Below are 44,899 nucleotides of genomic sequence, written 5' to 3' on the forward strand. Positions count from 1 at the left end.
GGGCCTGGGCGGCGTCCTCGTAGACCGCCAGCCCATGCTCGGCGGCGATCGCCAGCAGCGCGTCCATGTCCGACACCCGGCCGTTGACGTGCACCGCCATGATCGCCCGGGTTCGCGGCGTGATCGCCGCGCGCACCGCGTCCGGATCGACCAGCCAGTCGTGCTCCGACAGCTCGACCGGCACGGCCCGCCCGCCCGCGTGATGGATCGCCTGGGCCGCCGCCACGAAGCTGTGGCCCGGCAGGATCACCTCGGCGCCGCGCTCCAGGCCCGAGGCCCGCAGACCCAGCAGCATGGCGTGGGTGCAGTCGGAGACGCCGATCACGTGGCGCACGCCCAGATACTCGGCCAGGGCGGCCTCGAACCCGTCGACCGCCGACTGCAGGATGAACCCGCCCGACGCCGCCGTTTCGTGAAGGATGCGCCCGAACGTGTCCGCCCGTTCGGCGTAGAGGGCTTTCCAATCAAAGAATGGAACCAGAGGACCGCCTTGGGAGCACATACCACGCGCCGCCTTGTGATGAGCGAGGCGGTCGCCCCGCCGAATGTCGATAGGTGCGCCTTTCCCTGGGCCCGGTTCAAAGAGCCGCCCCGTCAGAGATTTTTCGAATGCGTATCCTGTACCTGACGCAGTGGTTCGACCCCGAGCCCAACATCCTGAAGGGACTGGCGTTCGTCCGCGCGCTGGAGGCGGCGGGGCACCAGGTGACGGTGGTCACCGGCTTTCCCAACTACCCGACCGGCAAGCTCTATCCGGGCTATCGGATGGGGTGGCGGCGGCGCGAGGTCATCGAGGGCGTCGAGGTGGTTCGCCTGCCGCTCTATCCCAGCCACGACGCCTCCAGCCTGCGCCGCTCGCTGACCTTCGTGTCGTTCTTCCTGTCGGCCCTGGCCTATGGGCTGCTGAGGCGGCGGCGCTACGACCTGGCCTATGTCTACCATCCGCCGATCACGGTCGGCCTGGCCGCGGCCCTGGCCGGATGGGTGCGCGGCCTGCCGTTTGTGCTGGACGTCCAGGACCTGTGGCCCGACACGATCGCGGCCACCGGCATGGCCGGGGCCGGCCGGCTGGTCGGCGTGCTGGGGCTGCTCTGCGCCTTCGTCCATCGCCGCGCCGCCGCCGTGATCGTGCAGTCGGAGGGGATCCGCGAGACGCTCGTGGCGCGCGGCGTGCCGGCCGCCCGGCTGACCACGATCCGCAACTGGGCCGACCTGCCCGCCCCGGCGACTGATACTCCGGACCAGTCCGTGGAGGCCGACCCCGCCGTCTTCACCCTCGCCTATGGCGGCAATCTCGGCCGGGCCCAGGGGCTGGAGACCGTGATCGAAGCCGCCGCCCTGCTGCAGGCGCGGCGGCGGGACATCGCGATCGTGCTGCACGGCGAGGGCGTCGAGGCCGAGCCCCTGCGCGCCCAAGCCGTCGCCGCCGGGGTCGACATCGTGCGGTTCGAACCACGGATCTCGCCCCGCGCCATAATCGAGGTCTTCGCCCGGGCCGACGCCCTGCTGATGTCGCTGGCCGACGATCCGCTGTTTCGGATCACCATCCCGTCGAAGACCCAGTTCTACCTGGCGATGGGCCGGCCGATCGTCGCCGCCGTGGCCGGCGAGGCGGCCGAGATCCTCACCCGGTCGGGCGCCGGCCGCGTCGCCTCGCCCGGCGACGCGGCGGCCCTGGCGGCCGCGATCGAAGCCCTGGCCGACACCCCGCGCGCGGCGCGCGCGGCGATGGGCGCCGCGGGCCAGGCCTATTATCGCGACCACCTGGCGTTCGAGCGCGGCGTCGATCGAACCCTTCGGGTGCTGGAGGGTACTCACGCCCAGGATCGACCCTGAGCCCTCCCCATCTTGACCGAAGTCCCCGTCCCTCTCCCGTCCCGGCCGAAGGTCTCGCGCGCGGTCCCCGTGGTGACGCCGAGGGGAACCGCCACGCGGCTGCCCCTGGTCCTGGTGATGGCCTATCTGGTCGCGACCTTCGCCCTGTTCCTGCTCTGGCCGATCAACTGGCCGATCTACCATGCCGACGACTGGGTCCGGCTGATCGGCTACATGGTCCTGTGCCTGGTCGTGGCCGGCGTCTGCGCGTTCGCCGGGTCGGCGGGCGACACCCGGGTGAGCGGACCCCTGCCGATGCTGCCGGCCCTGCTGGCGGCCGGCGCGGTGGTGGCCGCCCTGCTGCTGATCCCGACCAGCTACGCCTATACCGGCCGGCCGCCCTGGGAGGCCATGGACGCCCTGCGCGACCAGGGCGGCGCCTATCGCCGCCTGCAGACCCAGCTCCTGGCGACCACCGGCCAGCGCAACGCCATCGTGGCCCTGCGCGCCTTTTCCGCCCCGCTCACCTATCTGGTGCTGCCGCTGGGCGTGACCCGCTGGAGCTCGATCGGCTGGACCAGCCGGGCGGCGGTCGTCGTCACCGTGCTGTGCTCGATCGTCTTCTCGATCATGCGCGGCACCGACAAGGAGATCGCCGACCTGTTCGTGGTCGGCGTCGCCGCCGCCTTCGTCTCGTTCGGCCGCAGCCGCGTGCTGGGCCACCAGGGCTTCCAGCTGGTGCGCCGCTACTGGTCGTGGGCCCTGGTCGCGCTGGTCTTCCTGTCGTTCGCGCAAGGGCTGTTCATCGAGCGCAAGGACCAGCGCCTGGGCGGCTTCATCAACCGCTCGGTGGTCTGCGCCAACAACAGCCGCATCTGCGCCGACCTGCAGAGTCCCTGGATCGCCTGGCTGCCCCTGCCCCAGCGCTTCGGGGCCACGGTGTTCATCCTGTCGACCTGCTCCGGCTACTACGGCCTGGAGCTGGCCCTCGAGAAGCCGTTCGACACCGCCTTCGGGGCCGGCCACTCGCCGGCGTCGCTGTCGGTCTACGAGGCGGTCACCGGCGACCCGTCGCTGCACCTGCGCACCTACACCTACCGCAACGGCGGCGACCACTGGTCGGAGGAGTACTACTGGTCGACCCTGATGACCTGGCTGGCCAACGACGTCGGCTTTCCGGGGGCGGTGCTGGTGCTGGGCCTGATCGCCTGGCTCTGGGGCCTGTGGTGGCGCGAGGCGGCGGCGGGGATGAGCGACCCGGCGGCGGTGCTGTTCTGCCTGACCACCACCATGATGTTCTACCTGCCGGCCAACAACCAGGTGCTGGCCAGCTACGACGGCTATGTGATCCTGACGGTCTGGATCGGGGTGTGGCTGTGGCACCGCCGACGCCACGCCCTGTCGGCGGTGTTGTCCGCCCCCTCGGGTCGTCCCCCCGCGTGACACGGATCGTCGCCGTCCTGGGTTTCTTCGGGTTGCGGGTCGCCGTGGGCTTGCTGCTGCTGAAGCTGTCGGCGCGCTTCCTGCCCGTCGCCGGCTTCACCGAGTTCTCGCAGTTCCTGGCCTTCGCCGCCTTGCTGAACCTGATGGCCGTCGCCGGCGCCCAGAGCGGGCTGATCCGCCAGGCCGCCGCGGCCGACGACGGCGAGGACCTGGCGGCGACGCGCGGCGCGGCCTTCATCCTGTGGGCCGCCGCCCTGGCCGTGCTGGTTCCGGTGGTCTCTATCGCCGGCGGGCCGATCTCCCACCTGCTGACCGGCAGCGGCCGCCACTGGCCCGCCGTGCTGGCCGTCGCCGCCCTGACCCTGCCCTGTGGCGCCGGCCAGATCTGGTGCGGCCTGCTGTCGGGACGCGGCAAGGTGGTCGCCAGTCTCTCGGCCCAGGGGCTGGGGCTGCTGGCCGGGGCCGGGGCGGCGGCCTGGCTGATCGTCCGCGGCCAACCCATCGCGGCGACCATGGCCTTCGCCGCCGGCGGCCTGGTCACCACCGCCACGGCCGCCCTGCTGAGCCTGCGGCTGAAGATCCCCGCCACCACCTGGCCCGCCGCCCTGGCGCGGGTCCGCCCGCTGGTGCGCTATTCGGCGGCGCTGGCGGCGACCACCGGCTTTTCCGCCCTGATCCTGTTTGGCCTGCGCGCCCACTATCGCGAGGCCTTCGGCCACACCGAGCTCGGCTATTGGATGGCCGCCAACCGGGTGTCCGACATGTCGACCCAGCTGCTGGGCCTGTTCATGATCCAGTCGTTCGTGCCGCGCCTGGCCCGCCAGGACGACCCGGCCGCCGCCCGGCGGCTGGCGCTGCGCTTCTGGGCGGCGGGCGCGGCCGGCATGGCCGCGATCGCCATCGTGTTCGCGGTGGGCGCGCGGCCGCTGGTGCACCTGTTCCTGTCCGACGCCTACCTGCCCGCCATCCCGGTCATCCAGACCTACATGATCGGCGACGGCTTCCGGGTCTGGGCGTCGGTGGCGATGTACAGCGCCTTCGCCCAAGGACGGCCGGGACGCTATGCGGCGATCGAGATCGGCGCTCTCAGCCTAATGGCGGGGATCACCGTCGCCCTGGCGGCCGCCGGCGAGACCCGCGCGCCGCAGCTGGGCTATGTCGGCGCCTATGCGGTCGTCGCCGCGCTGGTCAGCCTCACCGTGCTGCGGAGGCCGAAGCCGACGGTCTAGGCCAATCGACTTCATCTGGGGCAGGACAAAATCACACTGCCTTCCTGGGCCTTGTGCCCAGGACCCATGTTTGAGGCAGGCGTGGAGTCTTTGGGTCCGCGTGGCCGAAAGGCCGTGAACTCGGCCTCACTTCTGGTGAAGCTGAACCCTGGGTCCTGGGCACAAGGCCCAGGAAGGCGGGTRAATTTAGCTCTCGGTGAACGTCGATCAGCCCCAACCGCCCGCCGCGTCCAGCACCGTCGCCACGGCCCGGCGGACGTGGAAGACCGCGTCCAGGCAGAGCGGCGCGGCGGCGCGGACGGCGGCGCGTCCGAGCGGGTCGGTCGCCAGCCGGACCGCCGCCGCGCCGAACGCGTCCGGCTGGCCGAACGGCACGCCGACCCCGACGCCATGGCCCTCCAGCACGGCGACGAAGTCGTTGCCGGGCTCGATGGCCGCCACCACCGGCAGGCCGGCGCGCAGGTAGTCGATCGTCTTGCTGGGGATGCTGAACGAGGTGACGCCCGRCACGGTGGCGACCAGCCCCACGTCGCAGGCGCCCAGCAGGTCCAGGTATTCGTCGCGCGGCAGGCCGGCCAGGTGCGCCACGTTCCCGCGCCGCCCCGCCTCGGCCCGCACCAGGGGCGTCAGGCGACCGTCGCCGACGAACAGGAACAGCAGGTCGTCCTCGCGCTGAAGCCGGGCCGCCTGCAGGATCTGCTCGAAGCCGCGCCCCTCGACCAGCTGGCCGCCGAACACCGCGATCGGCCGCTCGGCGGGCAGGCCGTAAAGCGCCCGAACCGCCGCCCGGTCGACGGCCGGGACGGGCGCCACGTCGGACCAGATCGGCGTCACCAGGACCCGCTGGTCGGGCTTCAGCCGCCAGTTGCGCCGCAGGTAGTCGGCATTGCCCGGCAGGGTGCAGATCACGGTGGAAAAGTCGCCGAGCAGGCTCTGCTCCCAGGCCCGGGCGGCCAGGAACGGCGCGCCACCGGGGATCCGGCCGATCTGCCGATGGTGGTCGGGAAAGAAGTCCCAGATGAACAGGATGCGCCGCCGGATCCCGGCCTTTCGCGCTTGGGCCAAAACGGGGGCGATCGCCACCGCCGGCGCCCAGGCGATCAGGGCGTCGAAGCCCGCCAGGTCGAACGACCGCCGGGCCGCGCGGCCGGCGCGCAGGCCACTGAGCACGAACTTGCTGGCCCCGCGCACGATCGCGCCCAGCCCTTCCAGGGCCCGGGCCGGACAGCGCACGACCCGCACGCCCGAGGCGCTGACCAAGGTCTCGTCCCGCGCGCCCGGCGGGGCCGTCCAGTCCAGGTGCAGCACCTCCACCACGTGGCCGGCGGCGGTCAGGGCGTCGGCCAGCTCGGTGGTCATGTACGACTGGCCCGGTCCTGTCGGGTACTGCATGCAGACCATCAGGAAGCGCATGGCTTCCTCCGTGGGCCGGGACCGGTCACGGCTCGCGCCACACCGTGCGCCGCACGTAGTCCGTATAGCTGAGGATCGTGCGGACCACCTTGTCGGACACGTTGGGCGCGGCGTAGTCGGCCGGCAGGCGCACCGTGCGCGCCGCGCCGCGCGCCTGGTCCTGCAGGATCGCCAGGCCTTGCAGCACGCGCTCGGCTCCCAGGCCGGTCATCATCACCGCCCCCTCCTCCATCGCCTCGGGCCGCTCGTGGGCCTCGCGGATGTTCAGGGCCGGGAAGTTCAGGATCGAGGACTCCTCGCTGATCGTGCCGCTGTCGGACAGCACCGCCCGGGCGCCGATCTGCAAGGCGTTGTAGTCGAGGAAGCCGAACGGCTTCATCAGCCGCACGCGCGGATCGAACGTCAGGCCCAGGGCCTCGATCCGCTTGCGGGTGCGCGGATGGGTGCTGACCACGATCGGCAGGTCATAGGCCTTAGCCACCGCCGCCAGGGTCTCGACCAGGCCGGCGATCTGACGGGCAGAGTCGATGTTCTCCTCGCGATGGCAGCTGACCAGGAAGTAGCGCTCCGGCTCCAGGCCCAGGCGCGCCACCGCGTCCGACGCCTCGATCCCGGCGCGGTAGTGGGTCAGCACCTCGAACATCGGGCTGCCGGTCTTGACGATGCGGTCGGCCGGAAAGCCCTCGGCCAGCAGGTAGTCGCGGGCGATGGTCGAGTACGGCATGTTGATGTCGGCCGTGTGGTCGACGATCCGCCGGTTGGTCTCCTCAGGGACGCGCTGGTCGAAGCAGCGGTTGCCGGCCTCCATGTGGAAGATCGGGATCCGCCGGCGCTTGGCCGGGATCACGGCCAGGCAGCTGTTGGTGTCGCCCAGCACCAGCAGGGCGTCGGGAGTCTCCTCGGCCATGGCCTTGTCGGCGGCGATGATCACCTGGCCGATCGTCTCGGCGGCCGTGTCCCCGGCCGCCTGCAGGAAGCGGTCGGGCTTGCGCAGGCTCAGCTCGTCGAAGAAGACGCCGTTCAGCTCGTAGTCGTAGTTCTGGCCGGTATGGACCAGGACATGGTCGGTCCAGCGGTCGAGGGCGGCCGTGACGCGGGCCAGGCGGATGATCTCGGGGCGCGTGCCCACGATGGTCATCACCTTCAGTTTTCGGACCGTCATACGGCCGCCGCCACCGTGTCCGGACGGGCGCGATCGAACACCTCGCTGGCCCAGATCAGCGAGACCATCATGTCGCGGCCGACATTGGTGACGTCGTGCGCCCAGCCCGGAATGGTCTCGACCACCACCGGCGTCTCGGCGCTGGTGCGGACCTCGTGCAGGTCGCCGGTCAGGATGTGGCGAAAGCGGAACAGCGCCTGGCCGTGCACGATCAGGAACTTCTCGACCTTGCTGTGATGATAGTGGCCGCCCCGGGTCACGCCGGGATGGGCCGTGAAGTACGAGACCTGGCCGCTGGCCGGCGTCTTCAGCACCTCGGTGAAACTGCCGCGCGGGTCGGTGTGCGCCACCAGCGGATAGCTGAACGCCTCGGTCGGCAGGGCGGCGACGAAGGTCGCATACAGCGCCCGCGTCAGGCCCGAGCCCACCGACTGGATCTGGCCCGCCCGCCGCCCCTCGGCGAAGGCGGCGATGATCTCGGCGGTCTCGCCCACGGTGATCTGGCGAACCTGCGCCGGCTCCAGGAAACCGTGCGCGTCGGGCGGGTTCAGGATCAGGTCGCACCACTGGTCGACCAGGTCGTCCACATACAGCAGCGACAGCGGCGCGTCGAAATCGTCGATGCGGATCGGCAGGCCGCGCGCCAGGTTGTGGCAGAAGGTGGCGATGCAGGAATTGTAGTTCGGCCGCGCCCATTTGCCGAAGACGTTGGGCAGCCGGTAGATCGCCGGCCGCGCCAGGCCGGCGGCGGCGAGGTCCATCACCAGCTGCTCGGCGGCGCGCTTGCTGGCCCCGTAGGGCGTGTCGTCGTCGGCGCGCACCGACGAGGCGCAGATCACCAGCGGCCGGCGCCCGCCCCGCGCGATCGCCCCGGTCACCCAGGCGGCGTAGGCGTTGGTCTGGTCGAACTCGGCCGGATCGCGCGGCCGCACCGCCCCGGCCAGATGAACCACCACATCGGCCCCGGCCAGCAGCGCCTCGGCCTCTTCGGTCGGGGTGGTCCGCGAGATCGGGTGGACGACCAGCCCGGCCTCGCCCAGGCGCACCACCAGATTGCGCCCGATGAAGCCGCCGGCGCCGGTGACGGCGACGACCCGGCGATCAGAGATGGTCATGGGCTTCGCTCCCGTCGACGAAGGCGCGCACGTAGGGCAGGCTGAGCAACAGGGCCGCCAGCTGGTCGACGTCCAGCCGCCGCGTGTTGTGCGAATTGTAGTCGTCGAACGAGGAGACCTTCTTCTCGCCCTCGCTGACATAGGCGCTGTAGTTGAGGTCGCGGTTGTCGGGGCTGACGCGGTAGTAGCCGCCCCGGTCCTCGGCGAAGGCCATCTCCTCGCGGCTCAGCAGGGTCTCGAACTGTTTCTCGCCGTGGCGGGTGCCGATGATGCGGATCGGATGGTCGGGCTTGCCCAGCACCACCAGCACGGCGCGCGCCAGCAGCTCGATGGTCACGGCCGGCGCCTTCTGGACGAACAGGTCGCCGTTGGCGCCGTGCTCGAAGGCGTGGAAGCAGAGGTCCACGGCCTCGTCCAGGGTCATGACGAAGCGGGTCATCCCCGGGTCGGTGATCGTGATCGGCTGGCCGCGCCGCACCTGGTTCATGAACAGCGGCACCACCGACCCGCGCGACGCCAACACGTTGCCGTAGCGCGTGCCCGAGATCACCGTCTGGGCGCCGCGGGCGACGCGCGCCTTGGCGATCATCACCTTTTCCATCAGGGCCTTGGACATGCCCATGGCGTTGACCGGATAGACCGCCTTGTCGCTGGACATGCAAACCACGCGCCGCACGCCGTTGCGGATCGCCGCGTCCAGCACGTTGTTGGTGCCGGCGATGTTGGTGTTGACCGCCTCCATCGGGTGGAACTCGCAGGAGGGCACCTGCTTCAGCGCGGCGGCGTGGTAGATGTAGTCGACCCCGCGCGTGACGCTCTCCATGGCCCGGAAGTCGCGCACGTCGGCGATGTGGTACTTGATGCGCGGGTCGTCGAAGCGCTGGCGCTGGTCTTCCTGCTTCTTCTCGTCCCGGCTGACGATGCGGATCTCTCCGACCGGCATGCGCAGGAAGTGGCGGAGCACGGTCGAGCCGAACGAGCCGGTCCCTCCCGTGATCATCAGCGTGGTGTCGGCGATGTCCTTCATTCGAGTGCGCTTGCGTCTTCCCACCCGCCGATCCGCCGGCCTCGTGGCGTGGGTACCGGGACCGTCAACGACCGTTCATCGCGCCCCGAACTTTAGGACGACCTCGTGATACAGGCGCCGCGTCCGCGCGGTCGTCGTGTCGGCGTCCTCGGCCAGGGCCAGGGCCTGGGCGGCGCGAGCCAGGCGCAGGCGCTCGGCCTCGTCGTCGGCCAGGCGCAGGATCGCCTCGGCCAGGGCCAGCGGGTCGCCGATCGGCGTGGCGACGGCCGCGTCCGGGGCCCAGTCGGCGATGTGGCCGACCCGAGTTCCCACCGTCGGCGCGCCCGCGATCGCGGCCTCCAGCACCACCAGCGGCCCGGCCTCGTGGCGCGAGCTGACCAGCATCAGGTCCGCCGCCTCGACCAGCGGCCGGGTGGCCGCGTGCGGCAGGAAGCCGTGGAAGGTCACCCGCTGGTCCAGGCCCAGCGCCGCGCAGCGCCGCTGGACGGCGCCGTCCAGGGTGTCGAGGCCGACGATGTCGAGATGGAAGTCCAGGCCCCGCTCGCGCAGGATCCGCATCGCCCGCAGCAGGGTCTCCTGGTCCTTGACCCGGTTCAGGCTGGCCACGTGCGCCAGCCGCAGCGGCGCGCCTGGCGCGCGGGGTCGAGGCGCCGCGGCCGGCCAGCGATCCAGGGCCACGCCGAACGGGATCCGCGTCGCCGCGACGCCGAAGGGCCTGGCCAGGGCGGCCATCGCCTCGCTCTGCACGATCACCCGCCGCGCGCCGGCCAGGGCCAGGCGGGTCCAGAGCCGGCCGCCCAGCGTCAGCCGAGCCCCGTAGCCGATGTCCTCCAAGGCCGAGAGGTCGCCGCCCGGCAGGGTCAGGACCATCGGCGTCGCCGTCAGGCGGCCGAAGAGGGCGGCGACCGCGCCGGGGCCCGCCGCCCAGAAGGCGTGGACGACGTCGAACCGCCCGCGCCGATGCTCGGCCAGCAGGTCGACCAGGGTCCTGAGACGGCGCGGCCGAGCCCCGGCGTTGCGCACATGCGCGCCCAGCAGCGTCCAGTCGCCGGGCGCGGGCTCCTGGCCCAGGGCGAACACATGCACCTCGTCCCCCGCCGCGACCAGGCGCTCGATCAGCCACAGCAGGCAGGGAATGACCCTGTGCTCGCCCGACCGGTCGACGCCGCCGGGCACGACCAGGGCCAGCTTCACGACCGCCCCTCCGCCAGGAGCGCATAGACCTCCGCCAGTCGCCGGCCGACCACCCGGAACGACAGACGTCGACGGAAGTGCTCGACCACCGCCGCCCGATCCAGCCGGCTCGCCGTCTCCACAAGGGCCCGCGCGAAGGCCTCCGCGTCGCCGACCGGGACAAGGGCCCCGATCGCGCCGGCGCCGGTCAGGGCCCGGAACGACGGGATGTCGCTGACGACCGGCGCCGCGCCGCAGGCGATGGCCTCGATCAGAGCGTAGCCCGAACCCTCGAACCGGCTGGTCGATACGAACAGGTCGGCGGCGCGGCACAGGGTCTCGATCTCGTCGCGCGGCCGTCGGCCCAGCAGGCGCACGCGCTCGGACAGCACCGCCGAGCCCGCGATCCGCGCCCGCACCGCCTCCAGCATCGGCGCCTCGTGGAAGCAGCACCACAGGCGCAGATCCGGCAGCCTGGCCGCCGCCCGCTCGACCGCGTCCAGCATGGTCAGCGGATCCTTCTTGGCCTGCAGCCGTCCGACCCACAGCACGGCGGGGTCGCCATGGACGCCGCTGAGCGCCCGCGCCTCGATTTGGTCGCCCGGGGTGAAGCGGGTGGACGACTCCGGCACGGCGAAGACCGGCAGGTCGCGCCGTAGCCGCGCCCGAGCCAGGATCGGCCCGGCCTGGGCGACGTCGGTGAAGGCCAGGCCCGCGACCTTGGCCAGCCCCCAGCGGGCCAGCAGCGGCAAGGCGGCGCTGGCGTGGTCCTGCGCCAGGACGGGCCGGCCCAGGCCGCACAGCACGCGGGTGTGCCAGGCGAAGTCCAGGCCGTTGACGTGGATCACGTCGGGGTCGGCGGCCCGCACCGCCCTGGCCACGCACCCCGGATCCAGGCCCGTCGGCCGGCCCGGCAGCGCCGCCTCGGCCACGAACCGATAGAGCACGCCGTTGCGGCGCAGCTCGGCCTGACGATGGAACGACTGTACGACGGTGGTCTCGACCCCGGCCTCGGCGACCGCCTCGGCCACGTCACCCAGCGTCGGCCAGGCCGCCAGCAGCGCCTCCGGATCCGGCCGTCCCGGCGGACGCACGAGGCTGACATGGACGACGCGCACGCTCAGGCCCCGAACTCGAGCGGCAGGCGCTCGCGCAGGAAATCGATGGCCGCGCCGGGGTCGCGCGACAGGGTCAGGCGCCAGCCGCCGCCAGCCGCCAGGGCCCGCGCGGCCTCGGCGGATTGGCGGGCCAGCAGGTCGAAACCGGGCTCCAGCCGCGCCAGGCCGGCCAGGGTCGCCTCGGGGTCCAGCCGCGCCAGGGCCAGGCTTTCGCCGCGCTCCAGCAGCACCACCGCGACCCGCTCCGCGCCGGATTCGGCAAAGGCGCCGCGCGGCGCCGGCACGATCGCCTTCAGCTTGCCGCCCCGCGATCGCAGCCCTTCAGTGAACCTCGGCGCGTCTTGGGGAAACACATGCAGGGGCCTGCGAAAGCCCCAGACCGTCAGGCTCGGCCGCAGCTGGATGTACAGGGTGTCGTCGGACAGAATGGGAAGCCCCCGCTCCATCGCGGCCAGGGTCAGGGTGCTCTTGCCCGAGCCGCTGGGCCCGGCCAGCGCCACCGCCGTGCGCCCCAGCATCACGCCGGCCGCGTGCAGCGGCGTGCGGTCGGCGCGGGTCAGCAGGAACAGCAGCAGGGTGTCGGTCACCCGCGCCGCCAGCCCGGCCGGATCCCCGACCAGCCGCGGCGCGACGGTCGCCCACGCCTTGCCCGTCACCGCGTCGGCCTGGCCCACGCCGCCGTCGCCGCGCAGCGTCAGGCGCGGGCCGTCGACGCGGATGTCCTCTTCCGCCTCATCGACGTCCCCCAAGTCCAGCCGGATCTCGATCCGGGCCGCCTCGCCCGTCCCGGCGGAAGGCCAGTCGCCATACGCCCGGCCGACGGCGTCCAGCAGCGCCGGCGCGCCCGACACCAAGTCGACCGGCAAGCCGAAGATGTCGAAGCGCTTCCGAAAGATGGCAAGAGGAAATTGCATAGATAAGAATATGCATAGAATAAATACCATATCAATACATAAAATATCCAATAGATTATAGTCGAATATGACTTCGACATTGAACAATATTGACGAACACCTCGATTTCGCCACGGAAACTATTTCCGAAGCAGAAGTCTCGCGACGATTCAAATGGGCCAAGCGGCAGGGCAACCCCGCCTGGCTGTGGCCGGACATCCRGGTCGAGGACTGGCGCGCGGCGCTGGAGCAGGTCGCCCGCGTCGCCTCGGCCGTGCTGTCCGGCGCGACCGTTCCGCCGCCCCTCGACGGCGACCCGGCCGCCATCGGCCTGGCCGGCTACACCTCGGGCCTGGGGCCGCTGCTGGGCTGGTGGGCCGAGACCGGCGCCATCGCTCCCTCGCCCGCCGTGGCGCGGGTGCTGGACCTGCATCTGCGCCACAACCGGATCCGCGCGGCCCGCCTGGACGCAGCGGCGGTCGACCTGACCGGGCGCCTGTCGCGACAGGGGATCGCCGTCACGGTGCTGAAGGGGGCCGATACCGCCCGCGCCTATTTCCCCGCCCCCGGGGTCCGCCCGGCCTCCGACATCGACCTGCTGGTCCGGGCCGAGCAGGCCCCCGCCGCCGAGGCGGTCCTGCGGGCCGAGGGCTTCGCCGAGGCCAGCCGGGGCGCGCGCGAGAGCAGCTGGCGGCCGCCCGGCTGCCCGCCCGCCCCGCGCTCGCTGACCCTGGTCCACGCCGACGACCCCTGGTCGATCGACCTGCATAGCGCCCTGGACCTGATGGTCAGCGCCGGCGCGCCCCTGGCGGCGCTGGACGCCGGCGCGCCGATGGACAGCCGCCGCGCCTGGGCGCCCGGATCAGAGGCCACCGCCCTGGAGCAGCCGCTGCTGCTGTTCCACCTGGCGATCCACGCGGGCGCGGGCCTGCAGAACCTGACCTTGCTGCGGCTGGTGGAGCTGAACCTGGTGATCCGCCAGGACGTCGCCGCCGGCCGGTTGTCCTGGGACGCGTTCCTGGTGCTGGGCGAGCGGATCGGACTGCTGGGCTTCGCCTATCCGGCCTTGACGCTGTGCGAGGCCCTGACCCCTGGCGTCGTCCCGACCGCGGTGCTGGCGCRCTGCGCCCGGGCCGCGCCGCACGGCGTCCTGCGGGTCGTGCGCGGCCTGACCCCGGCCACGGCCCAGCGGATCGAGCGCAGCTCGGTGGGCGAGCACTTCATGTGGACCGACGGCTGGCGGCGGCGGGCCCGGCAGCTGGCCGCCGACATCGCGCCGCGCGCCGGCTCGTGGCGGGCGCTGTGGTCAATCTACGAGAAGCGGGCTTGGCGCCTGGTGCGGGGCCGGGTCAGCCGCTGAAGCCGGCGGCCACGGCGCGTCGGTCTCCAGGCTCTCCGGCCGCAGGTGACCATAGGCCTGGGTGTCGTCGGGAACGATGCGCGCCCACCGGCGGATCAGCCGCAGCAGCCGGGGATTGTCATAGTCGGCCCGCGCCCAACGCCGGCGGGCGGCCAGCCTGCCGAGCAGCTTGCCCCACGGCCGCGTGCGCTTGTCGTGCACCGACGGGAAGCGGCTTTTGAGCACCAGTTCGAAATCGTCGACCCGCGCCTTCAGCCGCCGCGCCATCCAGGGCAGGTCGGGATCCTCGTGGGTCATCCAGGCCACCCATCGCGGCTCGATCCACTCCTCCAGCGTCTCGGGCGTGCCGGCCAGGGCGTCGACGTCGCCGTAGGTCCCCTTGCGCTGCGGCGTGGGCGTGTAGAAGTAGCTGATCAGCTCCATGTCCGGATTGACCGCCTTCAGCTTGCGGATGAAGGCCAGGGTGTTCTCGATCTCGCTCTCGGGCGCGTCGGGATCGCCGAACACGAACGAGAACTCCGGGATGATCCCGTGCTCGCGCGTCTTGGCCGCCGCCAGCAGGATCTGGTCGGTGGTGGTGCCCTTGTTCATCTTGGTCAGCACCTCGTCCGAGCCGGACTCCGCGCCGCAGAACACCATGGTCAGGCCCGCCGCCTTCAGCGCCCGCCAGGTGTCGTCGGAGAACCGCTCCAGCGCGTCGACCCGCGCCTCGCACCACCAGCGGATCCCCAGCGGCTTGAACGCCTCGGCGATGGCGCGGGCGTGCTGGTCGTTGAGGAAGAAGTTGTTGTCGTAGAAGTGCACCGAATCCATGCCGTGCTCGCGGACCAGATAGGCCAGATGCTGGGCGGCGCGGGCCGGGGTCTCGACCTTCTCGCGACGGCCGAACACCGAGATCACGCCGCAGAAATTGCAGCCGTACGGGCAGCCGATCGAGGCCTGGTAGACGCCCGACCGCCGCCCCAGGAAGGTGGGGTGCAGATACTGCTCGACGTCGATCCGGTGGTACGGCGGGGCCGGCAGCTCGTTGGGGCCCAGCCAGGCCCGTTCCGGCGCCTTCCAGTGCGAACCGTCGGCCTGGCGGAAGCACAGCCCGGCCACCGCCTTGGGGTCGCGCCGGCCGGCCAGAACCTCCAGCAGCTCGACGAAGGCCTGCTCGCCCTGGCCGCGCACCAGCCAGTCGACATAGGGCGCGTTCAGCACCGGGTCGGGATAGAGGCTGCCGAAGTTGCCGCCCCAGACGATCGGGATGTCCGGATAGCGGCGCTTCAGGGCCTTGGACAGCGGCACGGCGCTGACCAGCTGCGGTCCCGGCATCACGGTCAGGGCGACCGCCGTCACCGGGTCGGGCCCGCCGGCGCGGCGATCGATGCGGCCGGCGATCTCGGCCAGGATGTCGATGCCCGGCAGGTTGCCGTCGACGATCTCCCACGCGACGTGCTGGGGCAAGGCCGCGCCGATGGCCATCACCGACAGCGGAAAGCGGCGGTTGGCGGGCTTGGTGGCCCTGGGATTGACCAGCAGGATCACGGCCGCGCGCTCACCCAGACGTCGAAGCGCGACGGGGCTCTTTGCCCACGCAGGCGCGCCAGCAGCGGCCGGGCCTCGTACCAGAGCGGATACAGCACTCGCCGGCGTCGCCAGGCCAGGCCCAAGGCGGCGGAGGCCTCGGCCAGCCGCTCGCGGGTCAGGAACTCGATGAACGGCGGGGCCAGCAGCACGTCCGCGCCTTCGCCGAAGCGCCGGGCCGCCCCGGCCTTCTTCTCGGCGACCATGGCCAGGCCGTCGGCCTCGCGGCGATAGAACGGGCTGTCGACGATGGCCAGCCGCCCGCCCGGCCGGACCACCCGCGCGGCCTCGGCCAGCACCGCCGGCAGGTCCAGGGCGTAGTGCAGCGACGCATTGAACACCGCCAGGTCGACGCTGGCGTCCGGGGCCGGAATGGCGGCGAACGAACCGGGGCGAAGGTGCATCCGGCCCTCGGCCCCGGCCTCAAGCGTCTGGGCGGCGAGCGTCCGGGCCGCGCCCAGGCCGTCGACGTCGTCCTCGCGGATGTCGAGGGCGATGGCCGAGTGGCCGGCCAGGGCCAGACGCCAGCTCAGCCAGCCATTGCCGGCCCCCAGGTCCAGCACCGACAGCGGCCGGCCCAGCCGCGCCGCCAGCGGCGTGACGACGTCGCCGACCAGAACCTCGAAACTGCGAGCCCGAACCGCCCACTGCCGGGCCAGGGGCCCGCCGCGCAGATAGGGCAAGGCCATCAGCGCCTCGCCGCTGTGTCCCCGCCCCTCGGCGGCGCGATGGCGGGCATAGGCGACCGCGAAGCCGGCGAGGTCGGCGCTCATCCCAGCACCTCCGCGTCGGTCCGCACGAAGCGGTGAAGGACGTGGTCGCCCAGGTCCGCCAGCGGTCGCGAGACGGCGCGGTCCAAGGCCTCCAGCCCGGCCAGCAGGCGCGGATGGCGCGAGATCCACGGCTCGGCGGCGCTGGGCGGCACGAACACGCCGACGCCCTGGCGGCCCGCCGGCCGGAACCACGGCGACAGGGCCCGCGCCAGGTCGGCCGGCCGATGATAGCGGACCGTGAAGGCCTGGCCGTTCAGCCGCGCCGCGACGTCGCCCCGCGCGAAGCGGCGGACCATCGCCGCGGGCCGCCCCCGCAGACCCTCGACCAGCCATTCGCCCGGACAGCAGGTCCCGAACACCACCAGCAAGGCCGGCGCGCCAGGTCGCAAAAGCCGGGCCAGGCCCCGCGCGAACGGCGAGAGGTCGGTCACGCAGTTGAGGGCCGCGAAGTTGGAATAGGCGCCGTCGAACGGCGACGCGTCGGCGCGGCGCTGGGCCAGCGCCTCCAGGCCCTCGGCCGACGCCACCTCGGCCTGCGCGTACGGCCGTCCGGCGAACTTGGCCCTGGCCACGCGCACCATCGACGGCGAGGCGTCGGTCAGCAGCACCCGGCGGCCGCGGTCCAACAGCCAGGCCGCGTCCTCGCCGGTGCCGCCGCCGACTTCCAGTAGCCGCGCGCCTTCGGGGAAGGCCTCGGCCAGGGCCGCGCGCACCACCCGGCGCTGGGCCGCGACGCTGAGCCAGGCCCCGAAGCGCGCATCGAAGCCGTCGGCCATGGCGTCGAACGCCCGCGCCGCCGCCGGCGTCTCCGCGGCCACGCTCACGCTGACGCCGCCAGGATCGAGGGGGCCGGCGAGCGGTGCAGGACGGCCTGGGCCTCCAACGCCGCCCAGGCCGCGTCGTCGCCGCGCCCGGTGTCCACCTCGCGGTGCAGCACGTCACGCACCTTGCGATAGAAGGCGGAGTCGTAGGTCCCCTGGAACAGCATGGCCAGGTCGCCGGTGTCCTTCCAGTTGCGCTGGCCGCCCAGCTGGGCGGCGACGCGATCGTGGAACACCGTGCCCGGCAGCGGATAGGCCACCGACACGCCGACCTCGTCCGGCGCCTCGCCCCGGATCAGGTCGCGCGTCGCCAGCAGGTCTTCCCAGAGCTCGCCCGGATAGCCCAGCTGGATGAACCAGCACGCCTTGACGCCGTGCGCCTTCAACACCCGGGTGGCGGCGCGGGCGGCCTCGACCGTGGCGGCCTTGTCCATGGCGTCGAGGATCCTCTGCGAGCCGGTCTCGACGCCCAGCCACACCTCGCGCGCGCCGGCGGCGGCCAGGGCGGCCACGGCGCGCTCGGTCATCAGATTGACCCGCGACTGCATCGAGAACGGGATCGCCGCGCCGGCCGCGATCACCCCGTCGGCGAAGTCGCAGATCCAGTCGACGTCGAGGCCGAGGATGTCGTCGGTGAACCACAGGTGGTCGGGCGCGATCTCGGCCTTCAGCCGGACCATCTCGGCCACCACGTCGCCGGGCGAGCGCACGGTGTAGCGCCGTCCGAAGGTCGGCTTGGCGCACCAGTTGCAGGCATAGGGACAGCCGCGCGAGGTGGCGATGTTCCACGAGAAATGGCCGTGCGCCTCGGTCCAGGCCGCGCGGTAGGCGGCGACGTCGACCAGGTCCCAGGCCGGCGGCGGCAGGGCGTCCAGGTCGTGGGTCACGCGCCGGGGCGACGTCGGTCGCGGCCGGCCGTCCGCGCCCGCCAGGACCAGGCCGGGAACGGTCTCCAGCCCCTCTCCGCGCGCCCAGCGTTGAAGGGTCTCGGCCACGGCGTCCTCGCCCTCGCCCAGCACGACCGCGTCGGCGCCGGCGTCCAGATAGAGGCCGGGATGATCGGCCGCGTCGGGGCCGTTGACCGCCACCCGGCAGCCGTGGGCCCGCGCGGCGCGCACCATCTCCAAGGCGCTGTCACGACGCACCGCGGTGCACATCTTGGTCAGGAAGTTGAAATTGTCCTCCATCAGGACCACGGCCGACGGCGCCAGCCGCTCCAGCACGGCGGCGAAGTCGCCGGGTCCTTCAGCGAAGGTCGCGTCAAACAGGGAGACCGYGTGGCCCTCGCGCCGGGCCAGGGCGGCGGCCAGCAGGGTCGACAGCGGCGGATAGGGTTTCATCTTCTCGCGCTGCTTGGCGTCCTGGGCGAGAAAGAACGAGTGGCCGAACAGGATCACGCGCCGGGGTTCCCCGCACGGTCCCCGGACCCGACGCCGGCCGGGGCCGTCCTGCCACCTTCGGAAATCGCTCTGCGCATCGCGTTTCAACCGATCCCACGCGCCGGGCGCGCCATTGGGAGGTCAGTTTCCCCAGACCCGCGACCGGTTCATCGCCACGCGCGAAATCGCGGGGCGCCGTTCGCTATCCCGGCAGGGCCAGCGCCAATCGGCATTTAGGGTAGGTCCAAATCCACTGCCTTCCTGGGCCTTGTGCCCAGGACCCATGTTCGAGGCGGGGGTGGAGTCTTTGGGTCTGCGCGGCTGGAAGACCGTGAACTCGGCCTCAAGTCTGTTGAGGCTGAACCCTGGGTCCTGGGCACAAGGCCCAGGAAGGCAGCTACTCAATGCACCTCGATCGGACCTAGCGCCGAAGCCCGCGCGGCGGCCAGCTCAGGCGTGGGCGCGGGACCAGAGCGAGAGCGCTCAAGCACGGCGGGGCGCTCCCCGTCCTGATGCGCCGCGACCTGGCGCAGGCCCTCGGCGAGGATCGCCTGCATCGCCGCGCGCGCCCGTTCCGGCTCACCGGCGACCAGCGCCGCGCCCAGGGCCTGGTAGCCCGCCGCGTCGGACGGCCGGCGGTTGCGGTTGGCGAAGGCGGCCGAGAGCGTCAGGGCCGTGGTCACCAGCTCCGCGAGGCCGCGATAGAGGCGGTTGCCCGTCGCCTCCAGCATGAGCCGGTGGAAGGCGACCTTGGCCGACAGCATGTCGCCCTCGCCGCGCGCCGCGGCCAGGACGCCTTCCAGCACGGCCTCGACCTCACGCCGTGTGGCCTCGGTCATGCGCCGCGCGGCCAGGGCGGCGGCGACCGGTTCGGCCCCGAGCCGCAGCTCGGTGAGCTGGGCCAGGGCAGCCAGCGAGAAGCGTCGCGCCAGCAGCCAGCGCAGGACGTCGGGATCGTAGAGGCTCCACGCGGTCTCGGCCGCGACGAACGTCCCCTGCCCCGGATGGCCGTGCAGCAACCCCTTGGCCACCAGCATCTTGACCGCCTCGCGCATCGTGGCGCGTCCGACGCGGTAGCGGTGCGAGAGCTCGCGCTCGGTCGGAAACGGTGTGTCCGCGAACACGCCGACGACGATGGCCTCGCCCAGCTGCTCGACCAGCCGGCGGGCCACGCTCAGGCTGGGCTTCACGCCCGGCTCGCCGCGCGGCGACTCACGGGCTTCGTCCGACCGGCCATCTGGTTCCTCCGCGCCGCGTCACGGCGTCTGGTTGGGGCGGCCGCTCGAGCCCGCGCGACGACGGATTGTTATTTGAACGCTTGCGTACGATAAAAGGATCTTGGGCGTCAATGCGGCGCCGTTGGCGGTGACGATCCGCCGGCGCGCGCAGCTTGGACGACGCCGAGACCTGGCGCTGGAGGGGACCGCATTGCCCTTTGAAAATCATGGCGTTGATCGCTCTCGCCCCGCGCGCCGCGCAGCAGGGGCGGACGGTCGCTCACTCGCCGACTCCGGACTGGACGCCGGCGTCGATTTTTCCGAGACGGAAGACGCCTTACGGCCCAGCCAGACCCTGCGGCGCGGCATCGACGTTCTGGAGCTGATCGCCCGACGCGGCCCGATCGGGCTGCGCGAGATCAGCCAGCGGATGACGCTGACCCGCAGCACGGCCCATCGCCTGGCCTCGGCCCTGGCCGAGCGGGACCTGGCCCGCCTCACCGCGCGCGGCTACGAGCTTGGCCCCAAGCTGCTGGCCCTGGCCGAGACCGCGCGCCTGCAGCGGCCGCTGACGGTCTTGGCCCGCCCCCATCTGGAAGCCTTGGCGCGTCAGCATCTCGACGCGGTGAACCTGGCCGTCCGCGACGACGGGCGAGTGCGGTACGTGGACCAGACGCACGGCGCGCGGCGGATGGCGGTCCGCTCGGTGGTGGGCGAGATGCGGCCGATGGCGTCGACCGCGCTCGGCCGCGCCCTGCTGCTGGACGACTCCGAAGCGGTCTGGCGCACGGTCTTGGCGGAGGATCCCGACGCGCCGCGCGGCCAGAATGCGGTGCTGGCCTGGGTCGCGCGGATGCGGCAGTTCCGCGACCAGGGCGCGGCATTCGACGTCGAGGAGAACGCGGACCGYGTCCGCTGCGTGGCCGCGCCGATCCGCGAGGCCAGCGGCCGGATCGTCGCGGCGATCAGCATTTCCAGCCTGCCCCAGTACCTGGACGACGCGCGGATGGCCGAGCTGGTGGGGCCCGTCACCGAGACGGCGCGAGCGATCGCGCGAGAGCTAGGCTGGCGCCCCGGCGCAACCGCCGCCCCGCCGCGCTGAGCCGCGCCGCTCGAAACAGGAAAAGGCGCGGGGCGCTCGATCGGCGAGCGCCCCGTCCGGACCCCGTCAGCGCTCCGAACTCAGGGGAGGAGGAAATCGTCTCCGCGCGCGAGCGACGGCGCGAGGCCGCGGCCCGAACTACTTGTTCGCCGGCAGGGCGGCGAAATCCTTGTCGATGGCCGCCAGGGCGCTGTCGCTGACGGTGTCCTTGGCGAAGCGCTGCAGACCTTTGAGGGTCAGCGGGCGCGCCATCCGGATCTGGGGGTTGGCGAAGACCGACGGCAGATGCTTGTCGACCACGGCCTTGGCGGCCGGGGTGTCGAGGATCTCGCCGATCGTGGTCGTCGCCGTGCTCAGCGGCGGCGCCGCGACGGCCACGCCCGCCACGCTCATCAGCAACATGGCGGCCAGAGCGGTTCGGATGGGGCGCATGGTCGGCCTCTTCTCAAGGGTCGTTGGCCGCATGATGCCGCGTTCAGGGGCGAAGGCAATCCAAAATCGAACACTTGCGGTCAATTTTAAGCTGGAGTGCGCCCATCTTCGCGATCGGCGCGACGTACGGTCGTTCACGCCACCTCGTATGCAGATGAAGACATATCCCGAATTTCCCTTTGCTTATTCGTGCTCTAGCGATGGATGACCGACTTTGAGGCTGCACTCTCGTTGACTCCCGGCTGGACAGACGCGCCGTTCACAATCCCGACGCGATGACCAAATAGCCGATCTCAGACGCCCATTATCGCGACCAGAACACCGACACAGCCGCACGAACACGAGCCGCCCGCCGGAAAATCCCGATAAATAGACCAGCATCGTTCGATTATTGACTCAACGACAGCCCCGCTGATACTTGGCCGGGAAAAGCCATAAGAACCGGGGTGGACACGTCATGACGATCAAGCTGGCCGCGAGCGCCTTCGCCCTGGCCCTGGCTGGCGCCAGCGGCCTCGCGTCCGCGGCCGAACGGCTGACCGCGCCGCTGACCGACGGCTGGCGGTTCACCCAGGACGACGCCTTGGCCGGGGCCGAGGCGCCAGGCTTCGACGACAAGGCCTGGGCCGCCGTCAGCGTGCCCCACACCTGGAACCGGGCCGGCTACTACCTATCGGACGGTCCCCATCTCCACACCCCGGCCACGATCAACGCCAAGCAGGGCGTCGGCTGGTATCGCCTGGCCTTCACCGCCCCGGCCGCGATCAAGGACAAGGCCGCCTGGCTGCAGTTCGACGCCGCCAGCCGCAAGGCCTCGGTCTGGCTCAACGGCGTCCACCTGGGCGACCACGCCGGCGGCTTCTCGCGCTTCCGCCTGGACGCCAGCCGGGCGATCAGGCCGGGCCAGCCGAACCTGCTGGTGGTCAAGGTCGACGGCAGCCGGCCGGTCGCCGGCGGCCCGACCGCCGACATCCTGCCGCTGGGCGGCGACTTCTTCGTCCACGGCGGGCTCTATCGCGGGGTCAGCCTGGTCGCCACCGACAAGGCCCATTTCGACATGCTCGATTTCGGCGGCCCCGGCGTCTACGCCCGAACCACCGCGATCGGCGACGGCAAGGCCACGGTGGCCGTGCGCTCCAAGCTCCGCAACGACGCCAAGCGCGGCGCCAAGCTGGTGCTGACCACTCAGCTGGTCGACGCGTCCGGCGCCGTGGCCGCCCAGGTCGTCACCCCCGTCGCCCTGGCCGCCGGCCAGTCGACCGAGGTCGGGCAGGACCTGGCCCTGGCCGCCGCGCACCTGTGGCAGGGCGTCAAGGACCCCTACCTCTACCGGCTGAAATCGGTGATCAAGGACGCCCGCGGCCAGGTCGTCGACAGCCTGGACCAGGGCTTCGGCGTCCGTCAGATCCGCATCGATCCGGAGCAGGGCCTGATCCTGAACGGCCAGCCGCTGCGCCTGCACGGCGTGGGCTACCACCAGGATCGCGAAGGCAAGGGCTGGGCGGTCAGCGCGGCCGACACCGCCCAGGACATGGCCATCATCCGCGAGATGGGGGCCAACACGATCCGGCTGACTCACTACCAGCACGGCGCCGCCATCCACGAGCTGGCCGACCAGTACGGCCTGATCCTGTGGGACGAGATCCCGTTCGTCAGCGTCATGACCCTGGCCGCCAACCAGGTCGAGCCGACGCCCGGCCTGGTCGCCGACGCCAAGCAGCAGCTGCAGGAACTGATCCGCCAGAACTACAACCACGCCTCCGTCGGCGTCTGGGGCATCGCCAACGAGGTCGACCTGCGCGGCACGCCGCCGTCGTTCATGGGGGCGGCCAAGATCGTTCAGCGCGATCCCGTTCCCTTGCTCAAGGACCTGCAAGCCCTGGCCAAGGCCGAGGACCCCGACCGGGCCACCACCCAGGCCACCTGCTGCGAGGGCCTGCAGCCGAACGCGCCCGAGGTGGCCGCCATCACCGACACCAGCGGCGCCAACCGCTATTTCGGCTGGTACTACACGCCCTCGGACCTGCTGGGCCCGGCGCTGGACGCCCTGCGCAAGAAGCGTCCGGACAAGCCGCTATCGGTCAGCGAGTACGGTGCGGGCGGGGCGATCAGCCAGCACACCGACGATCCGCTGGGCGGCCCGTTCGACTCGTTCGGCCGCGCCCAGCCCGAGGAATACCAGGCCTTCGTCCACGAGAAGAACTGGGCGATCCTCGACTCCAAGCCCTATCTCTGGGCGACCTGGCTGTGGAACAGCTTCGACTTCGCCACCGGCGACCGCCACGAAGGCGACGGCGAGAGCATCAACACCAAGGGCCTGGTCACCTACGACCGCCAGGTCAAGAAGGACGCCTTCTACTTCTACAAGGCCAACTGGAGCGCCGAGCCGTCGGTGCATATCACCGGCCGCCGCTATGTCGACCGGGCCTATCCGGTGACCGACGTGCGCGTCTACAGCAACGCCCCGTCCACCGATCTGGTGGTCAACGGCAAGTCCCTGGGCGCGCTCGCCGACTGTCCACAAAAGATCTGCGTCTGGAAGAGCGTTCGCCTCGCCCCGGGCGACAACACCCTGGTCGCCCAAGGCCGGTTCAAGGAAGGCCCCACTGAAGACCGCCTGACCTGGCGCCTGGCGCCCGAGGGCAAGGACCGCTTCACCATCGACAGCGGCGCCCTGCTGGTCCCGGCCGGCCTCGGCGTCCGCATGGGTTCGGACGCATTCTTCGCCGGCGGGACGGCCAAGGCCATGACCGGCCAAGGCGGCGGAGAGCCCGGCGCGGCGCCGTGGCCGGTGGCCCGCACCTTCCGCGAGGGCGACTTCCGCTATCAAATCCCGGCCGCGCCCGGCCGCTACACGCTCACCCTGACCTTCGTCGAGCCGACCTATGCAAAGGGCGAGCGTGTGTTCGACGTGCTGGTCAACGACAAGGTGGTACTGGCCGATTTCGACATCGCCAGCGCGGCCAAGGGCGAGCGGGCCAACGTCGTGCGCGCCCTCCCCGTCGAGGCGACCACAGCGGGCCTGACCCTCGCCTTCAAGGGCAAGATCGGCAAGGCGATCGTCTCGGCGATCGACGTCGCCCCGCGGCGTTAGAGGCGATCGGCGCCCGGTCCCGTCGGTATCCCCCACCCGCCTTTCTCAGAGTCAGAGAAGGGTGGTTAGCGGCCATCCGGAATCCCTCTCTCTSAGAGAGAGGGCGGGGCCCGCCGCGAAGCGGGGGGAGGGTGAGTGGTTTCACCGCTGGTCGGAAAATCCCGAGACAATGGGTTCGCTCCCTAAACGCCGACATCCCCGGCGAAAGCCGGGGCCCAGATTCATCCGGAAAGTTTGCGGCTGACGCGCCCTCGCATCGCGCTGTCCCTGTGAAGCTCGTGGGTTCGACCTGGGCCCCGGCCTTCGCCGGGGAGGTCGGGAGGAGGGCGTGTATCGTTCTGAGAGGGTGTAACCACTCACCCTCCCATGCTGCGCATGGGCCCCGCCCTCTCTCTCAGAGAGAGGGATTTTGGGAAACAAGTCCGCAACGGATCGCAAGCCGCTATTGGCTCGCTACGCCTTCGCCTCGCCCTCCGCCGGGAGCGCCGCCCCTACCACGCGCTGGGTCACCAGCCGGGCCAGGCGCGGCCGCAGCCACTGTTCGAAGTCGTCGACGAACTCGTAGACCACCGGCACCAGGACGAGCGACAGCAGGGTCGACGTGATCAGCCCGCCGATCACCGCCACGGCCATCGGCTGGCGGAACTCCGCGCCATGCTCCAGCGCCAGGGCGGTCGGCAGCATGCCCGCGGCCATGGCCACGGTGGTCATGACGATCGGCCGCGCCCGCTCGCGGCAGGCCTCGATCAGGGCGTCGCGCTGCCGCATGCCGCCGCGCTCCAGCTCGATGGCGTACTCGACCAGCAGGATCGAGTTCTTGGCCGCCAGGCCCAGCAGCATCAGGAACCCGATCAGCGACGGGATCGACAGCGCCTGGTGGAAGGCCAGCAGGCCCAGGAACGCGCCGCCCACCGCCAGCGGCAGCGCCGACAGGATGACGATCGGCTTGAAGAACGAGCCGAACAGCAGGACCAGCACGCCATAGATCATCGCCACCCCGGCGAAGATCGCCAGGCCGAAGCCGCCGAACAGCTCGGCCATCGCCTTGGCGTCGCCGATCGAGCTGGGCCGGACGCTGGCGGGCATGGCCTTGAAGATCGGCAGGCCGTGCACCGCCTTGGTCGCCGAGCCCAGGGTCGCGCCCTGGGTCAGCTCGGCCTCGACGGTCATCTGCCGCTGGCGGTCCAGGCGGTCGATGCGGGCCGGCCCCGCCTGGAAGCCGACGTCGGCGACCGCCTCCAGCCGGGTGGTCTCGCCGCTGGCGGTCTTCAGGCGAAGGCCGCGGACGCGGTCGAGGTCGGCGCGGGCGTCGGCCGGCAGGCGGACGCGGATCGGGATCCGCCGCTCCTTGTCGTTCAGCTTGGCGACATTGGCGTCGATGTCGCCGCTGGTGGCGACGCGGGCGGCCTGGGCGATGGCGTCGACCGAGACGCCCAGCCGGGCGGCCTCGTCGGCGCGCGGGCGGATGACGATCTCCGGACCGACCGGCGGCGCCGAGGGATGCGGATCGGCCATCTCGGGCAGGTCGCGCATCTGGCGTTGCAGCTCGAGCGCGGCGGCGGTGAGCGCGTCGGGGTCGTCGCCGGTCAGGATCTGCTGGAAACCGGCCTGGCCGTCGGCCTTCAGGAAGCCGATCCGCACGTCCGGAATGGCCATGATGGCGGCGCGATAGCGCTCGCGCAGGGTCTGGCCCTTCACCTTGCGGTCGGCCTTCAGCAGCACCGTGACCGAGCCGCTGCGCAGGTCCGCGCCGCCACCGCCGCGGAACGGGTCGCCCGAGGTCGAGCCGACCGTGGCGAACACGCCATCCACGGCGGACTCCTTGGCGAAGACCGCGTCGATGCGCGAGACCGCCTGGTCCATCTGGGCGATGGTCGCGCCGGGCGCGCCCTGGATCTTCAGGTTCAGATAGTCGGGGTCGCCTTCGGGGGTGAACGCCGTCGGCAGCAGCGGCAGCAGGGCCAGCGAACCGATGAACAGCACCCCGCCGATGGCGCAGGCCAGCATCCGGTGGTCCAGGCTCCAGGTCAGGACCTTCAGATAGGTCTGGGGCAGCGGGGCCGGTTCGTGGGTCTTGGTCCGGGGCTTGAGCAGGTAGGCGGCCATCAGCGGCGTCAGCAGGCGGGCCACGACCAGCGAGAACAGCACCGCCACCGAGATGGTCAGGCCGAACTCCTTGAAGAACTGGCCGGCGATGCCCGGCATGAAGCTGACCGGGGCGAACACCACCACGATGGCGAAGGTGGTGGCGACCACGGCCAGGCCGATGGCGTCGGCGCCCTCCATGGCCGCGTCATAGGGCTGGTAGCCGGCGACGACCCGTTTTTCGATGTTCTCGATCTCGACGATGGCGTCGTCGACCAGGATGCCGATCACCAGGGTCAGGGCCAGCAGGGTCACGACGTTCAGCGAGAAGCCCAGGAACGCCATGGCCGCGAAGGTCGGGATCAGCGAGATCGGCATGGCCGCCGCCGTGATCAGGGTGGCGCGCCAGTCCTTCAGGAAGAAGAAGACCACGACCGCCGCCAGCGCCATGCCTTCCAGCAGCACGCCGCGCGTGGCCTCGAAGCTGGTGCGCGTCTCGTCGACCGTCGCCGAGATCCGCGTGAAGTGGACCTCGGGCCGGGCCTTCTCCAGCGCCGCCAGGGCCTTGATCACCCGGTCGTCGACGGCCACGTCGCTGGCCTCGCGGGTCTTCATGACCTGGAAGCCGACCACGGGGCGGCCGTTCAGGCGGGCGAAGCCCCGCGCCTCGGCCGAGCCGTCGCCGACCTCGGCGATGTCGGCCAGGCGGACATAGCCGCCGCCGCTGGTGGGAATAGTCAGATCGCGCAGTTTGGCCGTCGTTTCGACCTGGCCCAGAATGCGGATGGTCTGCTCGCGGCCGCCGATCTCGACGCGGCCGCCGCCGGCGTTCAGCTGGAAGCCGGCCAGGGCGCTGTTGACGTCGGCGGCCGTCAGCCCCCGCGCGGTCAGCTTGTCCGGGTCGACCAGGACGTTGATCTCGCGATTGACCCCGCCGACCCGGGTGACCTGGGCCACGCCCTTCTCGGCCTGCAACGCGCGGGCAATGGTGTCGTCGACGAACCACGAGAGCTGGGCGTCCGACAGCCCGTCGACCGAGACCGCGTAGGTCATGATCGGGGCGCTGTCGATCTCGACCCGCTGGACCGTGGGGGCGTCGATGTCGCGCGGCAGCTGGGCGCGAACCTGCTCGATCTTGGTGCGGACCTCGTCGGTCTTCTTCTGCAGGTCCTCGCCCATCTGAAAGGTGATGTTGGTGGTCGAGGCGCCCTGGGTCACCACCGACTGGACGTTCTCAACGTTCGAGACGCCGGCGACGGCGTCCTCGACCTGGCGGGTGATCTGGGTCTCGATCTCGCCGGGCGAGGCGCCGTTCTGGGTGACGGTGACCGACACCATCGGCAGCTGCACATTGGGATATTGCTTGATCGGCAGCTGCAGATAGCTGAGCACGCCGGCCAGCAGCAGGGCCAGGAACAGCACCGTCACCGGGATCGGATTGCGGATGGCCCAGGCGGAGATCTTCAGGCCGTCGCCCGTGGTCGGCGCGATCATCGGCTCGCACCCGTCATGCTCGCCACCGGACGCACCTTGTCGCCGTCGACCAGCAGGGCCGCGGCGTTCTCGACGATCCGCGCGCCGGCCGAGGGTCCGGCGGTGAGGCGGACCCAGCCGGCCCCGCGATCCCCGGTCTTGACCGGCGCGCGCCGCACGCGGTCGCCGGCCTCGACGACCATGACGCTGGCCCCGCCGGCGTCGTAGCGCACCGCGCTCTCGGGAACCGAAAGGCCCTGGTCCGCCGCGTCGCCGAACACGGCGCGGCCAAAGCCGCCCGCGCGGATGTCGGGACGGACCGGCAGGGTCAGGCGCACATAGCCCAGCTTGGACTTGGGATCGATCTGCGGGCTGATCAGGCGCACGCGGCCCGTCGCGGTCGCGCCGCTGGGCAGGGTGACGCTGGCCGACTGGCCGACGTGGATCCGCGCCAGCTCGGCCTCGGCCAGCTGGGCCTGCAGCTCGATCTGGCCGTCACGCGCCAGGCGGAACCAGGCGGCCTGACCGGCCGACGCCGCGTCGCCCGGGCGCACGCCGCGCTCCAGCACCACGCCGCCAACCGGCGCGGTCACGGCCAGCTTGCCGCGGCGGACCTGAAGGTCGCGCAGCGCGGCCTTCTGGGCCTGGACCGTGGCCTGAGCGGCCTGGGCCTGGAAGCGCCGCTGGTTGATCTGCTCCTGAGCCAGGTCGCCCGAGCCGTCGAGGCCGTTGGTGCGGTTGGCCTGGTCCACGGCCTGGGCGGCCTGGGCCTCGGCCTGGGCGACCAGGGCGGCCTGCTGGGCGATCTGGGCCTCGATCAGGGCCGGGTCCAGGCGCGCCAGCACCTGTCCCGCCCGGACCGTGTCGCCGACATCGGCCAGCACGGCGACGACGCGATAGCCGCTGACCTCGGGCGTGACGGCGGCCTCCTCGCGCGGCGTCAGGTCGCCCGTGGCGGTCAGGCTGCCGGCGACGGCGCGCGGCGCCAGGGTGATCACCGACACCGACCGCAGCTCGGCCGCGTGCGCCGCGGCCGGACGCGGGGCCCGATGACATCCGGCCAGGACCGGCGCGACGGCGGCGACGAGCAGGGTCGCCGCCAGGAGCTTCTTGCAAGAGGTCATTTCGAGCTCACGACAGACGAATAGCGATCGACGGGCCAGCCGCCGCCGAGGGCCTGATAGGCCTGCACGGCCCGCCGGACGGCCTGCACCTGAGCCGAGGTCAGCTGGGTGCGCGTCGTCCGCCAGGCCTGCTCGGCCGACAGGGTGGATTGAAGATCGGTGAGGCCGCGGCCGTAGTTGGCGCGGGCGGCGCGATAGGCCCGCGCGGCGCGGGCCTCGCCGTCGGCCAGCAGGGCGACCTGGCGGCGGTCGGCGTCCAGCCCCACCAGCGCGGCCTCGGAGTCCTTGAAGGCCTGGCGCAGCGTCCGCTCGTAGGCGATGGCCGCCTGGGTGGCCCGGGCCTTCTGAACGCCCGCCTGCGACAACAGCCTGGGCATGTCGAACAGCGGCTGGCTCAGGGCCAGGCCGAGGCTGGTGGTGGTGGTCGCGCCGCCGGTCGAGGGGCGCGAATAGCCGAGGCCGGGAATGAAGCTGACCGTCGGCAGCAGCGCCAGGCGGGCCAGGTTGGCCCGACCGGACGCGGAGGCCAGCCGCGCCTGCGCCTCGCGCACGTCGGGACGGCGGGTCAGCAGGTCGCCGGGCACCAGGGCGGGCGGAGCCGGCGCGACCCCGACATCGGCGGCGATGGCGATCGCGGCGGTGGGGTCGATCACCCGCCCGACCAGGATCAGCAGCGCCCGCTTCTGGGCTTGCAGCTGCGCCTCCAGCGACGCCACCCGGGCGTTGGACTGCGAGAGGTCGCCGGCGACCCGGTCGGCGTCGGCGAGCGCCGACAGCCCCGCTCGCGCCCGCCGCTCGGTCATGTCGTAGAGCTCTTTCTGGACCCGGGCGCTCTCGTGGGCGTCCTGCAGCTGGATGGCCAGGCCGCGGGCCTGGAAGTAGCTGTCGGCGACCTCGGCGGCGATCGAGGCGCGGGCCCCTTCATAGGCGAACCGCGCGGCGGCGAAATCGGCCTTGGCCGCCTTGCTGGCGGTGGGCAGCCGCCCGAACAGGTCGACCTGCCAGCTGACGTCGAAATCGCCGGCGGTGATGCGCAGGTCCTTGGCGAGCCCGCCCGTCTTGGTGTGCTGCTTCAGGTACGAGGCGCTGGGATCGCCTTGCGGCAGGAAGCTGGTCAGGGCGCCGGACTTGGCGGCCCGCGCTTCGGCCAGGCGGGCGGCGGCGTCCCGGGCGTCCAGGCCGGTGGCCAGCGCCTCGTCGACCAGCTGGTCCAGCAGCGGGTCGCCGAACCGGGTCCACCAGCGATCCAGCGACGCGGTCTCCGACGCCAAGTCCACCGGCGGCGCCGGGGGGCCTTCGTAGGCGACCGGCAGCCTCAGGTCGGTCTTGGGCGGGGCGGCGCATCCGGCCAGCGCCAGGCCCGCCATCAGCGCCGTCAGCCGCGCGGCGGCGAGGCAGGCGTCCGGACGTCGCGACGCAGCGCGTCGCCTCGTGCCGCCGATCAATGGCGCGCCGTCCATGGTTTCCTCCCGACCGTTCCCGCGACCATAATTGAACGGTAGCGTTCATTTATCTGATCGTTGAGCGGGCCGGTATTGTCAAGCCTCGGTTTTGACCGGCGGCGGCGCATAGATTCCGCCGCGCAGCGCTCCCCCCAACGAAAGGGGGCGCCAACGAAAAAGGGCCGGCGAAGCGCCGGCCCTTTCCGATCCCGCGAGCGTCGCGCGGTCAGCGCGCGCCGAAGGCGTAGCGCAGCGACACCCCGATCTCCCGCGGCGACGTGTAGCTGGTCCAGCGATAGCCGCTCTGGCCAAAGAAGGTGGCCACCCCGCCGGCCGGGGTCGTGTAGTCCACGTCGCGGCTGGTCTCGACGCCCGTCTTGGTCAGGTTGCGGGCGAAGACGTTGAGGTCCCAGGCCCCGTCCGGCGAGCGCACGCCGGCGAAGATGTTCAGCAGGCCGTAGTTGGGAACCGTGTAGCTGGCGTTCCGGCGCTTGTTCTCCGGATAGTAGCTGAGCAGGCCCCGGACATAGGCCTCCACCCCGCCGACCGGGCGCCAGTATTCGCTTTGCAGCGTCCCGCTCCACAGCGGCTCGCGCGACGTCGCCTGGTTGGACTTGCAGGTCGCCACGTGGATGTTGCGCGACCGGAAGTCGCCCAGGGTCGGGACGCCCGAGTCCGGAACGCCGTCGAAATTGCCGTCGCGGCACGGCACGGTGTCGTTGTCGACCTTGCCGTCGGCGTAGCTGATCCCGCCGTTGAGGCTCCAGTTCGGCGTGACCTGGAAGGCGCCGTCGAAGTCGAAGCCCTTGACCACCGAGTCGGCGCCGACATTGAACGTCGAGTTCGACACCGACACGGTCGCGCCGTTCGCCTGCAGGTAGGGGATCGAGGTCACCTGGAACAGCAGGCCGTCGTACTTCTGGTAGAAGGCGGCCAGGTTCAGGCGCAGGCGACGGTCGAGCCAGTTGGTCTTGATGCCCGTCTCGAACGACTTGGACTTTTCGTCCGGCAGGAAGATCAGGCTGGTCAGGACCGGGTCGTTCTCGGCGTTGGCCAGGGCGAAGTTGTTGGCTCCGCGCCGCCACGAGGTGGCGAAGGTGCCGTAGGACAGCACCTGGTCCGAGAAGCGGTGCGAGATCGACAGGTTGTAGACCGTCGGCTTCTCGGTGTTCTTCTGCGAGCTGTTCTGGACCGGCGTCGTGCCGGCCGCGATCGGGATGTCGCAGAAGCCGCCGCCATAGGTGCTGGCGAAGCCGGCGGCCGAGCACGGGAAGCCGATGGCGCGCGAGATCATGCCGGCGCCCAGGAACACGGTCTGAACGTTGTCGACCTTGGAGACGATGTGGCGCACGCCGCCCGAGATCTCGGTCGCCTCGCCCAGGTGCACGCGCACATTGGCGAACACCGAGTTCTCGGTCGCGTTGTTGTTGACGGTGATCAGGGTCGGCAGGCTGAAGCGGCTGTCGAGCACGCGCGGATTGGCCGGGGCCCCGGGCGAGCCGAACGATCCGGGCAGGAACGAGGCGACCTGGGTCCCGCCGGTCTTGCTCGGCGTCTTCGAGTAGAAGTAGCCGACCGTGTAGTCGATCAGGCGGTCGCTGCCGACCGACGACAGCCGGATTTCGTGCGTCGTCTGCGAGTTCTTGGTGTTGAGGTTCTGGAAGTAGCTGCGCCCGATCAGCACGTTGCCATAGTCCAGCGCCCCGACCGTGGTGGCGTCGCCCTTGGTGTAGCCGCCGACATAGCTCAGCCGCTGGCCCAGCACTTCCCAATTGGCCTGGGCGCCCAGGAAGTCGTTGTCCGTGTAGTTGAAGCGCGGTGAGTCATCGACGTCCAGCCGCTGCGAGGCGGTGATCACTGGGCCGTTGTAGCCCGCCGGCGCGGCCGCCGAGACGCCGCCCGGCGCGCCGTTGCCCTCGATCTGCGTGAACTGGCGCTTGTGGCTGTTCAGCTTCTGATAGGTGACCGAGGCGTCGAAGGTTTCGGTCGGCGTGAAGTTGACGCTGATCCGGCCGCTGCGCGTGCTCTTCACCGGCAGGAAGGCGCTGTTGAGGCTGGTGACGAAGTCGCCCTTGTTCTCGTCGATGACGCCGGCCAGGCGCACGCCCAGGACGCTGTCGATCAGCGGGATGTTCGCCGCGCCCTGCAGGTTGCGGCCGCCGTGGTCGGTGGCCTGGGCGCTGACATAGCCGCCGTAGTCGTGGGTGTCGGCGCGGCGCGTGGTCAGGGTGATGGCGCCCGACGGCGCGGTGCGGCCGCGCAGCGTGCCCTGCGGGCCGCGCAGCACTTCGATGGCCTGGACGTCATAGACGGCCTGGAAGGCGACGCCGCCGTCGATCGGCACGTCGTTCTGATAGATGTCGACCGTCGGCGAGGCCTGGGTGCTGGCGTCGTAGGAGACGCCRCGGATCGACGGCGCGGGCGAGCGGCCGGCGGTGACGCTGGACGTGCCGAGGCTGAGGCCCGGCACCAGGGCCGCGACGTCCTGGAATTGGGTGATCGCCAGCTTCTTCAGCGAGTCGCCGCTGACCGCCGAGACCGTCGTGGGCACGTTCTGCAGGTTTTCCGATTGCCGGCGGGCGGTGACGATCACCTCGCCGACCATCAGCGGTTCCGCGGCCGCCGGCTTGGCCGCCGTCTGCGCCTGGACCGCGCCGGCGCTCAGGGTCAGAGCGCTGACCCCCGCGAGCATCATGATCCGAGTGTTGTTCATCTCACCCTCCCTGTTCTTGCGCCGGCCCGACGCCCGGCGATCGCCGCGCATTCCGATGGGCCGGCGACCTGTTTTGTTTTTCGAAGACGGCCACGAGCCTTCGCGCCCGGGCCAGGCTCGCCCGCGCCCCCTCGGGCAAGGCGAACTCGGCGGTGGGCCGGACGGTGTTCACCGTCCACGAAGCGCGGAAGCACCCGTTCGTCTCCGTCCACTCGCGCCGGCCTTTAAAAGCCGGTCTCACCTTGTCGCCGCGCCCGTACTGTTCGGGCCGGCGGAAATCCGCCCGCGAAGCTTTTCGCGAAGCGTTCACGGCGCCCGTAAGCTAGGCCGGCGCCGCTGACTGGCGTTGTAAACTGTCCTGACCAGTGGTCAACCAAAAAGAGACGGAACCGTTCAATAAGGCGCCATGGGCTCGCTCGCCGACAGGGCGCAGGCCGGCGCGCCCCGACGAGACCACGCGAAAACGCGGTCGTCAGGACGACAATTTGACGCTGATGTATGATTGATGGCGATCCGCCGCCCCGGCGACGCGGTCGCGGCGAGGTCAGTCGCGGCGCCCGACCCGAAGATGGCTCGCGAAGACGCCCCGGCGATGCGATCGCCGGGGCGTCGGTCGTTAAGGTCCTACTTCGCGCCGAGCTTGGCGAAGTCGGCGTCGATCTCGGTGAGCTTCTGGTCGGTCACGGTGTCGGCCGAGTACTGCTGGATGGCCTTCAAGGTCATGCCGCGCGCCATGTTGATCTGCTCGTTGGCGACCAGCTCGGGCAGGTGCTTCTTGACCACCGCCGTCGCGGCGGGGTTGTCCAGGATGTCGCCGACCGTGGTTTCGCCGGTCTTGAACTTGGCGGCCTGGGTCGCGCCCGGCAGGCTGGCCGGATCGGCGGCGGCCGGCGCAGTCTGGGCGGCCTGGGCCAGGACGGTCGCCGGCGCGGCCAGCAGCGCGGCGGCGAGGGCGAGGGAAGCTAGGCGCATGGGGGTTCTCGTTGTTGTGGACGTTCCTCGGCCGCGATCATGGCAAGGGTCCGGACAAAGGCAACTGCAATTGTACGACACCGGTCGATTTTCTCGCGAAATGTTGTAGGATCGCGGCTCGACGGCCCGGTCGGATGAATCGGGTTGCCCCACCCGCGACAATCGTGAGAGCTGGACTCACGGCTCGCGCCGAAAGATTTGGATACCGACTTGCCTAGAAGGTCCATGACCGCCGCGCTCCCGCAAGACACCGAAGGCCAAGACCCGCAGGAGGCCGCGCCGCAAGCGCCGCTGCGCCCGGGCCGCCCGACCACCGCCCGCTCCGAGGCGATCAACCCGGCCATCCTGGCGGCGGCGCGCGAACATTTCCTGGCCATGGGCTTCGACGCCACCCCGATGGAGTCGGTCGCCGCGGCGGCCGGCATCGCCAAGGGCACGCTCTATTCGCGCTACCCCACCAAGGAAGCCCTGCTGCACGCCGTGGTCGCCGACCGCGTCCAGGCCTGGCAGGCCGCGGCCGACGCCCGCAACGGGCCGATGCCGGCGGATCTCAAGCAGCGCCTCAACCATATCGCCCGCTCGATCCTGGAATCGCTGGCCTCGGAAGAGATCCACGCCTTCCAGCGCGTCCTGACCAGCAGCGCGGACGCCGGCGGCGAACTGGCCCGGGCGCTGCACGAGGCCGGCCATCGCAGCGCCATCGACCTGCTGACCCGCGGCCTGGTCGAAAGCACCAGCAACTTCCCCGCCCCGCCCCGCGATCCGGCCCGGGTGGCCGAGATGCTGATGGCCATGCTGACCGGCTGGTACGACACCCACCGGCGCGTGCGCGAGATCAGCCACGAGGAAGCGATGGCCTATGCCGAGCACGCGGTCGACGTGCTGTTCCACGGCCGCGTGGCCTGGTAGCCGCGATCTAGACGCTCACGTCGAATTCGTTCGCTTGCCGACGCGCTGGCTCGCCTGAGCCGGCACAACATGCAAATTGGTCAGGCCAATTTCGGACGCGCGGGGCCGACAGCCCGGGTGACTCCCCTCCCCCGAGCCGCTAGCAAGAGGCAGGCGAGGGAGCGGGCGACATGGGCGACGAACAGGCGGGCGCGGCCGAGGCGAAGGCGCCGTTCACGGCCCGGCGCGGGCGCCCCAGCGCCGCCCAGCTGGCGGCGATCGCCGACACCATCCTCTCGACCGCCCAGGCCTTGTTCCTGTCGCAGGGCTACGCCAACACCTCGATGGAGGCGATCGTCGCCGCGTCCGGCGTGTCCAAGGCCACCCTCTACGCCCGCTACGCCAATAAGCACGCGCTGTTCCAGGCCATCGTCGAGGCGCGGATCCAGGCCTGGCAGGCGGCCGCGGCGGCCGACAGCGCCATCGAGGACGAACGCCCCGACGAGGACATCGCGGCCTGGCTGCGTCACCGCGCCGTCTCGATGCTGCAGGCCCTGAGGCAGCCGGAGATCCGCGCCTTCGACCACCTGGTGGTGTCCGAGGGGCCGCGCTTTCCGGAGCTGGCGCGCCTGTTCCACGAGATGGGCTACATGCTGAACGTCCGGGCGATCGCCACGCGCCTGTCGCGGGCCGACGGCCAGGCCGCGCCCTCCGAGCAGACCCTGCTGGCCGCCAAGCTGTTCGCCTCGGGCCTGGTCGGATGGATCCGCCAGGAGGCCGGCGTCGGCGAGGTGACCGACGCGGCGTGCGAGGCGGCGGCCGACATGATGGCGCGCCTCCTGATCGATGGCCAATCCGCCTGGCGCGCCGGCTAGGATAGTCAGGCCAGCTCCAGCAGAGCCACGCCCTCGGGCGGCAGGTCGATGACCAGCTCGCGCGTGGCGCTCAGCTTCAGCACGTGCGGCGCCGGCAGCTCGGCGGCCGCGCGGATCTTGGCCAGCTGCTCGCGGGTGGGATACTGCGGCGAGCCCAGAGCGCGCCAGGCCGGATAGGGCGAGCCGCGCTCCATGTCGACATAGCTGACCTTGACGGCCTGGCCCGGCTTGGCCCCCTTCAGCCGCACGCGATAGCGCTTGGCCTCGCCGACCACCTTGCGCACGCTGTTGGCGCCGGGGATGCCGCTGGCCTGCGGCGCGTCGGCCAGGTTCCAGACCATGACCGCGCTGCCGCCGCCCGTCCGCCGCGAGGCCAGGGCGGGACCCTCGGCCTTCAGGCGCCGCGCGCCCAACCTGTTGAGCAGCTTGAACGTGTTGAAGGTCGGGCGCGCGACGTTGCGGGCCGAGAACAGCCCCCAGGCGTTGTCGCCCTCCTTGAAGATGAAGTTGGGGACCAGCACCTCCTCGAACTTGCTGACCTGCCAGTAGGACATGCCCTTCAGATAGGGCAGGCAGCCCTTGATGATGTGGGCGATCATCGCCGGGCTGTCGGACGACCACTCGCCCAGCCACAGCTCGGCGGTCTTGTAGGCGCTGGCGGCGATCTGGTCGCTGACCTGCTTCATGGCCGCGGCGTAGATCTCGTTCTGGGTATACTTGCCCGCCTGACCGAACACCTTGACCTGGTTGTCGCCGGCATAGAGGTGGGTCGAGACGAAATCGACCGGCAGGCTGTTCTGGGCGCAATAGGCCAGGAACTCGGGGATCCACTGCACCTTCGAGGTGGCCGGGCCGCCGACCTTGAGGGCCGGGTCGACGCTGCGCACCGCCTCGACCGAGGCCTTGTAGAGCTCGAAATACTGCTGCTGGGTTCCGCTCCAGAAGAAGCCCAGGTCGGGCTCGTTCCAGACCTCGAAATACCACTGGCGCACCTCGGCCACGCCGTAGCGGTCGACCAGGTGACGCACGAAGATGGCGACGAAGGCCTTCCAGTCGTCCAGCGACGCCGGCGGGGTGATGTTGCCGCGATACGTGCCGAAATTGGCGGTCCCGCTGGCCAGCTTGCTGGGCATGAAACTGAGCTCGACGAACGGCTTCATGCCGGTCTCGAGCACCCCGTCATAGACGGTGTCGACGTTTTGGAAGTTGAAGCTCTGCCCCGCGGCGCCGATCGCGCCCTTGGGCCGCACCGCCATCTCGTCGTCGTTGAAAATGCCGTGGAAGCGCACCCGCTTGATGCCGGCCTCCTTGTAGGCGCGCTTGGCGTCGAGCCGCCATTCCTCGCGCATGGTCAGGCCGGCCCGGTCGGAGCCGACGCACTCGGACCAGATGTGGGCCAGGGCCCCCTCGTCGGCGGTCAGGTCGACATCCACGGTCTCGGTGGGCAGCGCCGGCAGCGGAGCCTTCGCCCAGGCCGCGCCGGACAGGGCGGAGGCGCCGGCCAGGGCGCCGGCCGTGGCGATAAGATCCCGTCGGTTCATCATGCTTCCTCCACACTGCCCTTGGCCCGTCCCCGGTGCGTCTTCGCGCGCTCGACAGCCAGGCCGGGAGCCGCTTCGGGCCCCGCGACCAGGATCATCAATGGCCGCGCTTTGGCTGGCAAGTTAAATTAAACGATCGTGGTCAATTAAATGCGTCGCGAGGCGCGAACAGGTCAGCACGCGCGGGTCCTGAAGGCGTGTGCCGAAGGCGGCAAGCGCCAAGCCGGAAGGTGTGAGCGCCCTCACCGCCCGCGCCGGGGCCCCACCGAAGCCGTTTGACGAGACGGCGACGGTTATCGTACACATTCGTTCAATAACACAGCTCAAAACCGCCATCGTGCCGACGGCGGACAGACGGGGGGAGGACGATTTGGCGCCCACGGGCATCGGCCGCGCGCAGGCCAAGCGTCGTCTCCTGCTGGCGCTTCTCAGCGCTTCGGCCCTGATGGTCGAGCCGCGCGCGGCGCTGTCCGCGCCCGCCGGCGACGACCTGGCGGCCGGCTTCGCCACACCGCCCAACAGCGCCAAGCCCCGCGTCTGGTGGCACTGGATGAGCGGCAACGTCTCGACCGAAGGCGCCCGCCTCGACCTGGACTGGATGCGGCGGATCGGCGTCGGCGGCGTCCATGCCTTTTCCGGCGGCAAGCTTCCCGAGCCGATCGTCGTCGACAAGCCCATCCCGTTCATGTCGCCCGAATGGCGCGCCATCTTCCGCCAGGCGGTGACCCAGGCCCGCGCGGCCGACATGGAGGTCGGCATCGCCGGCTCGCCGGGCTGGAGCGAGACCGGCGGCCCGTGGGTTCCGCCCGCCGACGGCATGAAGAAGTACGTCTGGAGCGAGACCATCGTCGAGGGCGGCGGCGCGCCCATCGCCCTCCCCGCTCCGCCCCGGACCAGCGGCGGCTTCCAGGGCGCCAAGACCGGCAAGTCCGCGGTCGAGGCCTATGGCGAGGCGGCGGTGTTCGCCTATCCGATCCCACCGCTGGAGACCGCCCCCGCCGCGCCGCTGTGGACCACCCAGGCCGGCCCCGCCACGTTGGCCGAGACGGTTCCCGGCGCGCCGGCCGAGGGCCAGTCGCTGAAGCTGGCGCCCGCCCAGGGCGAGACCGAGGTCTGGCTGGAAGCGAGGTTTCCCACCGCCGTGACGCTGGGCGCGGTCTCGCTCAGCGTCCAGTTCGGCGCAAGGCTCACGATCGAGGCCGAGACCGCGCCGGGGGTCTTCAAGGCCGTCGGCGCCGGCGTCGTCGAGGCGACCAGCGGCCCGCTGGCGCACGGCGCGCCGCAGCAGACGATCGCCTTCTCGCCGGTCGGCGCCCAGCGCCTGCGCCTGCGCTTCGCCGCGCCGCCCGAGGACTTCCAGCCGCCCGTCGCCAAGGTGATGGGGCGCCCCAAGCAGGTCAGCTACCCGATCTCGCGCCTGGCTCTGCACACAGGCGCGCGGATCGACGGCTTCGAAGCCAAGGCCGGCTTTTCGCCTAGCGTGCACGAGGGCGGTCAGCCGATGACGGCGCCGGCCGGAGCGCTGATCGACCCGGCCAAGGTCGTCGACCTGACCGGCAAGCTTCGCCCCGACGGAACGCTGGACTGGACCCCGCCGAAGGGCCGCTGGACGATCGTCCGGCTGGGCTGGTCGCTGACCGGCGCGGTCAACGCCCCGGCCGAACCCAGCGCCACGGGCCTGGAGGTCGACAAGCTCGACGCCGCCGCCGTCGGCCGCTACCTGGCCCACTATCTGGACCTCTACCTGCAGGCCAGCGGCGACGCGCTGGGGCCCAAGGGCGTCCAGACCCTGCTCACCGACAGCTGGGAAGCGGGCGTGCAGAACTGGACGCCGGCCATGCTAGGCGAGTTCCGCGCCCGGCGGGGCTATGACCCGACGCCGTGGCTGCCAGTGCTGACCGGGCGGCTGGTCCAGAGCGCCGAAGCCTCCGAGCGCTTCCTGTTCGACTTCCGCCAGACGCTGAAGGACCTGGTGGTCGACAACCACTACGCGGTGCTGGCCCAGGCGCTGAAGGCTCGCGGGATGGGCTATTACACCGAGGTTCAGGGCGACTATCCGCGGGCCATCGTCGACGGCATGACAGCCAAGGCCCGCGCCGACATCCCCACCGCCGAGTTCTGGTACCGCCCCTGGTCCACGGCCCCGGGCCAGCCGCCGCTCAAGGCCGATCTCGAGGAGGCCGCCTCCGCCGCCCACGTCTACGGCAAGCCGCTGGTCGCCGCCGAGGCCCTGACCGTGGCGGCCATGCAGGACCCCTGGTCGTTCTCGCCGGCCATGCTGAAGCCGGTCGCCGACGAGATCTTCGCGCGCGGCGTCAACCGCATCCTGATGCACGAGTCGCACATGCAGCCGCTGGTCGACGCCAAGCCGGGCCTGGGCCTGTTCATCTTCGGCCAGTACTTCAATCGCAACGAGACCTGGGCCGAGCAGGCCGGGCCCTGGGTCAGCTATCTGAGCCGCACCTCGTACATGCTGCAGCAGGGCCGGTTCGTCGCCGACGTGGCCTATGTCTACGGCGAGGAGCGCAATCTCACCGAGCTGTTCAAGGACCGCGTCAACACCGACGTCCCCAAGGGCTACGCCTACGACTACATCAACGCCGAGGCGCTGCTGACCCTGCTGTCGGTCAAGGACGGGCGGCTGGTGACCCCTAGCGGCATGAGCTATCGCGTCCTGTTCCTGCCCGACACCGTTCGGCGGCTCAGCCTGCCCGCCCTGCGCAAGATCCGCGCCCTGGTCGCCGACGGCGCGGTGCTGGTTGGCAAGCGTCCGGTCGGCGGCCTGGGCATGGCCAGTCCGGACGCCGAGGTCGCCAAGCTCGCCGACGAGATCTGGAGCGACGGCGCGACGGGCCGAAGCCTGGGCCAGGGCCGCGTCTATGCCGACCTGGCCTCGGCCCTGGCGGCCGAGAAGATCACCCCGGACGTCGCGTTCGGCGACGCCGCCGCCGGCGCCGATCTGCTGACCCTGCATCGCCGCACCGCCGACGCCGACCTCTATTTCGTCTCCAATCAGAGCGCCGAGCCCCGCGCCGTCGACGCCGTCTTCCGGGTCGAGGGGCGCGCCCCGGAACTATGGCGCGCCGAGACGGGCCAGCGGCAGGCGCTCAGCTACGAGCAGACCGCCGCCGGCGTCCGCACGCAGATGGACCTGGCCGGGCATGAGGCGGTGTTCGTGGTGTTCGACAAGCCCGCGCGCCAGCAGGCCTGGACCGCGCCGCCGCGCCAGGCCGGCACGCTGGCCACCCTGGAAGGCCCCTGGCGCGTCGGCTTCGAGGCCAAGCGCGGCGCGCCCGAAAGCGCGGTGTTCGACACGCTGATCTCGTGGCCGGAAGCGGCCGATCCGGGGATCAAGTATTTCTCCGGGGTCGCGACCTACCAGAAGGACGTCCGGATCCAGCGCGGCTGGCTCAAGGCCGGCCGGCGGATCGAGCTGGACCTCGGCGAGATCAAGGAACTGGCGGCGGTCTCGGTCAATGGCAAGCCGGTCGCGACCGCCTGGCATGCGCCCTACCGCGTCGACATCACGGACGCCTTGAAGCCGGGCAAGAACGCGCTGTCGATCGCGGTGGTGAACCTTTGGCCCAACCGGCTGATCGGCGACAAGCAACCTGGCGCCAAGCCGGTCGCCTTCGCGCCGGTCTCGCCCTATCGCGCGGACTCGGCCCTGCTGCCGTCCGGCCTGCTGGGACCTGTGCGCCTGGTCGGCGTCTCGCTTCGCGCCGAGCCCTAGAAGCTCAGCACCACGAAGACCACCGCGCTGACCGGGATCGCCGCCGAAAGCGCCATGTGCAGAAGGGACTCGCCAAGCCCGAGAAACGAGCGGTTGGACGTGGGAACCTTGACCGAGGTGTGGCGGGCGGCGTGGGTCATGGAAGTGCTCCTTGCACGCTCGGAGCTTAAGCTTGGCGCGGTTAACAATCCTGAATCCGGGAGGCTTCCAGCCTTGCGACAGATTGTCCGCCAGGGGCGTCGCAGGGACGCCAAATACAAAAAAACCCGCCGACTCCAWGGGAACGCGGAGGCGGCGGGCGGAGGGAACCGAAGTGGTGAAGGCCGGCGCCGAAGCGCCGGCCTCCCGGCCTTAGAAGGTCGCCCGCAGGCCGAACAGGAACTGGCGGCCGGGCTTGTAGTAGGTGAACGTCGCGTTGTCGTACTGGAAGTGCGAGCGCAGCTTTTCGTTGGTGATGTTGGTCACGTTGAAGGTCAGCTGCGGCATGCGCCCGAGGCCGAAGATCTTCTCGAGATCGAAGCTCGAGGAGAAGTCGGTCTGCTTGTAGTCGTCCGCGAACAGGGCGGCCGACCCGATGCCGTTCTGGTTGGCGCCGCTGGACTGCGAGCCCTTCCGATAGACGTGGCTGAGCCGCAGGCTGACGCCGTTGTGCTCGTAATAGCCCGTCAGGTTGTAGGTGTACTTGGCCACCCCGTAGGCGATGGCCGGACCGTTGCTGGTCTGGTCGACGATGGTGGCGTTGGCGTTGACGCCCAGCCCCTCGACGCCGAACCGGCTGGTCAGGAAGTCGAGCGGCTGCACCCACTGGAATTCCAAGCCGTTGATCGTCAGCTTGTTGGGCACGTTGATCTGCGACTGGATCTGGACCTGCGCCGCGGTGGGGCCGCCGCGCGAGTCGATCGCCTTTTTCTGGGTGTCGTTCAGGGTGTCGTAGTTGATGCCGTACTGGGCCAGGTACGCGAACGGCTGGGTCACGACGTTGTTGGTCGTGAAGCCGGTCAGCGACTTGCGGAACGCGTTGACCGCGATCACGCCTTCCTGGCCGGTGTAGAACTCGAAGCCCAGGTCGATGTTCTTCGAGAAGTACGGCTTCAGCGCCGAGTTGCCGATAGTGGCTTGGTCAGCCGACGGCGCGCCGAAGCTGACGCCCGGCAGCTGGGCGGCCGGATCCGGACGGGTCATGGTCTCCGACACCGCGACCCGCGCCACGGCGTGCTCGCCGACGTCATAGGCGATGTTCGCCGCTGGCAGCCACTTCGAATAGGTGTTCTCGATGTAGACGAAGTTCACGATGTTCGGATAGCGAGCGCCGTCCGGCAGCCCGGGGGAGGGTTGCCCCGGGACCGGCGGAGGCGGCGTATTCCGCGGGTCCGCCAGCGAGATGCGGCCGCCGATCGTCTGCTTGGTATGGACGTAGCGGACGCCGACATTGAAGCGCAGGTCGCTGTCCATCACCTGGGTGACGCCGTTCAGCTCGGTATAGGCCGCGCTGTTCTTCTCGTTGATGGAGCCGCCGCTGGCGCCGGTGTTGGAGCCGCCCGTCTCGACATAGGCGTCATGCAGAGCGTCGTAGTTGGTGGCCTGCTTGACCTTGTCCCAGTCGACGGTGACGAAGCCGGCCGGGCCGGGCTTCAGATAGCTGGCCAGGCTGGTGGTCGGGATCAGCGAGCCGGCATAGGTCTGGGTTCCGGTCTTGCCGGCCGTATAGTTCGTGCCGTAGCCCGGATAGCTCGGATAAGACGCTGAGGGCGCGGCGCCCGGCTGGTTCAGGCCCTGGCAGGGCGGCTGGCCGTTGGGCGACGGCAGGTTGATGCTGGGATTGTTGCCGCAGGTCGCGTTCTGCCACGGCGTGGTGTTGTCGTAGCCGCGGATGGTGCGCGAGACGTCGTCATAGTTGCCGCCGAACTTCAGGTTCAGCTGCTCGTCGCCCCAGGTGACCACGGCGCGGGCGCCCTTGGTCTCATACCAGCGCTTCTCGTCCTGCATGTTCAACCGGCCGCCGGTCCAGACGAAATTGGCCGGGTTGTTCAGGTCGACGCTGCTCTTGATCGTCGGGATGCCGCTCGGATTGTAGGTGTAGTCGACGGTCGTGCCGACGCCCAGCGCGGTCACCGGGCCGAAGGTCGGGCTTTCGCGGTGGAAGGTGCTCTTGGTGTAGTTGGCCTGGGCCTCGACCTTCAGCTTGTCGTTGATCTGCCACTCGCCGCCCGGATTGACGCCCCACAGCTCGGTCTTTTCGAGATAGGGACGGAATTCCAGGAAGAACTGCGAGTTGGCGTAGGTGCCCTGGGTGACCGTGCAGCCGGCCGAGCAGTCGGTCTTGTCGTACTTGGTGTTGAGCGGAATGATCGCGCCGTTGCGCACGATCCACGCCATGTCCTCGCGCAGCAGGTCGTTCTTCTTGTAGCCGTACATGCCGTCGACGTAGAAGTTCAGGCTGTCGGTCGGCTTCCATTCCAGGCTGGTCACGGCGTTGAACCGGTCGCGGCGGCCATATTCGGCCGACGGGCGGCCCAGGCGCGGCAGCAGGCCGTTGTCGATCTGCTGGATCGAGGCGCCGGGGTTGTGCGCCAGCAGGAAGGCCTGGTCGATGATCTGGCCGGCCACCAGGCCGCCGCCCGCGCCGACCGGCACCGTTCCCGGAATCGTCCAGTTGCCGCCGCCCGTGGCGTTACAGCCCGTCGCCAGGCACTGGGGATTGGGAACGGGTCTGGCGGGGTCGGTGCTCGGCACGGACAGGTTTGGGTTGGTGAAGCCGATCGTCTCGTAGCCGCGCGTGTCGGTCTTGAGCCGCTGGCCGGAAATGCCGAACAGGACGCCGAAATTGTCCCAGGTCTTGCTGGCGATCACCGAGCCCTTGCCGCCGAGATCCGCGCCGCTGGGCTTGACCCCTTGGATGTTGAGGGTCAGGTGCTGGCCGGGACGGTCGAACGGACGCGCCGAGCGCATGTCGATATTGCCGGCCGCGCCGCCTTCCAGCAGGCCGGCCGAATAGCTCTTGTTGACCGTCAGCTTGGTGAACAGGTCGGTCGGGAAGAAGCTGAGGTCGACCGAGCGGTCGGTGCCCTGCGCGTCGGTGGCGCCCGACGAGGCGACCGCGATCGAGGCGCCGTTCAGCGTCACATTGGTGAAGTTCGAGCCCAGGCCGCGGATGGCGACGTTGGTGCCTTCGCCCGTGATGTCGCGGGTGATGGTGATGCCGGGAATGCGGTTGAACGACTCGGCGATGTTGGAGTCGGGGAACTTGCCGATGTCCTCGGCGAAGATGGCGTCGGCGAAGCCGGTCGTCTCGCGCTTGGCGACGGTCGAGAGCGCCAGGCTCTTGCGGTAACCGGTGACGACGACTTCCTCGACGGTGTCGGCCCCTTGAGCGTTTTGGGCGGCCTGGGCCGGAGCCGGCGCGGTTTGCGCGTGGGCCTCCACGGCGACCAGCCCGGACAGCATCGTGGCCCCGAGCAGCGCAGCGCGTCGCAGGCGCGCAGTCATACACAGCCGTTGCATTGTTGATCCCCTCTAACGAAGCCCGCCATCCGGCGAACATTTTGCTTTTTTGGGCGCCGACAGAAATTGTTAGCGCTACCAGAGCTTCTCCCAAATCGGTCCACGCGTCAACAACACGTCTGACACTGAGGTCTGACCTTGTGAAAGAGGGTGAGCGAGCGGCAGTGATCCAGCAACTGATTGATTAATCTATAGTTTTCTTGGCGCCAAACGACAGCGCACGCCGCCTGTTCAAAGAAGAACGGTCATTTTACCGGTGAATTTCGGGATTTCAGGGCCTGAACGGACCAGAACAGTTCAGACCACTCGCGCCATTTTAGCGACTGACCTGAGGCAACTGACCAGACCATATTGGCCTGACGACCGCGTCTTCAAAATCCCTCTCTCTGAGAGAGAGGGAGGGGCCCACGCCGCAGG

The 44,899-nt window shown here is 70.7% G+C and carries 31 protein-coding genes; 9 read left to right on the forward strand and 22 right to left on the reverse strand.

Annotated elements, in window-relative coordinates; translation table 11 throughout:
- Positions 1-502: aminotransferase class I/II-fold pyridoxal phosphate-dependent enzyme (locus AC1DSO_RS13240; protein WP_477069258.1), on the reverse strand; the 502-nt coding region annotated here is incomplete at its 3' end.
- A gap of 107 nt (positions 503-609) precedes the next feature.
- Here AC1DSO_RS13240 and AC1DSO_RS13245 point away from each other — a divergent pair.
- The 3 genes from AC1DSO_RS13245 to AC1DSO_RS13255 are packed head-to-tail and all read left to right on the forward strand — an operon-like array spanning position 610 to position 4,487.
- Entirely contained in the window at positions 610-1,836 is a 1,227-nt protein-coding gene (locus tag AC1DSO_RS13245; protein WP_477069259.1) for a glycosyltransferase family 4 protein, read from the forward strand.
- 12 nt (positions 1,837-1,848) lie between these two features.
- On the forward strand, positions 1,849-3,258 hold the full coding sequence (locus tag AC1DSO_RS13250) for a hypothetical protein (protein WP_477069260.1): 1,410 nt from the start codon (positions 1,849-1,851) through the stop codon (positions 3,256-3,258).
- Positions 3,255-4,487: an oligosaccharide flippase family protein gene (locus AC1DSO_RS13255; protein WP_477069261.1), complete on the forward strand. Its 1,233-nt coding sequence runs from the start codon at positions 3,255-3,257 to the stop codon at positions 4,485-4,487. The genes AC1DSO_RS13250 and AC1DSO_RS13255 overlap by 4 nt, the downstream gene beginning before the upstream one ends.
- 207 nt (positions 4,488-4,694) lie before the next feature.
- Here AC1DSO_RS13255 and AC1DSO_RS13260 read toward each other — a convergent pair whose 3' ends face one another.
- The 7 genes from AC1DSO_RS13260 to AC1DSO_RS13290 form a co-directional block, all read right to left on the reverse strand.
- Positions 4,695-5,900: a glycosyltransferase family 4 protein gene (locus tag AC1DSO_RS13260; protein ID WP_477069262.1), complete on the reverse strand. Its 1,206-nt coding sequence runs from the start codon at positions 5,898-5,900 to the stop codon at positions 4,695-4,697.
- Positions 5,901-5,925: 25 nt separating this feature from the next.
- Positions 5,926-7,062, reverse strand: coding sequence for a non-hydrolyzing UDP-N-acetylglucosamine 2-epimerase (gene wecB / locus AC1DSO_RS13265; RefSeq protein WP_477069263.1), 1,137 nt, complete (start codon positions 7,060-7,062; stop codon positions 5,926-5,928).
- Complete coding sequence (locus tag AC1DSO_RS13270; protein WP_477069264.1) at positions 7,059-8,177, reverse strand: polysaccharide biosynthesis C-terminal domain-containing protein; 1,119 nt, start codon at positions 8,175-8,177, stop codon at positions 7,059-7,061. The genes wecB and AC1DSO_RS13270 overlap by 4 nt, the downstream gene beginning before the upstream one ends.
- A complete protein-coding gene (locus AC1DSO_RS13275) occupies positions 8,164-9,204 on the reverse strand; it encodes a polysaccharide biosynthesis protein (RefSeq protein WP_477069265.1) in 1,041 nt (346 codons plus the stop codon). The genes AC1DSO_RS13270 and AC1DSO_RS13275 overlap by 14 nt, the downstream gene beginning before the upstream one ends.
- Positions 9,205-9,279: 75 nt before the next feature.
- On the reverse strand, positions 9,280-10,398 hold the full coding sequence (locus AC1DSO_RS13280; protein ID WP_477069266.1) for a glycosyltransferase family 4 protein: 1,119 nt from the start codon (positions 10,396-10,398) through the stop codon (positions 9,280-9,282).
- The gene (locus AC1DSO_RS13285; RefSeq protein ID WP_477069267.1) at positions 10,395-11,495 is read right to left on the reverse strand and encodes a glycosyltransferase family 4 protein; all 1,101 of its coding nucleotides are present in this window, start codon (positions 11,493-11,495) and stop codon (positions 10,395-10,397) included. Before AC1DSO_RS13285 ends, AC1DSO_RS13280 begins: the two co-directional genes overlap by 4 nt.
- 2 nt (positions 11,496-11,497) lie before the next feature.
- Entirely contained in the window at positions 11,498-12,409 is a 912-nt protein-coding gene (locus AC1DSO_RS13290; protein WP_477069268.1) for a hypothetical protein, read from the reverse strand.
- Between the two features lie 79 nt (positions 12,410-12,488).
- On the opposite strand from AC1DSO_RS13290, the gene AC1DSO_RS13295 reads away from it, so the two are divergent.
- Positions 12,489-13,748, forward strand: a complete 1,260-nt coding sequence (locus AC1DSO_RS13295; RefSeq protein ID WP_477069269.1) for a nucleotidyltransferase family protein — start codon at positions 12,489-12,491, stop codon at positions 13,746-13,748.
- Here the strand turns inward: AC1DSO_RS13295 and AC1DSO_RS13300 are convergent.
- The 5 genes from AC1DSO_RS13300 to AC1DSO_RS13320 all read right to left on the reverse strand — a co-directional run bounded on the left by AC1DSO_RS13300 (position 13,695) and on the right by AC1DSO_RS13320 (position 19,480).
- The gene (locus tag AC1DSO_RS13300) at positions 13,695-15,278 is read right to left on the reverse strand and encodes a B12-binding domain-containing radical SAM protein (RefSeq protein ID WP_477069270.1); all 1,584 of its coding nucleotides are present in this window, start codon (positions 15,276-15,278) and stop codon (positions 13,695-13,697) included. The genes AC1DSO_RS13295 and AC1DSO_RS13300 overlap by 54 nt on opposite strands.
- Positions 15,275-16,090, reverse strand: a complete 816-nt coding sequence (locus AC1DSO_RS13305) for a class I SAM-dependent methyltransferase (RefSeq protein WP_477069271.1) — start codon at positions 16,088-16,090, stop codon at positions 15,275-15,277. The genes AC1DSO_RS13300 and AC1DSO_RS13305 overlap by 4 nt, the downstream gene beginning before the upstream one ends.
- Positions 16,087-16,914 (reverse strand): class I SAM-dependent methyltransferase, encoded by an 828-nt coding sequence (locus AC1DSO_RS13310; RefSeq protein ID WP_477069272.1) that lies wholly within the window; start codon positions 16,912-16,914, stop codon positions 16,087-16,089. Before AC1DSO_RS13310 ends, AC1DSO_RS13305 begins: the two co-directional genes overlap by 4 nt.
- On the reverse strand, positions 16,911-18,308 hold the full coding sequence (locus AC1DSO_RS13315) for a B12-binding domain-containing radical SAM protein (RefSeq protein WP_477069273.1): 1,398 nt from the start codon (positions 18,306-18,308) through the stop codon (positions 16,911-16,913). The genes AC1DSO_RS13310 and AC1DSO_RS13315 overlap by 4 nt, the downstream gene beginning before the upstream one ends.
- A 383-nt stretch (positions 18,309-18,691) precedes the next feature.
- Positions 18,692-19,480 carry a FadR/GntR family transcriptional regulator gene (locus AC1DSO_RS13320; RefSeq protein WP_477069274.1) on the reverse strand — a complete coding sequence of 263 codons (789 nt, stop codon included), beginning with the start codon at positions 19,478-19,480 and terminating at the stop codon, positions 18,692-18,694.
- Positions 19,481-19,718: 238 nt separating this feature from the next.
- Here AC1DSO_RS13320 and AC1DSO_RS13325 point away from each other — a divergent pair, with 238 nt between their 5' ends.
- The gene (locus tag AC1DSO_RS13325; RefSeq protein ID WP_477069275.1) at positions 19,719-20,609 is read left to right on the forward strand and encodes an IclR family transcriptional regulator; all 891 of its coding nucleotides are present in this window, start codon (positions 19,719-19,721) and stop codon (positions 20,607-20,609) included.
- A 138-nt stretch (positions 20,610-20,747) separates the two neighbouring features.
- On the opposite strand, the gene AC1DSO_RS13330 is transcribed toward AC1DSO_RS13325, so the two are convergent.
- A complete protein-coding gene (locus AC1DSO_RS13330) occupies positions 20,748-21,041 on the reverse strand; it encodes a hypothetical protein (protein ID WP_477069276.1) in 294 nt (97 codons plus the stop codon).
- Between the two features lie 457 nt (positions 21,042-21,498).
- Here AC1DSO_RS13330 and AC1DSO_RS13335 point away from each other — a divergent pair, with 457 nt between their 5' ends.
- Positions 21,499-24,135 carry a glycoside hydrolase family 2 TIM barrel-domain containing protein gene (locus tag AC1DSO_RS13335; RefSeq protein ID WP_477069277.1) on the forward strand — a complete coding sequence of 879 codons (2,637 nt, stop codon included), beginning with the start codon at positions 21,499-21,501 and terminating at the stop codon, positions 24,133-24,135.
- Between the two features lie 453 nt (positions 24,136-24,588).
- Here the strand turns inward: AC1DSO_RS13335 and AC1DSO_RS13340 are convergent, their stop codons facing one another.
- From AC1DSO_RS13340 to AC1DSO_RS13360, 5 genes are all read right to left on the reverse strand, one after another.
- Entirely contained in the window at positions 24,589-27,714 is a 3,126-nt protein-coding gene (locus tag AC1DSO_RS13340) for an efflux RND transporter permease subunit (protein WP_477069278.1), read from the reverse strand.
- Entirely contained in the window at positions 27,711-28,817 is a 1,107-nt protein-coding gene (locus AC1DSO_RS13345) for an efflux RND transporter periplasmic adaptor subunit (RefSeq protein ID WP_477069279.1), read from the reverse strand. Before AC1DSO_RS13345 ends, AC1DSO_RS13340 begins: the two co-directional genes overlap by 4 nt.
- A complete protein-coding gene (locus tag AC1DSO_RS13350; RefSeq protein ID WP_477069280.1) occupies positions 28,814-30,277 on the reverse strand; it encodes a TolC family protein in 1,464 nt (487 codons plus the stop codon). Before AC1DSO_RS13350 ends, AC1DSO_RS13345 begins: the two co-directional genes overlap by 4 nt.
- Before the next feature lie 208 nt (positions 30,278-30,485).
- A complete protein-coding gene (locus AC1DSO_RS13355; RefSeq protein WP_477069281.1) occupies positions 30,486-32,972 on the reverse strand; it encodes a TonB-dependent receptor in 2,487 nt (828 codons plus the stop codon).
- A gap of 624 nt (positions 32,973-33,596) precedes the next feature.
- Entirely contained in the window at positions 33,597-33,944 is a 348-nt protein-coding gene (locus AC1DSO_RS13360; RefSeq protein ID WP_477069282.1) for a hypothetical protein, read from the reverse strand.
- A 225-nt stretch (positions 33,945-34,169) separates the two neighbouring features.
- Here AC1DSO_RS13360 and AC1DSO_RS13365 point away from each other — a divergent pair, with 225 nt between their 5' ends.
- Both AC1DSO_RS13365 and AC1DSO_RS13370 read left to right on the forward strand, forming a co-directional pair.
- On the forward strand, positions 34,170-34,853 hold the full coding sequence (locus AC1DSO_RS13365; protein ID WP_477069283.1) for a TetR/AcrR family transcriptional regulator: 684 nt from the start codon (positions 34,170-34,172) through the stop codon (positions 34,851-34,853).
- Positions 34,854-35,023: 170 nt separating this feature from the next.
- Positions 35,024-35,707, forward strand: a complete 684-nt coding sequence (locus AC1DSO_RS13370) for a TetR/AcrR family transcriptional regulator (protein ID WP_477069284.1) — start codon at positions 35,024-35,026, stop codon at positions 35,705-35,707.
- Between the two features lie 5 nt (positions 35,708-35,712).
- Here AC1DSO_RS13370 and AC1DSO_RS13375 read toward each other — a convergent pair whose 3' ends face one another.
- Positions 35,713-37,251: a GH39 family glycosyl hydrolase gene (locus AC1DSO_RS13375; protein ID WP_477069285.1), complete on the reverse strand. Its 1,539-nt coding sequence runs from the start codon at positions 37,249-37,251 to the stop codon at positions 35,713-35,715.
- A 367-nt stretch (positions 37,252-37,618) separates the two neighbouring features.
- Between AC1DSO_RS13375 and AC1DSO_RS13380 the strand changes: the two genes are divergently transcribed.
- Positions 37,619-40,981: a glycosyl hydrolase gene (locus AC1DSO_RS13380; RefSeq protein WP_477069286.1), complete on the forward strand. Its 3,363-nt coding sequence runs from the start codon at positions 37,619-37,621 to the stop codon at positions 40,979-40,981.
- On the opposite strand, the gene AC1DSO_RS13385 is transcribed toward AC1DSO_RS13380, so the two are convergent.
- Positions 40,978-41,121 carry a hypothetical protein gene (locus AC1DSO_RS13385; RefSeq protein WP_477069287.1) on the reverse strand — a complete coding sequence of 48 codons (144 nt, stop codon included), beginning with the start codon at positions 41,119-41,121 and terminating at the stop codon, positions 40,978-40,980. The genes AC1DSO_RS13380 and AC1DSO_RS13385 overlap by 4 nt on opposite strands.
- Positions 41,122-41,332: 211 nt before the next feature.
- Positions 41,333-44,482, reverse strand: coding sequence for a TonB-dependent receptor (locus AC1DSO_RS13390; RefSeq protein ID WP_477069288.1), 3,150 nt, complete (start codon positions 44,480-44,482; stop codon positions 41,333-41,335).
- Between the last annotated feature and the right edge of the window lie 417 nt (positions 44,483-44,899).

It is taken from the genome of Caulobacter sp. P4_E5 (assembly GCF_056401555.1).

What these genes read in the sequence shown, in the direction of transcription:
- AC1DSO_RS13370 (WP_477069284.1), top strand. Translation starts at nt 35,024, where the DNA reads ATGGGCGACGAACAGGCGGGCGCGGCCGAGGCGAAGGCGCCGTTCACG.
- AC1DSO_RS13390 (WP_477069288.1), bottom strand. Translation starts at nt 44,482, where the DNA reads ATGCAACGGCTGTGTATGACTGCGCGCCTGCGACGCGCTGCGCTGCTC.
- AC1DSO_RS13275 (WP_477069265.1), bottom strand. Translation starts at nt 9,204, where the DNA reads ATGAAGGACATCGCCGACACCACGCTGATGATCACGGGAGGGACCGGC.
- AC1DSO_RS13335 (WP_477069277.1), top strand. Translation starts at nt 21,499, where the DNA reads ATGACGATCAAGCTGGCCGCGAGCGCCTTCGCCCTGGCCCTGGCTGGC.
- AC1DSO_RS13350 (WP_477069280.1), bottom strand. Translation starts at nt 30,277, where the DNA reads ATGGACGGCGCGCCATTGATCGGCGGCACGAGGCGACGCGCTGCGTCG.
- AC1DSO_RS13270 (WP_477069264.1), bottom strand. Translation starts at nt 8,177, where the DNA reads ATGACCATCTCTGATCGCCGGGTCGTCGCCGTCACCGGCGCCGGCGGC.
- AC1DSO_RS13375 (WP_477069285.1), bottom strand. Translation starts at nt 37,251, where the DNA reads ATGATGAACCGACGGGATCTTATCGCCACGGCCGGCGCCCTGGCCGGC.
- AC1DSO_RS13345 (WP_477069279.1), bottom strand. Translation starts at nt 28,817, where the DNA reads ATGACCTCTTGCAAGAAGCTCCTGGCGGCGACCCTGCTCGTCGCCGCC.
- AC1DSO_RS13290 (WP_477069268.1), bottom strand. Translation starts at nt 12,409, where the DNA reads ATGCAATTTCCTCTTGCCATCTTTCGGAAGCGCTTCGACATCTTCGGC.
- AC1DSO_RS13330 (WP_477069276.1), bottom strand. Translation starts at nt 21,041, where the DNA reads ATGCGCCCCATCCGAACCGCTCTGGCCGCCATGTTGCTGATGAGCGTG.
- AC1DSO_RS13245 (WP_477069259.1), top strand. Translation starts at nt 610, where the DNA reads ATGCGTATCCTGTACCTGACGCAGTGGTTCGACCCCGAGCCCAACATC.
- AC1DSO_RS13360 (WP_477069282.1), bottom strand. Translation starts at nt 33,944, where the DNA reads ATGCGCCTAGCTTCCCTCGCCCTCGCCGCCGCGCTGCTGGCCGCGCCG.
- AC1DSO_RS13385 (WP_477069287.1), bottom strand. Translation starts at nt 41,121, where the DNA reads ATGACCCACGCCGCCCGCCACACCTCGGTCAAGGTTCCCACGTCCAAC.
- AC1DSO_RS13305 (WP_477069271.1), bottom strand. Translation starts at nt 16,090, where the DNA reads ATGAGCGCCGACCTCGCCGGCTTCGCGGTCGCCTATGCCCGCCATCGC.
- wecB (WP_477069263.1), bottom strand. Translation starts at nt 7,062, where the DNA reads ATGACGGTCCGAAAACTGAAGGTGATGACCATCGTGGGCACGCGCCCC.
- AC1DSO_RS13340 (WP_477069278.1), bottom strand. Translation starts at nt 27,714, where the DNA reads ATGATCGCGCCGACCACGGGCGACGGCCTGAAGATCTCCGCCTGGGCC.
- AC1DSO_RS13365 (WP_477069283.1), top strand. Translation starts at nt 34,170, where the DNA reads ATGACCGCCGCGCTCCCGCAAGACACCGAAGGCCAAGACCCGCAGGAG.